At 52.7% G+C, this 57,671-nt stretch carries 50 protein-coding genes, 2 pseudogenes and 1 riboswitch (1 of these 53 running past the window's edge); of the genes and pseudogenes, 12 read left to right on the forward strand and 40 right to left on the reverse strand.

Annotated features, from left to right (window positions below; genetic code table 11):
- Positions 1–107: 107 nt before the first annotated feature.
- The 3 genes and pseudogenes from ACR0DU_RS17925 to ACR0DU_RS17935 form a co-directional block, all read right to left on the reverse strand.
- Positions 108–2,084 (reverse strand): bifunctional 2',3'-cyclic-nucleotide 2'-phosphodiesterase/3'-nucleotidase, encoded by a 1,977-nt coding sequence (locus ACR0DU_RS17925; protein ID WP_480876334.1) that lies wholly within the window; start codon positions 2,082–2,084, stop codon positions 108–110.
- A 260-nt stretch (positions 2,085–2,344) separates the two neighbouring features.
- Positions 2,345–3,025, reverse strand: a complete 681-nt coding sequence (locus ACR0DU_RS17930; RefSeq protein ID WP_480876468.1) for a LysR substrate-binding domain-containing protein — start codon at positions 3,023–3,025, stop codon at positions 2,345–2,347.
- Positions 3,026–3,079: 54 nt separating this feature from the next.
- Positions 3,080–3,259: pseudogene (locus ACR0DU_RS17935) on the reverse strand (helix-turn-helix domain-containing protein); the annotation flags it as partial.
- A gap of 181 nt (positions 3,260–3,440) precedes the next feature.
- Between ACR0DU_RS17935 and ugpB the strand changes: the two are divergent.
- The 4 genes from ugpB to ACR0DU_RS17955 are packed head-to-tail and all read left to right on the forward strand — an operon-like array spanning position 3,441 to position 7,606.
- Positions 3,441–4,751 carry a sn-glycerol-3-phosphate ABC transporter substrate-binding protein UgpB gene (gene ugpB, locus ACR0DU_RS17940; RefSeq protein WP_010443485.1) on the forward strand — a complete coding sequence of 437 codons (1,311 nt, stop codon included), beginning with the start codon at positions 3,441–3,443 and terminating at the stop codon, positions 4,749–4,751.
- A gap of 57 nt (positions 4,752–4,808) precedes the next feature.
- Positions 4,809–5,690, forward strand: a complete 882-nt coding sequence (gene ugpA / locus ACR0DU_RS17945; protein ID WP_010443484.1) for a sn-glycerol-3-phosphate ABC transporter permease UgpA — start codon at positions 4,809–4,811, stop codon at positions 5,688–5,690.
- 20 nt (positions 5,691–5,710) lie between these two features.
- Positions 5,711–6,547, forward strand: coding sequence for a sn-glycerol-3-phosphate ABC transporter permease UgpE (ugpE, locus tag ACR0DU_RS17950; protein WP_010443483.1), 837 nt, complete (start codon positions 5,711–5,713; stop codon positions 6,545–6,547).
- 3 nt (positions 6,548–6,550) lie between these two features.
- Positions 6,551–7,606 (forward strand): sn-glycerol-3-phosphate import ATP-binding protein UgpC, encoded by a 1,056-nt coding sequence (locus tag ACR0DU_RS17955; RefSeq protein WP_480876337.1) that lies wholly within the window; start codon positions 6,551–6,553, stop codon positions 7,604–7,606.
- Between the two features lie 60 nt (positions 7,607–7,666).
- On the opposite strand, the gene ACR0DU_RS17960 is transcribed toward ACR0DU_RS17955, so the two are convergent.
- The 7 genes from ACR0DU_RS17960 to ACR0DU_RS17990 form a co-directional block, all read right to left on the reverse strand.
- Positions 7,667–8,599 (reverse strand): phosphotransferase enzyme family protein, encoded by a 933-nt coding sequence (locus ACR0DU_RS17960; protein ID WP_480876339.1) that lies wholly within the window; start codon positions 8,597–8,599, stop codon positions 7,667–7,669.
- Entirely contained in the window at positions 8,596–9,885 is a 1,290-nt protein-coding gene (locus ACR0DU_RS17965; protein WP_170782006.1) for an aminotransferase class III-fold pyridoxal phosphate-dependent enzyme, read from the reverse strand. Before ACR0DU_RS17965 ends, ACR0DU_RS17960 begins: the two co-directional genes overlap by 4 nt.
- Positions 9,886–9,905: 20 nt before the next feature.
- Positions 9,906–11,141 (reverse strand): Tm-1-like ATP-binding domain-containing protein, encoded by a 1,236-nt coding sequence (locus ACR0DU_RS17970; protein WP_480876340.1) that lies wholly within the window; start codon positions 11,139–11,141, stop codon positions 9,906–9,908.
- Between the two features lie 26 nt (positions 11,142–11,167).
- Complete coding sequence (locus tag ACR0DU_RS17975) at positions 11,168–12,652, reverse strand: aldehyde dehydrogenase (RefSeq protein ID WP_480876342.1); 1,485 nt, start codon at positions 12,650–12,652, stop codon at positions 11,168–11,170.
- Positions 12,653–12,659: 7 nt separating this feature from the next.
- The gene (locus tag ACR0DU_RS17980) at positions 12,660–14,192 is read right to left on the reverse strand and encodes a tripartite tricarboxylate transporter permease (RefSeq protein ID WP_319544465.1); all 1,533 of its coding nucleotides are present in this window, start codon (positions 14,190–14,192) and stop codon (positions 12,660–12,662) included.
- Positions 14,193–14,200: 8 nt separating this feature from the next.
- Positions 14,201–14,737 (reverse strand): tripartite tricarboxylate transporter TctB family protein, encoded by a 537-nt coding sequence (locus ACR0DU_RS17985; RefSeq protein WP_170782002.1) that lies wholly within the window; start codon positions 14,735–14,737, stop codon positions 14,201–14,203.
- Between the two features lie 62 nt (positions 14,738–14,799).
- Entirely contained in the window at positions 14,800–15,732 is a 933-nt protein-coding gene (locus tag ACR0DU_RS17990) for a tripartite tricarboxylate transporter substrate binding protein (RefSeq protein WP_319544464.1), read from the reverse strand.
- Positions 15,733–15,856: 124 nt separating this feature from the next.
- On the opposite strand from ACR0DU_RS17990, the gene ACR0DU_RS17995 reads away from it, so the two are divergent.
- Both ACR0DU_RS17995 and ACR0DU_RS18000 read left to right on the forward strand, forming a co-directional pair.
- Positions 15,857–16,642 carry an IclR family transcriptional regulator gene (locus ACR0DU_RS17995; RefSeq protein WP_170543858.1) on the forward strand — a complete coding sequence of 262 codons (786 nt, stop codon included), beginning with the start codon at positions 15,857–15,859 and terminating at the stop codon, positions 16,640–16,642.
- A gap of 25 nt (positions 16,643–16,667) precedes the next feature.
- Positions 16,668–18,020, forward strand: a complete 1,353-nt coding sequence (locus ACR0DU_RS18000; RefSeq protein WP_480876345.1) for an aminotransferase class III-fold pyridoxal phosphate-dependent enzyme — start codon at positions 16,668–16,670, stop codon at positions 18,018–18,020.
- Positions 18,021–18,055: 35 nt separating this feature from the next.
- Here the strand turns inward: ACR0DU_RS18000 and hpaR are convergent, their stop codons facing one another.
- A complete protein-coding gene (hpaR, locus tag ACR0DU_RS18005; RefSeq protein WP_170543853.1) occupies positions 18,056–18,496 on the reverse strand; it encodes a homoprotocatechuate degradation operon regulator HpaR in 441 nt (146 codons plus the stop codon).
- A gap of 238 nt (positions 18,497–18,734) precedes the next feature.
- On the opposite strand from hpaR, the gene ACR0DU_RS18010 reads away from it, so the two are divergent.
- Positions 18,735–19,982: a glycosyltransferase family 2 protein gene (locus tag ACR0DU_RS18010; protein WP_480876347.1), complete on the forward strand. Its 1,248-nt coding sequence runs from the start codon at positions 18,735–18,737 to the stop codon at positions 19,980–19,982.
- A gap of 77 nt (positions 19,983–20,059) precedes the next feature.
- Here ACR0DU_RS18010 and ACR0DU_RS18015 read toward each other — a convergent pair whose 3' ends face one another.
- The 23 genes and pseudogenes from ACR0DU_RS18015 to ACR0DU_RS18125 form a co-directional block, all read right to left on the reverse strand.
- Positions 20,060–20,710 (reverse strand): energy-coupling factor ABC transporter ATP-binding protein, encoded by a 651-nt coding sequence (locus ACR0DU_RS18015; RefSeq protein ID WP_480876349.1) that lies wholly within the window; start codon positions 20,708–20,710, stop codon positions 20,060–20,062.
- Complete coding sequence (gene cbiQ, locus ACR0DU_RS18020; protein ID WP_010443469.1) at positions 20,707–21,489, reverse strand: cobalt ECF transporter T component CbiQ; 783 nt, start codon at positions 21,487–21,489, stop codon at positions 20,707–20,709. Before cbiQ ends, ACR0DU_RS18015 begins: the two co-directional genes overlap by 4 nt.
- The gene (locus ACR0DU_RS18025; RefSeq protein ID WP_480876351.1) at positions 21,489–22,070 is read right to left on the reverse strand and encodes a cobalt ABC transporter permease; all 582 of its coding nucleotides are present in this window, start codon (positions 22,068–22,070) and stop codon (positions 21,489–21,491) included. The genes cbiQ and ACR0DU_RS18025 overlap by 1 nt, the downstream gene beginning before the upstream one ends.
- Positions 22,067–22,678, reverse strand: a complete 612-nt coding sequence (cbiM, locus tag ACR0DU_RS18030; protein ID WP_010443467.1) for a cobalt transporter CbiM — start codon at positions 22,676–22,678, stop codon at positions 22,067–22,069. The genes ACR0DU_RS18025 and cbiM overlap by 4 nt, the downstream gene beginning before the upstream one ends.
- A 6-nt stretch (positions 22,679–22,684) precedes the next feature.
- Positions 22,685–23,470 (reverse strand): DUF4198 domain-containing protein, encoded by a 786-nt coding sequence (locus tag ACR0DU_RS18035; protein ID WP_480876354.1) that lies wholly within the window; start codon positions 23,468–23,470, stop codon positions 22,685–22,687.
- A gap of 130 nt (positions 23,471–23,600) precedes the next feature.
- A riboswitch (cobalamin riboswitch) is annotated at positions 23,601–23,803 on the reverse strand.
- Between the two features lie 112 nt (positions 23,804–23,915).
- Positions 23,916–25,301, reverse strand: a complete 1,386-nt coding sequence (locus ACR0DU_RS18040) for an aldehyde dehydrogenase family protein (protein WP_319544457.1) — start codon at positions 25,299–25,301, stop codon at positions 23,916–23,918.
- Entirely contained in the window at positions 25,298–26,971 is a 1,674-nt protein-coding gene (locus tag ACR0DU_RS18045; protein WP_480876356.1) for an acetolactate synthase large subunit, read from the reverse strand. The genes ACR0DU_RS18040 and ACR0DU_RS18045 overlap by 4 nt, the downstream gene beginning before the upstream one ends.
- A gap of 716 nt (positions 26,972–27,687) precedes the next feature.
- Positions 27,688–28,014, reverse strand: a pseudogene (locus ACR0DU_RS18050) (beta-barrel domain-containing protein); the annotation flags it as partial.
- A 270-nt stretch (positions 28,015–28,284) separates the two neighbouring features.
- Entirely contained in the window at positions 28,285–28,455 is a 171-nt protein-coding gene (locus tag ACR0DU_RS18055) for a P-loop NTPase family protein (protein WP_010443461.1), read from the reverse strand.
- Positions 28,456–28,646: 191 nt separating this feature from the next.
- Positions 28,647–28,868: a hypothetical protein gene (locus tag ACR0DU_RS18060; RefSeq protein WP_480876358.1), complete on the reverse strand. Its 222-nt coding sequence runs from the start codon at positions 28,866–28,868 to the stop codon at positions 28,647–28,649.
- Between the two features lie 131 nt (positions 28,869–28,999).
- Positions 29,000–29,248, reverse strand: coding sequence for a hypothetical protein (locus ACR0DU_RS18065; RefSeq protein ID WP_480876360.1), 249 nt, complete (start codon positions 29,246–29,248; stop codon positions 29,000–29,002).
- Between the two features lie 96 nt (positions 29,249–29,344).
- Complete coding sequence (locus ACR0DU_RS18070; protein WP_480876362.1) at positions 29,345–29,935, reverse strand: hypothetical protein; 591 nt, start codon at positions 29,933–29,935, stop codon at positions 29,345–29,347.
- Between the two features lie 8 nt (positions 29,936–29,943).
- On the reverse strand, positions 29,944–31,260 hold the full coding sequence (locus tag ACR0DU_RS18075; protein ID WP_170781986.1) for a TolC family protein: 1,317 nt from the start codon (positions 31,258–31,260) through the stop codon (positions 29,944–29,946).
- Positions 31,261–31,700: 440 nt separating this feature from the next.
- Positions 31,701–33,197 carry a DUF7056 domain-containing protein gene (locus ACR0DU_RS18080; protein ID WP_480876364.1) on the reverse strand — a complete coding sequence of 499 codons (1,497 nt, stop codon included), beginning with the start codon at positions 33,195–33,197 and terminating at the stop codon, positions 31,701–31,703.
- Between the two features lie 195 nt (positions 33,198–33,392).
- Positions 33,393–34,337 carry a glycosyltransferase family 2 protein gene (locus ACR0DU_RS18085; RefSeq protein WP_480876366.1) on the reverse strand — a complete coding sequence of 315 codons (945 nt, stop codon included), beginning with the start codon at positions 34,335–34,337 and terminating at the stop codon, positions 33,393–33,395.
- Positions 34,338–34,872: 535 nt separating this feature from the next.
- Entirely contained in the window at positions 34,873–35,853 is a 981-nt protein-coding gene (locus ACR0DU_RS18090) for a lysylphosphatidylglycerol synthase domain-containing protein (RefSeq protein ID WP_480876368.1), read from the reverse strand.
- Positions 35,846–36,532, reverse strand: coding sequence for a class I SAM-dependent methyltransferase (locus ACR0DU_RS18095; RefSeq protein WP_480876370.1), 687 nt, complete (start codon positions 36,530–36,532; stop codon positions 35,846–35,848). The genes ACR0DU_RS18090 and ACR0DU_RS18095 overlap by 8 nt, the downstream gene beginning before the upstream one ends.
- Before the next feature lie 29 nt (positions 36,533–36,561).
- Positions 36,562–37,926, reverse strand: a complete 1,365-nt coding sequence (locus tag ACR0DU_RS18100) for a DUF2142 domain-containing protein (RefSeq protein ID WP_480876372.1) — start codon at positions 37,924–37,926, stop codon at positions 36,562–36,564.
- Between the two features lies 1 nt (position 37,927).
- Entirely contained in the window at positions 37,928–38,929 is a 1,002-nt protein-coding gene (locus ACR0DU_RS18105) for a glycosyltransferase family 2 protein (RefSeq protein ID WP_480876374.1), read from the reverse strand.
- 209 nt (positions 38,930–39,138) lie between these two features.
- The gene (gene arsB / locus ACR0DU_RS18110; protein ID WP_480876376.1) at positions 39,139–40,155 is read right to left on the reverse strand and encodes an ACR3 family arsenite efflux transporter; all 1,017 of its coding nucleotides are present in this window, start codon (positions 40,153–40,155) and stop codon (positions 39,139–39,141) included.
- Positions 40,152–41,417 carry an organoarsenical effux MFS transporter ArsJ gene (gene arsJ, locus ACR0DU_RS18115; protein WP_480876378.1) on the reverse strand — a complete coding sequence of 422 codons (1,266 nt, stop codon included), beginning with the start codon at positions 41,415–41,417 and terminating at the stop codon, positions 40,152–40,154. Before arsJ ends, arsB begins: the two co-directional genes overlap by 4 nt.
- A complete protein-coding gene (locus tag ACR0DU_RS18120; RefSeq protein WP_480876379.1) occupies positions 41,414–42,412 on the reverse strand; it encodes an ArsJ-associated glyceraldehyde-3-phosphate dehydrogenase in 999 nt (332 codons plus the stop codon). The genes arsJ and ACR0DU_RS18120 overlap by 4 nt, the downstream gene beginning before the upstream one ends.
- On the reverse strand, positions 42,409–43,242 hold the full coding sequence (locus tag ACR0DU_RS18125) for an arsenate reductase/protein-tyrosine-phosphatase family protein (protein ID WP_480876381.1): 834 nt from the start codon (positions 43,240–43,242) through the stop codon (positions 42,409–42,411). The genes ACR0DU_RS18120 and ACR0DU_RS18125 overlap by 4 nt, the downstream gene beginning before the upstream one ends.
- Positions 43,243–43,363: 121 nt before the next feature.
- Here ACR0DU_RS18125 and ACR0DU_RS18130 point away from each other — a divergent pair, with 121 nt between their 5' ends.
- A complete protein-coding gene (locus ACR0DU_RS18130; RefSeq protein WP_480876382.1) occupies positions 43,364–44,104 on the forward strand; it encodes a phosphate/phosphite/phosphonate ABC transporter substrate-binding protein in 741 nt (246 codons plus the stop codon).
- Between the two features lie 49 nt (positions 44,105–44,153).
- Here ACR0DU_RS18130 and ACR0DU_RS18135 read toward each other — a convergent pair whose 3' ends face one another.
- Positions 44,154–44,825 (reverse strand): DUF1045 domain-containing protein, encoded by a 672-nt coding sequence (locus ACR0DU_RS18135; RefSeq protein ID WP_480876384.1) that lies wholly within the window; start codon positions 44,823–44,825, stop codon positions 44,154–44,156.
- A 36-nt stretch (positions 44,826–44,861) separates the two neighbouring features.
- Here ACR0DU_RS18135 and ACR0DU_RS18140 point away from each other — a divergent pair, with 36 nt between their 5' ends.
- The 4 genes from ACR0DU_RS18140 to ggt all read left to right on the forward strand — a co-directional run bounded on the left by ACR0DU_RS18140 (position 44,862) and on the right by ggt (position 51,961).
- Positions 44,862–45,098, forward strand: a complete 237-nt coding sequence (locus ACR0DU_RS18140; RefSeq protein ID WP_480876385.1) for a hypothetical protein — start codon at positions 44,862–44,864, stop codon at positions 45,096–45,098.
- Between the two features lie 267 nt (positions 45,099–45,365).
- Entirely contained in the window at positions 45,366–48,158 is a 2,793-nt protein-coding gene (locus ACR0DU_RS18145) for a bifunctional aconitate hydratase 2/2-methylisocitrate dehydratase (protein ID WP_480876387.1), read from the forward strand.
- Between the two features lie 544 nt (positions 48,159–48,702).
- Positions 48,703–49,860 carry an aminotransferase gene (locus tag ACR0DU_RS18150; protein WP_480876389.1) on the forward strand — a complete coding sequence of 386 codons (1,158 nt, stop codon included), beginning with the start codon at positions 48,703–48,705 and terminating at the stop codon, positions 49,858–49,860.
- A 283-nt stretch (positions 49,861–50,143) separates the two neighbouring features.
- Complete coding sequence (gene ggt / locus ACR0DU_RS18155) at positions 50,144–51,961, forward strand: gamma-glutamyltransferase (RefSeq protein ID WP_480876391.1); 1,818 nt, start codon at positions 50,144–50,146, stop codon at positions 51,959–51,961.
- A gap of 242 nt (positions 51,962–52,203) precedes the next feature.
- On the opposite strand, the gene ACR0DU_RS18160 is transcribed toward ggt, so the two are convergent.
- The 5 genes from ACR0DU_RS18160 to ACR0DU_RS18180 all read right to left on the reverse strand — a co-directional run.
- Complete coding sequence (locus tag ACR0DU_RS18160) at positions 52,204–53,202, reverse strand: ABC transporter ATP-binding protein (RefSeq protein ID WP_480457192.1); 999 nt, start codon at positions 53,200–53,202, stop codon at positions 52,204–52,206.
- A 4-nt stretch (positions 53,203–53,206) separates the two neighbouring features.
- A complete protein-coding gene (locus tag ACR0DU_RS18165) occupies positions 53,207–54,193 on the reverse strand; it encodes an ABC transporter ATP-binding protein (protein WP_010443437.1) in 987 nt (328 codons plus the stop codon).
- Positions 54,190–55,332, reverse strand: a complete 1,143-nt coding sequence (locus tag ACR0DU_RS18170; RefSeq protein ID WP_480876393.1) for an ABC transporter permease — start codon at positions 55,330–55,332, stop codon at positions 54,190–54,192. Before ACR0DU_RS18170 ends, ACR0DU_RS18165 begins: the two co-directional genes overlap by 4 nt.
- A gap of 5 nt (positions 55,333–55,337) precedes the next feature.
- A complete protein-coding gene (locus ACR0DU_RS18175) occupies positions 55,338–56,342 on the reverse strand; it encodes an ABC transporter permease (RefSeq protein ID WP_010443435.1) in 1,005 nt (334 codons plus the stop codon).
- A 72-nt stretch (positions 56,343–56,414) separates the two neighbouring features.
- Positions 56,415–57,671, reverse strand: partial view of an ABC transporter substrate-binding protein gene (locus ACR0DU_RS18180; protein ID WP_170781970.1) — the 3' portion only. It continues 783 nt past the right edge of the window; only the last 1,257 of its 2,040 coding nucleotides appear in the window; the start codon falls outside the window, past its right edge; the stop codon is at positions 56,415–56,417.

The following is a 57,671-nucleotide window of genomic DNA, read 5'->3' on the forward strand; positions in this document are numbered from 1 at the left end:
CGAAACCTCATCTGCACATGCCCTCCAATGTCAGAATACGAAGAAGCCGCAGAGTAAACTCTCAAAACCCCCGCCAAAAAAGCGGGGGTTTTTTAATCTCGTACAGGTCAGAGCTTAATGCGGAACGCTGCAAAGCCATCTGCACCTTCTCCCGCATCTTCGATGACAACGCCTTTAACATCATTCATGTAGTCCCGCGCTTTTGGCCCGGTTTCAAACAATACGGTCGTGTCGGTGAGCGGCGCAAATGACCAGTTGGCATCTGCTTTAGGATCAATTGTACCCTGCTCGACAATATAGCGGACGATGACATCCCGGTTGGTGTCCGGAGCCTCAAAAACAACTGTGTCACCCTTTGCGCCGGGGAAAGAGCCCCCGCCCGATGCTCGGTAGTTATTGGTGGCGATAATGAACTCCATGTCATCCGTGACCGGTGCACCATTAAAGGCAAGGTTCACGATCCGGGCTGCATCTGGATTAAGTTCTTCGCCTTTTGGACCAAAGCGGGACGGCTGTGAAAGGTCGATCTGATAGGTCACACCGTCCATCACATCGAAATTATATGATGGGAATTCCGGGTTCAGCAGGATCGCGTCTTCAGAACCTACCTCAACCTGATTGAACATGCCCGCCGAACGTTCAAGCCAGCCTCGAACCTGCGCCCCGTTTACCCGTACGGCACGAACTGTGTTTGGGTAAAGATAAAGATCGGCCACGTTCTTGATCGCAACGTCACCGACGGGAACATCAGTGTAGTATTCCGGGCCGCCACGGCCGCCAGCCTTGAATGGCGCCGCTGCCGAAAGGATTGGCAGACCCTCGTGCTCGGTGCCTTTCATCATCTCTTCGACATACCATTTCTGCGCGATCGAAACGATCTGCACAGACGGATCATCGGCAACCAATGCGAAATAGCTGTGCAATGGGGCCGAAGTCTTACCCACAGCGCGGCGGACGTAGGCCAGCGTTTCGTCGTGATCTTTCGCCACCGAGTCGAGAACCTTTTGATCATCTCCGACCAGCGCAGTTATTGACCGATCTTCGTTGCGTTTGGAGATCGGCCGTGCCTCGGAAGTGGTGGTGACCACACGCCAGACGTTACCATCTCGTTCCAGCAACAGATCAAGCAGGCCAAGATGCGATCCCCAGAATCCACCCATGACGGCGGGCTTACCCATCAAAGTTCCGGTTTCCACGTCAATACCGGGACGGTCCGCAAATGTTGGAGATGGGAAGACCAAATGGTTGTGCCCGGTGACCAAGGCATCGATACCGTCAACACCGGCAAGAACGACCGAGGCATTCTCCATTCCTTCCGAATGATCGGCCTCACCTATACCTGAATGCGAAAGTGCTATGATCAGATCACAGCCTTGCTCTTTCATCTCGGGTACGTAAGCCTGCGCTGTCTCGACGATATCGCGGGCTTCGACATTGCCTTCAAGGTGTTTACGATCCCAATTCATGACCTGCGGCGGAGTGAAACCGATGACGCCGATCTTGATCGGATGTTTGGAGCCGTCCCCCATTTCAATCTCGCGATCAAGAATGGCATAGGGCTTCACCAGAGTTTCGTCATCGCGCGGGCTGGCCCCTTTTTTCTTGGCAATATTGGCCAGAACCACTGGGAAGTCGGCCCCGGCAAGCGCTTTATCAAGAAACTCCAGACCATAATTGAACTCGTGGTTGCCCAAGGTGGCAGCATCGTAGCCGACCGTGTTGAATGCAGCGATAATCGGGTGGCTGTCACCCGCCTTCATTCCGCGCTCATAGGCGATATAGTCACCCATCGGATTGCCCTGCAGAAAGTCGCCATTGTCAACAAGAAGCGAGTTAGTCGCCTCTGATCGGATGTCGTTGATAATAGATGCCGTGCGTGACAGGCCCACGGTGTCCCGTGGTTTATCTGCGTAGTAATCATAAGGGAAAACATGCACATGGATGTCTGTTGTTTCCATGATCCTTAGATGAGCCTGATTGTTGGCAGCAGACGCAGAGAACGGATGCAGAGTAATCGCAGCTGCACTGGCTGTCGTTGTGGCAAGAAACTTACGGCGAGAGAGCTTACTGCTGGAAAAGGGCATATCACACCTTTCTGGAAATATGTTCGAAACGCTTTGTAGATGGCGATTGTAACAAAGATGAATAAAGATCACCTAAGCCGATCAAGTATCGAACTATGGTTAAGATTGACGATACTGTGCCGACAAACCCTATGAGCGTAAAGCTCATCAAGGTCTCAATTTGGAATTTATTTTGTGACATTAACCAGACCAAAACTGATGAAGCGCAGGCAGGCACATGTCAAATCGACGAACATCCCAGAATTACAAGTGCTTAGCGATCAGCGCATAATCGATTTGACGCGAAACGGGTTCAAGCTTTCGCTGAACTGTTCAATAAACTCCAATGTTATCAAAGATGGCTGTTTCAATATGGGGCGTACTAAAGAAAGTGTATGAGGTAACACCGGTACGAATGGCCTGTAGCACAGTCCAAGATGGGCATATTGAACCGCATCAAGTTCGCTCACTACTGAGACACCCGCACCTCTTAAGGCGAGTTCACAGGCAGCTGTAAATTGCCTGACCTCAATGTGAGAGTTAAGTGAGATATTTGCGCTTTGAAACGCTTTCGAAAGGCGCGCAAAAAAGTCGCTATCACGGCGGGTGTGAATGACTTTCTCGTTCTCAAGCTCTTCGGGTGTAACTTCGGAAAGGCTTTCCAGCTCGTGACCGCTTGGAAATACACAAACCGTGCGTAAGTGCACATCTGTATTTTGCACGGCCGGGTGGCTGATAAAACTGTCGGTGATCCCAAAATCATATTGTTCACCGATCATCCATTCAAGAATGCGCTCGGGCCGATCCGGCTCGATTGTCATGGTGACGCCTGGGCGGTCTTTCAGAAATTCGGCGACAACTTGTGGCAGGTGGCTGGTTGCAAATCCGGGCAGGCAAGCAACGCGAATATGTCCCGCCTTTCGTTGCGTGATATCCTGGCTGACGTCGGTGATCTGCTTCATCAGCTCCAGAACACGCTCTACGCTGGGCTGCAAATACCGAACTTCCTGCGTCGGCACTAACCGCCCCTCGCGGCGATCAAAAAGCTGAAACCCAAGTGACTTCTCCAGATCAGATATTAATCGGCTCACAGCTGGCTGACTGACCCCAAGATCAGTGGCTGCAGAAGTGATCGATCCATTGGTCGTCACTGCCATAAGGGCTTCAAGCTGTCTGATTCTCAGGGTTTGTCGCATGTTTGAACCAGTATTTCCCAGTTTTTCGTTCACGAATATAATGCCGTATTATTTTTTTTATCAATACTAAGGTCTTGAATTATATTTCTGTAACGCTAACGTCGTGAAATCGTCATGTGTGCCGTTTACCCGTAGCGGTCGGTATTCAACGAAGCATCGAACCTGATGCATGGGAGGAATCATGAAAAAGAGATTTTTCGGCGCTCTCGCCGTAGCAACTGCCTTGTCCCCTGTAGCGGCAATGGCTCAAACCGAAGTCCAGTTCTGGCACGCCTTTACCGGCCGTCTTGGTGATCTGGTGAAAGCCCAGGTTGAAGAATTCAACGCGAGCCAGGACGAGTTTGTCGTGGTTGAAAGCCACAAAGGTAATTACTCGGAAACGCTGAATGCAGGTATCGCCGCGTTCCGCGCTGGCGAACAACCCCACATTCTGATGGTATTCGAAGTTGGCACCGCAACAATGATGTCCGCTGAAGGTGCCATCAAACCAGTCTATGAAGTGATGGCCGAAAGTGGCGCGTCATTTGATCCCGACGCGTATATCGGCGCTGTAAAAGGGTATTATACCACTACCGATGGCGACATGTTGTCATTGCCCTTCAACTCTTCCACACCCGTTCTTTGGGTCAATCGCGATGCGATGGAGGCAGCAGGAGTCGATCCTGATACCGATCTTTCCACTTGGGAAAAAGTTGGCGAGGTTCTTGATCAATTAAAGGCAGGCGGTGAAGAATGTCCGCTTGTCACTGCTTGGCAAAGCTGGGTTCACTTGGAAAACATGTCAGCCTATCACGATGTACCATTTGCATCGAAAGATAATGGTTTTGCCGGTCTGGACACCGAATTGATGCTGAATGGTCCGGTGCAAGTGGCCCACCTAAGCGCAATGGGTGATTGGGCCAAGGACGGTAAATTCATCTACACCGGTCGCAGAAACGAAGGTGGAGCCAACTTCCGGGCCGGAGAATGCGCCTTGTTCACAGAAAGCTCGGCGGGCTACGCGGGCATCAGCTCGGAAGCTGAGTTCGATTTTGACGTGCGGCCCCTGCCCTATTGGGAAGGTGTTACAGCCGAACCTCAGAACACCATTATCGGTGGTGCCTCCCTGTGGGTGATGGAAGGGCACGACCCCGAAGCCTACAAAGGAGTTGGAGAGTTCCTGAGCTTCCTGTCATCGTCAGATGTACAGGCCAATTGGCACCAGAATACCGGCTATCTTCCGATTACTGCTGAAGCGGGAGATGCAACCCGCGCGGCAGGATTCTATGAAGACAATCCCGGCACAGATATCGCGGTTATCCAGATGACTGCGAAAGAACCAACCGCAAACTCAAAAGGTTTGCGTTTGGGGTCATTCGACCAGATTCGCGGAATCATTGACGAAGAGCTCGAGGCCATCTGGTCTGGTGACAAGACGGCTCAGGAAGCGATGGACAGCGCCAAGGAACGTGGCGACGCGTTGTTGCGCCGGTTTGAATCAGCCAATCAATAAAAATGATATCATGCGGGCCTTTAACGGCCCGCATTTCTTTTTTGGTGGGACACTAAATTGGAAAAACGCGTCACCTTTCGGGGCTGGTTGCTGCCTCTGCTTCTGATCGCACCTCAGGTGATCGTCTCTGCCATATTTTTCTTCTATCCAGCGGCGCAGGCAATCTGGCAGTCGCTGTTTATTCCTGACCCGTTTGGGCTGTCATCTCAATTCGTCGGGCTCGGTAACTTTGAATTCCTTCTCAGCGACAAATTCTATCGTGCATCCTTCTTAACAACGGCGATCTTTTCGACGCTTGTCACCTTGTGCTCGATGATTCCGGCACTTTTTCTTGCAGTCATTGCCGACAGGTTGATCAAAGGCTCGGGTGTTTACCGTACCTTGTTGATCTGGCCCTACGCAGTCGCACCTGCTGTTGCTGGTGTGCTTTGGCTTTTCATGTTCAACACACGCGTCGGAGTTGTTTCCTGGTATCTTGGCCAACTCGGCTATGATTGGAACCACGTTCTGAATGACGCAGAAGCAATGGGGCTGGTCGTTGTCGCATCCGCGTGGGGGCGCATCAGTTATAACTTTTTGTTTTTCTTTGCGGCGCTGCAATCCGTGCCAAAGTCAGTCATCGAGGCAGCCGCAATCGATGGGGCGCATTTCTGGCGCCGGTTCTTCACAATTGTTTTGCCACTGCTGTCGCCTACGGCCTTCTTTTTGCTGGTGGTCAACGTCGTCTATGCGTTTTTTGAGACATTCGGTGTTATCCACACAATCACCGGAGGTGGTCCGCAACAAGCCACAACGATCCTGGTCTACAAGGTGTTTTCCGATGGGTTCGTCGGGCAAGATCTTGGGTCTTCGTCGGCACAATCCGTCATCCTGTTGATCGTGGTTGGTTTGCTAACGGTGATCCAGTTCAAATACGTCGAAAAAAGAGTGCATTACTGATGGCGGCCCAGCAACACGGAATGGTCGAGAAACGAGGCGCGGGTATCTGGCTAACCCACGCCTTTATGGTCCTGGGCGTCCTGATCATATTCTTTCCGATCTGGCTGGCTTTTGTTGCCTCAACAGTATCCCAGCCTGAAATCGTCTCGCCCCCTATGCCGATCTGGCCGGGTGATCAATTTTGGGAGAACTACCGAGCAGCCCTTTTTGCCGGAGTAAACGTACCTGTCGCTACCATGCTGTTCAACAGTCTGGTGATGGCAATCGGTATTGCCGTTGGCAAGATTGTGATCTCACTTCTGTCGGCCTTTGCAATCGTCTACTTCCGCTTCCCGGGGCGAACGACCTTCTTCTGGCTGATCTTTCTGACACTGATGTTACCTGTCGAAGTGCGGATTGTTCCAACATTCGAAGTTGTGGCCGGTTTTGGCATGCTAAACAGCTATTACGGGCTGATTTTCCCATTGATCGCCTCAGCCACTGCCACTTTCCTGTTCCGGCAGTTCTTTCTGACAATCCCGGATGAACTTGCTGAAGCGGCGCGGGTAGATGGTGCGCGGCCGATGCGATTTTTCGTCGACATTGTAGTGCCGATGAGCAGAACCAACATCGCGGCCTTGTTCGTAATCCTCTTCATCTATGGCTGGAACCAATACTTATGGCCGTTGCTCATCACCACGGATCCCGAGATGAATACCATTGTGATGGGCATCAAACAGATGTTCCCATCCGGCGATGATGTGGCCGAATGGCCCGTCATCATGGCAACTTCGATACTGGCCATGATCCCGCCGGTTATTGTGGTGGTATCGATGCAAAAACTGTTTGTTCGCGGCCTTGTCGATAGCGAGAAGTAAGAAATGGCAACTGTAACCCTAGAAAACGTCAAAAAGAGCTTTGGCCCCACAGACGTCATTCATGGTATCGACATTGATATCGCAGACGGAGAATTCATCGTTATCGTCGGGCCTTCAGGATGCGGCAAATCCACGCTTTTGCGCATGGTGGCAGGTCTTGAAACCGTGACTTCGGGTGAAATCCGCATCGGAGACGAGCGGGCAAATGACAAAGAACCGATGGATCGGGATATCGCGATGGTATTCCAAAACTATGCGCTATACCCGCATATGTCTGTACGCCAGAACATGGGATATGGACTAAAAATTGCCGGGTTACCTAAGGCGGAGATCGATCAAAAGGTGACCGAAGCAGCAAAGCTGTTGCAATTGGAACCCTTGCTAGACCGAAAGCCCAGACAGTTGTCGGGCGGGCAGCGGCAGCGGGTTGCAATGGGACGCGCCATCGTTCGTGAACCAGCAGTGTTTCTTTTTGATGAACCGCTTTCGAACCTTGATGCGAAACTACGCGTTCAAATGCGCCTGGAGATCCGCGAGCTTCAGGAAAAGCTGGGGATTACGTCCCTGTATGTCACACATGATCAGGTCGAAGCCATGACGATGGCAGACAGAATGATCGTAATGAACGGCGGGATCGCCGAGCAAATCGGTACACCTCTGGACGTCTATGAATCCCCAAAAACCCTGTTTGCGGCTCAATTCATCGGCAGTCCCGCGATGAATATCATTGACGCGCGGCGTGTAGGTGGAGTGATCAAAATTGAAGACGTGGAAATTGGTCCATCTCAAGGCCCAGATACCTCGGTAAAACTGGGAATCCGGCCAGAACACCTGTCAATGGATGAAAATGGCCCGCTGGAAGCCGCAATTCAGATGGCTGAACCTTTGGGCGCAAATACGCTGCTACACGGTCGCCTGACAGGCAGCCATAATGTGATCACAGCAAGCCTCCCCGGCGTACACCCAATCGAAGGGCGGCATCCTGCGGTAAGGTTCTCGGTCGCCCCCGAGCAAATGCACCTGTTTGATCCGGATACCGGTAAGCGACTTGAGGATTGATGGCCCTCTGGGCGGTTTTATGGTCGTTGATCACTCAATATGTCGGCGCACAAAGCACCCCTAACCCAGATATCGAAGCGCAAGCTTGCGTGTTGTATCAATGAATCTCTGATTTCGGAGTTCAGAGCCTTCTTCCGACAGTTTGTCGACTACCCAACCCACGTAGGTCGCCGCACGCAGCAATAAAAAGAGATCAAGCGCGCTGTCATCCAGGGGTCGTTCAGACCGGTAACCCTCGAGCAAAGCCTCTTGCAATTCAGGATAGTCTGGCTCCTGCAAATTCTTGAGTAATGTCGTAGCCAGATCAAACAGGCGAAACCCAAAGCCACTGTCGTCAAAATCAATGAGTTGAAGACGATCTCCATCAACCAGAATGTTTTCGCGCACCAAATCCGCATGGATCAGACCGTAGTCCAACGTATCTTCCAGTTGGGTCAATTCGGTCGCCATCTTTCCGCGCAAAGCCTCAAACAATACGCGGTCCTCGGCAGACAAAGTCGGGTTTTCCCAGAATCTGCCCCACAACGGGTTACTCCCCAGCAGACCATTCCGATCCCAGGAACATCTGTCAAAATCGTCAGGCAACACCCACCTGTCCGAAACGTGATGCAACCGTGCCATTTCACGCCCGATGCCTAGGAATAGTGAGGTTCGGTCTTTTGTCTCCAGCGGCTGACCCGTTGCGCCCATTGGCGCACCGTTCAGCCAGGACAAAACGTCAATTTGGACCCCATCAGCGATATGCAGAAAATCTCCTGACGCCGAGGCAATCGGTGCTGGCACATGTAATCCGCCGCGCGATACCGCATCCATCCACTGAAGTTCCGATCGCAATTCCTCATTGGTACGATACCCCGCTCGATGCAATCGCAGCGCATAAGAGGAACCATTGATATCGACGCGGAAGACCTGATTTTCACGGGCCGCGATCAAATGGTAAGATGCACCCTGCATCCCCCACAGCTCCAACGCCTGATTAACCGCCAAATTCATGCGTATAGCGGAGTTTTGGCCAGAACTTCATCCAGCGTATCAAACAAAAGATCTGCGTTCTCGATCGAGAACGGCATCGGTGGACGTATCTTCAGTGTGTTCTTGTGACGCCCCAGCTTTGAGTGAATGACGCCCCGTTCCCGCATGCCATTGATTACTCGATCTGTGAATGCACTGGCGGGTTGCTTCGTTTCCCGATCCAGTACCATCTCGGCGCCGAAAATCAGACCTGAACCGCGTACATCACCAATGAACTCATGCTTTTTCGCTAATCGAGTTATCCTCATACGAGCGTGCGCGCCGACTTTTCTGGCGTTTTCAAGCAGGTGCTTGTCCTCGATTTCTTCCAATACGGCAATGGCTGCAGCGCAAGAGACCGGGTTGCCCCCGAACGTATTGAAATAGCGATAACCTTTTCTGAATGTTCCCAGGATTTCCGAGTTGGTGACAACCCCTCCGATCGGATGGCCATTCCCCATCGGTTTACCCAATGTCATGACATCCGGCACCACGCCCATCTTCTGATGCGCCCACATATGCGTGCCTGTACGACCAAACCCGGATTGAACTTCGTCGCAAATCAGCAGTCCACCCGCCTTACGCACAACCTCGGCAGTAGGCTTCAGCCAACCGTCCGGATTATCCGGGAAACCTTCGTTCAGAAAATACGGGCAGACAACCAATGCGGCAAACCCGATACCTGATTTTTCAAGCTCGGCAATCTGCTCAGCTACAGATTCTGCAAATCTCATCCCCTCGGGATCAGGGTTGCGATAGCTGTCTGGCGCAGCGACAAAACGAAAAAATTGACCAAGGCCAAATCCAACCGTCGGAACGTTTGATTTGCTAAGCTGGCTGACGAGTGAGGTATTGCCATGATAAGTCGCATCCGTTGCGATGATTCCACGCTTGCCGGTCATACTTTCGGCCATTCGCAGGGCAATATCGTTGGCCTCGGAACCAGTGCAGGTCAGAATGGCGGTATCCAGATGGTCATCCACGGTGCTGGTCAGCTTTTCGACATAGTCGAGAATGCCGTCATGAAGATATCGCGTATGAGTGTTCAGCGTGCTGGCCTGACGACAAATCGCATCGACCACGCGCGGGTTGCAATGCCCAACATGTGGCACATTGTTGTAGCAATCCAGATACTTGCGCCCGTCGGCGTCCCACAGCCAAACACCCTCGCCCTTCACGATGTGAACTGGGTTGTCATAAAATGTGGAGACATTCGGACCCAGCAGTCGGGCGCGATCTGCGATCAACTCAGCGTTCGATCTGGTCAATTGTTACCCTCCAGATGAGGTTACACTTTGCGCACAACGCCCTCAGCGACCCATTCGTCAAACTGAGCGAGAACGGCATCCGCAAAGGCCTGATCATTGATGTGCGCGTCAATCTCGGTTGTATTTACGACCGCAGGCATCACATTACGTGCCTCGTCAATCAGGGCGGCAAGACCCTCGGGATCGTACGCCTCCTGACCCTCACGATCCCATTCCTCAACTCCACCAACCGGTAGGAAGAAATGGGTCAGACCAGTGGCTTGTTCTAGACGTTTTGCCATCTCCCGGATTCCGTTGCGACGTTCATCCGCGTTGAACACAGCACTCTTTATCAGGCGGTTATGCTCGTGGAACGGGCGGTCGGAAAACTGCGGGGGGATGTCTTGCCAACCCGCAAAATCCAGCAAGTCCAGCGCGCCTGGAGCAACCATTTGCGGAATTCCGGCCCGGCCCGCATTGGTCAGGCGATCTTCGCCTGATGAGACCAGCGAGCCCGCCAACATATTGGCAAATTCCTGCATGCAGAAATCCATCACGCACGCAAAGGCGCCTTCGCCCGCGAGCTTTTCGAACGCCATACCCCCCATCCCAGTCGAATGGAAAACGGCCACATCAAAACCGCGGGCTTCCAGCTCCGGTTTCAGGATCTTCATGTAGCGCAAACAGCTTGAACCCAGTGACGTCATACCCACCACCGGGCGTTCGGACTTTGGTGGCTCAACAGCACGCGCTGCACCAAGTACAGCCCCCGCAGCCTGCGAAAGAGAGGAACGACAGATCGCGTTCATCCCGTACAGGCCTCCGGCCCACAAGATCATCTGGATGTCTGGTGCTAAGCGATGTGGTGGGATCAATGGGGAAAAGCTGACGGTCGACACAATGTATTTAGGCACTCCCATGGGGATCGCTTGCGCACAATCGAGCGCCAAATCGGTTCCCATTGTGCCACCCGTTGCCAACATGGCATCAAAGCGCCCTTTGGACAGGGCGTCGCGAACGACTTTGGCGGCCCCTTCTGACATAACGCGAAAAGCCTTGTTTTCATCGCCCAACGCGATCACGTCTTCGATGGTCATATCGCATGCTGCAGCAACATCATGTTTGGAAATGTCCGTGGGTTGGGACGGGTCGCCCAATACGGAAACATCCATCGTCAGAACATTTCCCCCCTGCGCTACGATGCATTCCTCTAGATACCGCATCTCTGGATCTTTGGTGTCGTAGGTCCCGATCAACAAAATGGTTTTGTCACCCATGGGGGCTCTCCTTTGAAGTTCCGGGATCAGAGTTGAATCCACGCTGTTTTCAAATCGCTGTATTTCTCCAGCGCATGAAGGGATTTGTCGTGGCCATTACCGGATTGCTTCACCCCACCCAAGGGAACAGTGAGATCCGAACCGCCATATGTGTTGACATGCACCACACCCGAGCGGATGCCTGCCACCATCCGGTGCGCACGGCTGAGGTTAGATGTCCAGACGCCAGCGGACAGTCCATATTCTGTACTGTTGGCCAGTTGAATCGCCTCTTCCTCTGTTTCAAACGGGGTCACGGCCAGAACTGGGCCGAACACCTCGTTTCGAAACAGAGTGTCAGTCGAGCGGACTCCCGTCATAACGGTCGGGGCCATATAGTAACCACCAGTGTCCTTTAGAATTTGGTCACCACCAAGTTCTAGTTCAGCACCTTCCACCTGCGCCTTTTTGACATATTCCAGGTTCGCATCCAATTCGGACAGGGAGTGCACCGCTCCAATGTGGTTGTTCAGGTCTAGAGGATCCCCGACCTGCATCGCTTCGGCGTTCTCGACTAACTCTGCGACAAAATCGTCATGAATATCTGCCTGAACAAGCAAACGTGACGCCGCAACGCAAATCTGACCTGAGTTCCGGAATATCCCCGCGGCCGACACTTTCGCCGCCTGCGCAAGATCAGTTGCATCATTGAATACGATGTTCGGGGATTTTCCACCAAGTTCAAGGTAGCAACGTTTGAGGTTTGAACGCGCCGAATACTCAAGCAGCTTACGCCCCGTTGCGCCCGAACCCGTAAAAACAAGAATGTCCACATCCATCGACAGCGCCAGGGTCTCGCCCACGACCCGACCCGAGCCTGTGACGACATTTAATACGCCCTCTGGAATACCCGCCTCGACCGCCAGTTCAGCCAGTTTCAACAGCGTCAAAGATGAGCTTTCCGCAGGCTTCAGAACTACCGAATTACCCGCCGCCAGGGCCGGGGCCAGCTTCCACGCTCCGATCATCATCGGCATGTTCCAAGGCACAATCGCCCCGACGACACCGACCGGCGCATGGTGGATCAGCCCAAGGACATTTCCGGCAGTGGGTGCGATCTGGCCATAGACCTTGTCTATTGCCTCGGCGTAGTAACGGAAAGTTCCAGCCGCAGACATGGGTTCGGCCTTCATGGCCATCGTTATTTCGGTGCCATTGTCACGCACTCCCAAAACCGCAAGCTCCAGCGCATGTTTCTCGATCAGATCGGCAAGCTTCAGAAGGATTTTCTTACGCTCAGATGGTGCGCGCCGTGCCCAACGACCATCTTCAAAAGCCGCCCGCGCGGAAGCGATGGCCGCATCCATATCAAAAGGTGTACCCTCGGCAATCTGCGTCAGAACCTGACCATCTATCGGCGACAGAACATCGCGTGTTCTGCCTTCATTCGAAGGGACAGAACTCCCATTGATAAAATGGTTTCGGGGCGTCAACACCTTGCCGCGAAGAGCGTCGATTTCTGACTGGATCATTAAAGGATTACCCTTGTTGGTTTGGGTGGTCGGCATCAACAGGCTCAGCCGTAGGCTCGGGCCGCAACTTGTTTCTGAACTCGAAATACAGAGTGCGGAAATGAAGGATCAGGATCAGCAGTATCAAGCCAAACAGGATGGCCGCGATTGGCCGGTCGACAAAGTCGAGTGGGGTTTTCACCCGCGCCATGGCGCTACGAAGTTTCACCTCCATGATACCACCAAGAACCATTCCAAGAATGATTGGCACAATCGGCAAATCCAACCGTTTCAAAATAAGACCAAAGACACCAAAACCCGCCGCAAGCGCACAATCTGTTATCGAGTTCCTCAGCGAATAAACACCAACAAAAGACAACACCAATATCATGATCCCCAGAAAGCGAGTTGGTATCTGGATAATCTTGAGAAGCAGGTTTGTCGAAAACAGCAGGAACACCAGAACGATAACATTCAACAAGATCAGCGCCATATACAGCGCCATCACAAAGTCCATCTGAGATTCAAACAGCTGAGGGCCAGGAATGACGTTGTGGACATAAAACACCGACAGCATCATCGCCGTCAGCGCTTCACCCGGAATACCCAACGCAAGCAGCGGGATCATCGCAGCACCCGGAACTGCGTTATTGGCCGCCTCGGATGCCACCAGTCCCTCGGGTGATCCATCGCCAAACTTATCGGGATCCTTCGAGGTTTTCTGAGCATAGGTGTATGACAAAAACTGCGATGTGAATTCACCGGTGCCAGGCACCATTCCCATGAAGACACCAATGCTTGAAGACACAGTCGCTACGCGCTTGATACCCAAAAGCTCTTTCAGGCCCGCGAAAATGCTGCCGCTGACATGCGCTTTACCGGGTGCATGGTTCTTTTCCAGAAGCAGCAGCAACGCCTGACTGATCGCAAACAAGCCCAAAACCACAACGATCAAGTCAATACCTGAGGCAAGCCAACTTTGGTCAAATGTAAACCGACGCGTGTACTTGACCGGTTCCAAACCCACAGTGTTTAGAAAAATACCGAAGGCGGCCAGCATTCCCGCAGCAAATATTTGTCCGCGGTGGGCAAGCACCACCAAGATAATTCCCAGCAAAGCGGCTAGAAAAATTTCGCGGCTACCGAAATGCGGCGCGATCAAAGCCAGCACCGGCGACAGGATCATCAGACAGATGATCGAGAAGACCCCACCAAAGAACGAGGCCGAGTATGCCAGCGATAGCGCCCGGTGCCCCTGCCCGCGTTTAGTCATTGGGTAACCGTCGTACGTTGTCAGCGCGTTCACGGCCGTACCAGGCGTGTTGATCAAAATCGCCGGGATTGCGCCGCCATACATGGACGACCCGTATATTCCGAGCAGCAATGTCAGACCGACAATCGGCTCAAAAGCAAATGTTGCTGGCAATAGAATTGCGATGGCAACGGGTGCACCAACTCCGGGAAGAGCACCTATTATGACCCCGCCGATTGACCCGATCAGCAGCGCAATAATTACCTGCCATTGCGCAAGGATCGAAAGACCAGAAAATAGTGTTTCCATTTCGAACCTCAGAGATATGTCAGCGCAAAGGCGCGAACGCTGTCGGGCAGATATTCATAAACAGCACCAGCAGGGATTTTGACCTGTAGGAAGGCTCGGAAAACGACAGTAACAAAAACACCGAACAAAGCCGCGATACCGACTGTTCTTGCGCCCCGAAACCCAGTTCGTAACGCCAGAAAAACAGCAAATAAAACGGTCGACAGCAGGTATCCCAAAATGGGAACCAGCATCACGTAAACCAAAAAATATGCGACATATTCAAACGATCGCACCCAGAACCCGACTTCTGTCCAGCGACCAAGAAGACGGGGGGACATGGCTGAGCTCAGCCAGTGAAGGAACCCAAAGATGACCATCGCCCAGAGCGAGATCATGGGCCAGAGGTTGGGCTGGGCAAACCATTTGGTCCGCTTTACGGCTTTGGTCTGCTCACCCAATTGCGTCAGCAGAAAAACCGAAAAACCAAGGAAGAGCACTGCGAATACAACATCACCAGGTCGGCGATACCGTTTGAACATGTCCTGTAAGGTCTTCGCGATCATCTAAACCCCTCCCCTGATTGAAACTGGCCCGGCAGATTTGATGCTGCCGGGCCAGTTTCATGTTATTCGCCCAGAATCTCTTCGATTTTGGCGAACGAGGCTTTGTCTTGTTCGATCTGTGCGTTGGACGCATCTGGATCCTGCCAGTAGATCAGCGCACCCGTTTCCTCGGCAAGCTGCTTGGCCTTATCGGAACTCAGGGCCTTTTGCGCGGCTGCGGTGATCTTTTCACGTGCATCGGCTGGAGTGTCTTTGTGCACGAACAGACCGTTCCAAAGTGCCAAAGGCAGATCAGGGTTAAGTTCAACAATGGTTGGCGTGTCAGGAACCAGCGATATCCGCTCTCCTCCGATGCTGGCCAGGACGTTCACCTGATCCAAGCAGGGAAGTATGAGTTGAAGCGTGGTGTTGATCACATCCACGTCGCCCGAAGCCAATGTGTTGCAGTCCAGTGCGTCGAAAGCGGCTTCGCTCGCGAAATCAAACCCGCTGCTGACAGCGGCTGCAAATGTCACCTGTGTGGGTGGCAATACAGAGCCGAAATGCCCCAAGGCAACGTCGTTTTCCTTACCGTGCTCTACCAGTTCCGCCCAAGTCGAGAAGGGCGCGTCCTTGCTAGATGCGATCACAAATGGGTAGGTCAGAAAAATGCCAATCGGGTCAAACGGATTGGGGTTCAACTCGGGAATACCAATGTCGGGGCCGATCACCGGTACGCCTATAACGAAAGAGCCTACTGTATATCCATCCGCCGGAGCTGTTGCCACTTCAACCGCGCCAGGGAACGGGCCTCCGCCACCACCGGGCTTGTTAACCACTGCTGCGGGAACACCGTACATCGCCTGAAATTCGTCGGCGATGAGGCGGGTAAGCACATCCTCAAGGTCACCCGGTGGCCATGGCACAACAAAAGAAACGGGTTTTTCAGGATATTCAGCCAAAGCAGCGCTGGCACTGAGGGCCATTGCTGCGGCAGTAGCCATGAATTTTTTCATTACGTCCTCCCAAGCGGTTCATATATTGAAACACAGTATCAATTTTTTTATTGCTGTGTTAAGCTTTATTGTTGCTGTGTTAAGCTCTTTCTGTCAAGATAATTGTGAAACAAAGGACTGGATCATGGGGACTGCACTGAAAGTACTGAAACTTTTGGATAGCTTTTCTCTGCAACAACCTGAGCTTGGGTTGTCGCAGATTGCTCGGATGAATCAGATCAACAAGGCGACTGCACTGCGGTATCTGACGAATCTAGCGGACTACGGCATGGTCGAACAGGATCCACAATCCAAACTGTATTCGATCGGAACCGCCCCCCTTCGTTTGGCCAATCTACGAGAGGCCGCCAAACCACGGCTGACGGCAGCCCGAAAAATTATGAAGGCGCAGGTGCTGAAAGTGCATGAAACGATGCACATGTCACTTTTGAAATCCGATCTACTGCAAACCACTTTGGTTGAAGAAACACAGGCTCATTCCGTTCGCATAAGTATCGGCGCCTCTGAAATTTTGCCTTTGCATGCGACCGCCTCGGGCATCGTTTCACTGGCGTTTGGCCCCAGAAATCTATTGCAACACGTACTGGATGGGTCGCTACCAATCTATTCCGAACACACCCTGACAAACCCCGATCGCCTGATGGATCTGGTCAATGAAACACGGCAGAAAGGGTGGTGCGAAAGTGTGAGCGGCTATGAAACAGGCGTACACGGGTTCGCCGCACCGATCTTCGGCGAGGAACAAACCGCGATTGGAGCCATCGCCTGCGTCATTCCGCAGCCTCGGGTCACATCGGACCTGCGGAGTGCCGTGCTCGACGCACTGAGCATTGCCTCAAAGGAGATCACATCAGTCTATGGCGGACAGTTTCCTGCCACCTACCGCCTGAATCAGTTGCAGACCAGTTGATACCGACACGACGACAGAGAGAGCCATGAAAGACTCAAACTTCCTGAAAGAAAACAACGCGCGATATTTCTGGCATCCGATGGCCCATCCGGCGGACAGTCAAAAAAACCCTCCCACTATTCTAAGTGGCGGTGAAGGGGTCAGCATCGTGGATGTTGATGGCCACCGGGCACTGGATGCAGTCGGTGGTCTGTGGAACGTGAATCTGGGCTATTCCTGCGAACCAGTAAAGCAGGCGATTGCGGACCAGTTGAACGCCCTACCCTACTATTCCACGTTTCGTGGGACCAGCAACGACAAGGCAATCGAACTATCCTATGAGCTTGCGCAGTTCTTTGAACCTGATGGCCTGACACGCGCGTTTTTCACGTCGGGCGGTTCGGACTCGGTCGAGATCGCCCTGAAAATGGCCCGCCAATACCACAAAATTCGCGGTGAGGCCGGCCGCACCAAGTTCATCAGTCTGAAGCAGGGTTATCACGGCACGCACTTTGCAGCTGCGTCGGTCAATGGTAATCAAAAGTTTCGCGCAGCCTACGAGCCCATGTTGCCGGGATGTTTTCACGTCCCCGCGCCTTGGACCTATCGCAACCCGTTTGATGAGACCGATCCAGAACGGCTAGCGCAGCTTTGCGTAAAAGCGTTAGAAGCCGAAATCGCATTTCAGGGTGCGAATACCGTTGCGGCGTTCATTATGGAACCCGTTCTCGGCGCAGGGGGAGTGATCCCACCACATCACAGCTTCATGCCCATGGTGCGCGAGGTTTGCTCGAAACACGGGATTTTGTTGATTTCGGACGAGATCATCACCGCCTTTGGTCGAACAGGCAGCGAAAGCGGTGCGCGGCATTGGGGCGTGAAACCAGACATCATGACCACGGCTAAGGCGATTACCAATGGCTATTTTCCCTTCGGTGCAGCGTTGATTTCTGGCGAAGTGGCCGAGGTGTTTGAAACCGACACCACTGGTCTGGCATCGGTTGATCAGGGGTATACATATTCGGGCCATCCAGTCGGCGCAGCGGCAGCACTTGCCGCACTGTCCGAAATTAACCGCCTTCGGGTCTGGGAAAACGCCGCCGCCCGCGGAGACGAACTCTTTTCCGGATTGCAAAAGCTGACTGAAAAATATGACGTCATCGGTGACGTGCGTGGGGGTGAGGGCCTCATGTGTGCGCTGGAATTGGTCTCAGACCGCGAAACAAAGGCACCGATCGCGAAACACTTGCCTCTGCAGGTACAAAAAACAGCCTATGAAGACGGTGTAATGGTTCGTGTGTCCGGCAATAACATCATCCTGTCACCACCTCTGGTGATCACTTCGGAAGATGTGGCCAAAATCCTCTCGGCGCTTGATACCGGACTGGCCAGTCTCTGACTTGTCTACTGACCTCGTTTTTTCCCAGGACGGGGTCAGACTTTAACCTCTTGCAGCTCCTCGAGAAGATCCAGAAGTTGATCTAGCTTTTCACGCCCCAGCTGCGCTTCGATATTGTTCGATATTGCAAGCGATGTGGCGAGATTGTTCTCTAATATCATTCGACCCGCGTCGGTGATCTGCACCATAGTCCGGCGCTTGTCCTCGTTGTCTTGACGGCGCGTAATCTGCCCGTCTGTCTCCATCGTCCGTAGAATTCGGGTCACACTGGGTAATAGCAGGCAAGCCTCATGTGCAATAGTGCTTTGCTCCACCTCTCCCAACTCATCCAGTACGCGCAGAATTCGCCATTTCTGTTCAGTCAGGCGAATACCCTGCAGCATATCCCGGATGGGTGCCATAACAGTTTCACGCGCGCGCAAAAGCGCAATTGGAAGAGATCGGGCGGTACTTTTGGTATGAGACTGAGTATTCATATGACCTTCTTAATCGTCAATTCTTGGTTTGCAAAGTTTAACAAGGCAAGTTCCTGCGACCGTGCCTGTTATTGTAGATTTATCTGTAACTAGCGCCCGCCGCTTCGGAGAATTTCCAGCAAGCCCTTTCAAGCGAAATGTTCCAACTGCGGCCAGTTAAGGCCACGATTTGGACACTATTATGGCTATTATCTTTTATTGTTGATGTTACGATCCGCTATTGGGAGCTATCTGAACTATGGTGCCAGCCGAAAACTCGGTCGCTATCGTTATGCCTTGCCTGAACGAGGCGGCAACGATTTCTTCCTGTGTAGTCAGAGCGCAACAAGCCTTGCAGATACTCGCTGAGCGATACCAGATATCAGGCGAAGTAATCGTTGCAGACAATGGCAGCACGGACGGCAGTCAAGCCCTAGCTGAAAAGGCCGGTGCCCGGGTCGTAAACATTCAAGAACGCGGTTATGGCGCTGCCCTTATTGGTGGTTTTGCCGCAAGCGACGCCACTTATCTGGTGATGGGCGACAGCGATTGTTCCTATGATTTCGTCGAAGCGGTTCCGATGATCGAAAAGTTGATGAATGGTGCCGAATTATGCATGGGCAACCGGTTTCGTGGCGAAATCAAGCCCGGCGCAATGCCCTGGAAGAACCGTTATATCGGCAACCCCGCCTTGTCGGGCATTCTTAGAATTTTGTTTCGCACTGGTATCGGTGACGCCCATTGTGGCATCCGCGCCATCCGGCGAGAGGCATTGGAGCGGCTCAACCTATCTTCAACCGGGATGGAATTTGCTTCCGAGATGCTGCTGAAATCTGTGCTGCGGAAGCTGAATATAGCCGAGGTTCCTGTAACCTTGTCCCCTGACGGACGCGGTAGGGCACCACATTTGAATCCGTGGAGAGATGGGCTTCGGCACCTGATATACATGTTTTTGCTCAGCCCAACCTGGCTGTTTCTGGTGCCTGCACTGGTCCTGTTCCTCGCAGGATTTGCAATCACCGTTCTATTGCAACTTAGCGGAGATCAGGAAATGGCGCTGATCGGTGGCTTCAGGATCGGCGATCACTGGGCCGTCGCGGCGAGTGCGGCCATGGTCCTGGCCTTTCAGACGGTGGTGCTGTGGATGGCGGCACTGATGTGCAGCTATAGAGATGGACTGCGACTGCCAACAGAACGCGCTCGGGTCTTGTTGGGATATTCGCGCTTGCAATATTGGATTCTGGCCGGGCTTGTCCTGACATTTGGCGGCTTGATCTGGGCAGCCACTATCACCTCTGGCTGGATTGCCTCGGACTTTGCGGCATTGAACGAGATGCGCACTTTGATCGCTGCGTTCACGATGATTGTTATTGGGGTGCAAACGTTTTTTTCCGGGTTCTTGCTGTCTATGATTGCGGGCAATCGCTCGCGTCATTCAGCGGTTCTACCCGAACGAGGGAATGTCTCTGCCAATCCCGATCTAATGGCGTTGAACCAACCAACATGATTTTCGGTTGATCTGCCTATTCCATTGGATCTGATGGTTACTGCCAACGCGCGGCATCCGATCGCAGCGTATCAGCCTCACACCGTTACAAGCTGCCCACGTCGGAGTTCGAGGGTCTCGGGCGCCAACGAGAGGCGGAACGCAGGGGCATGACTAACCAATAGAATTGCCTGAGGTAATCCCTGCAAAATTTCCAGAAGCTGTGCTTCATTCTTGGCATCAAGCGCGTTGGTCGGCTCGTCCAATAGTAACGCCTCAGGCTCCATCGCGAGTACGGTGGCAAGGGTCACCAACCGTTTTTCACCACCTGAAAGTTTATGCGTGATACGGTCTCGCAGATGCATCAAATCCAGATCGCTCAGCACTTTGTCAACGATGGCAAGCGCTTCGGTCGTGCTGCGCCCAAGATTGAGCGGGCCAAAAGCGATATCTTCCGCCACGGTCGGGCAAAACAACTGGTCGTCAGGGTCTTGGAACACCAATCCTATACGGCGGCGAACCTCGTGAAAGTCAGCCTCGACACACCTATCCTTACCAAAGATGTTCACGCGCCCAGAAGAGGGCGCTTGAAGGCCAAGGACAATGCGAAATAGTGTGGATTTTCCTGAACCATTGGGACCTGCAATCGACAATCGCTGGCCAGGTTCAAGCTGCAGTGAAGCCCCGTCCAGTACCGGGGCCTGACCCGGGTACGAAAAGCAAATGTCTTCGAGCTCAAGGATCGTCATTGAAAATCCAGAATGAGAAGGCTGACACAAATCGCACACATCATCGTGGCAAACCAATAATCCCGTCGGGTCAGGTTAAATTCTTGCAACAACAGAAGCCGGCCCGAAAACCCTCGGCACTTCATCGCGTCCAGAATGCGCTCGGAACGTTCAATGGCGCGGATCAGCATCATACCGACCAGATAACCAAAGCTGCGATAGGTGTGCCAGTTGGTGCCCGGACGGAAACCTCTGACCTTCATCGCGCCGCACAGACGCAGGTACTCTTCGCGCAGCACCTCGATATAGCGGATCGTGAACATCAACAGATGCACAAGCACCTCCGGGCAGCGAAGTTTGTGCAATGCATGACCTAATGTGACAGGCTCCATCGACCCGACCAGGACCATCAGCGCCAGTATCACGGCGTTTGCCGTCAGCGCGATCTCAATGGCTTTCCAGAACCCCTGCCAGCTTGCCGCAAATCCAAAGAGGGTGAACATGGTGTCTCCGTGCATGGAGAATGGCAAAAGCACCAACATGAAGATGATAAAGCTGTCCATCATCGCCATACGTTTGAGAGTTCTGCGAATGGGCAAACGCGACATCAGCAACAGCCCGATCGAAACTGAAAGCGCGGTCAATAATGACGGGATTGAACTTAGTGCAACGGTGACGACGGCAAAGAGACATGTTATCGCGATGCGCATCCGCGGATCCAAATCCGCGATCACCCCGTAGGGCTCACTCCCACCTGCCTCGGCCAGAGTTTTGGCCTGGGGTTCCAGTGCATGTGCCATCAGGCGGCCATCTTCCGGCGCGCGGCGAAATAGAACCCGATGCCAAAGAGACCAACGATATACCCGATGCCCCCCAAAATACTTTGCATATCGTTATGTTCGCGATAGGCGGCAATTTCTCGGCGCAGGGGGCGGGTTTCGTCACGCACCACTTTAGCGATCGCGGCGCGTTCTTGGTCGGACAGAGACGCAACCATCACGGTTCCAACGCTTGCAAAAGTCGCAGGCTGAGCGCCGATCTCCGCAACCTCAGCGGCAACTCCCATGATCTCGGCCACCTCGTTTGCGGACATGGTCACTTCAGCCACATGGCCCGCGCCAAGATCGGCCTTGAAGGTATGCGCAACAGGTTTTGTGGGGATATACAAAAAGAACCCGTCCCCATCGGTAACGGTGCTACCTAGTTCAGCACCATCGGGGCCGTAGACGAAAACTTCCTGGTCGCTTGCCATATCGCCATTGGAGAGCCCCAGCTCACCCTCGATCGCTTCGCCAGCGGGGAAAACCCCCGCGATGACCTTGTGTGCGAGGGCCGAAATCGGTGTGAGCATCAGCGTGGCAATAACAACCAGTTGTTTCATGTTAAAACCGCCTTTTTGAACAGTTCCGGTTTCACCTTGCGCGCCAACATCACGGCAAACCCCGTAAGCATGGCTTCAATGCCCATAACCGGTATATGGGCGAAAAACACCAGCTTGGCCGCAGGCAGGAACGCGTCACCGGACATCGCCAGCGAAATGGCAACAAACGCGGTTGTGGCTGCGATTGAGAACGCCCCCCCGATACCGCCCCAAATCGCCCCCTGAATGGCCGAGCCTCGGGCGATGAGGCGGCCAAAGATCATCCAGGTCAGTACCGCCGGAAGGGCAATATTCAGCGTATTTATCCCAAGCACAGTCAATCCGCCAAATCCAAAGAATACAGCCTGTAACAGCAGCCCTACAAACAAAGCCGGAAAGGCGGCCCAACCGAGCAAAAGCCCGGCCAGGCCATTCAGGATCAGATGCACAGAAGATGGGCCAATCGGCACATGAATCAGCGAAGCAACGAAGAAACTGGCTGACAGAACACCCGCTGTGGGAATGCGATCCAGATCCAGCGACCTCAGCCCCATTGCAATCCCGCCTGCAGCAGCGATCGCACCGCCGATTACGACAGGGTTCGAAAGAGCACCATCTACAATGTGCATAAGGGTTTACTCCAGATCCCAGGCGCGGATCCAGATCACGGCATCCTGGCTCAGCTCTTTACCTTCATGCTCGGTTTTCGGACCAGAGCCCAAAGCGGCGAAACCCCAGTAACCGGCTTTGGGTACACCAAAACTGAAATAGCCATTCTCGTCCGAAATCGCTACCAGCGCACCACCTGGCAGCGGTGACACCGTCGGTGCAGCGGCGCCCGTGCCTTTGAGGTCAGGGGCGGCGGCGATGTATTCGATCTCAATCTCGACCCCTGCAACTGGTTTGCCATCGCTCAGCACGCGACCCGTGAAAGTTGAGCCAGCAATGATGTTGTAGGGCTTGTTAAGCGGCAGGATTTCTGTTGCCAGACCTTGCGGCTGATCCCAGTCGGTGGGCAGTTCATTTCGGTTCAGATAGGCCTTGGTGATCTGCTGGATATAAATATCCTCAGATTCTTCGTAGTAAGGCGCAGGAACGGTCACCACCACATAGTCGCCCGAACGCTTCACCGGGACCGAGCCTTTGAACGCCTTGGCGCTGTTGTCTGGGCCGTCAAATGTGGTTTCTTCCAATGTGTCCAGCAGATCGGTTTTATTGCCGCTGTGGATCACATAGAATTCTTCCGGTTTTTCAAGCGTCATCACATGACCAGCTTCAAACGGGTGCCAGAATATCAGCTTTACCGGCACATCACCGGGTCGCTCGATCATCGTGTTTTCTGTGTATTCCATTAGGAAATGAGCGCTCGCAAACGCAGGCATCACTGCAGCAGCTGCTGCTGCCAAAAGCAATTTCTTCAAAACTCAGTCCTTCTCAGGTCGCGCCTTCCCCGGCACATATTTGGTTTTGACTTGGGGAAGGCCCGCGTCCGTTCGTCGACCGAGACAAACGGATAAGGCGCACACCCCGTCGCCGACAATGAGCACCCTTTCCGAGGGCGCGTGTTCGGCAGGTCTCCTGACTTGCGGGTCAAAGCGCTATGCTGGCCTTCCCGGGATATCCCAGTGGCATTGTCAGCCGCGCTCGCCGCTTACAGTTGCGGGGGCAGTTGCAGATTTGGCGCGAAGAGCACCGCACTACATTCCCTATTGCTTCCAGGGGAATCCCCCGGAACCGAACATGGCGTGTTCATGCCAGAACATGCAAAGCACGGTCAACAATCGTTTCCGTCACTAAGCGGGCCATTTGCGAAATTAGAGTACCCACATTCGCTCGACCAGCATCGGATCGATCCTGACAGCTTCTTCACAGCCGTATTACAGCCATCTTATCTTGCGTCATGTCATGCATGGTGTAGCCGATACCGCCGGTGTTGTACCCTGATTGACGGCGACCCGCGAATGGCATCCAGTCGACCCGAAAAGCAGTATGATCGTTCACCATGACGGCCGTGGCGTCCAAATACCGCACGGCATGCATTGCTGTATCCAGGGATTTGGTAAAGACCGACGCCTGAAATGCAAAAGGAAGAGCGTTTGCAGCTTCGTATGCAGCACTAAGATCATCATATTCATAAACACAAACGACCGGCCCGAAGATTTCGGAGGTGGACACGCTCGCATCAGCGGGTGGGTTTAGAAGGACAGTCGGAGCATAGGTCGTTCGGCCCAGCCGTTTACCCCCTGTCATTACGCGGGCACCTCCCGCAACCGCTTCGTCTACCCATTGTTCTACTCGATCAACTTCACCCGGACGGATCAGTGGCCCACATTCCACGCTGGCGTCACGGGCATCACCCACCTTCAGCGCTGAGGCGGCTTCTGCCAACTTTCGAGCGACCGTTTCCGCCATCCCTGATGGAGCAAAAACACGCTGAACCGAGACACAAACTTGACCGGAATGATAAAATCCACCCTTGGTCAACAAGGGAATCATGGCATCAATGTCGGCTGTCTCATCGATGATAACTGGCGCCGCTCCGCCGTGCTCCAACGCGCATCGCGTCCCCGGCGCCAGCTTCGAGCGCAGCATCCAACCGACACGTGCCGATCCGATGAAAGAAAAGAATCCGACACGCGCGTCCGTGATCATCCGTTCAGCTACATCATTTTGGCAAATCGTCAGATGGCACCACTCCTTTGGTAGGCCAGCCTCGTACAGGATGTCGACAAATGCTTCGCATGACAGTGGTGTATCAAGTGCCGGTTTGACGAGGACCGGGCATCCAGTGGCCACAGCCGGCGCCACCTGATGTACGATCAAGTTCAACGGATGGTTAAACGCGCTTGCGGCAACCACTACGCCGATAGGTTCACGCTGTGTAAAGGCAATCCGACCCGATCCTGCCGCCGTCAGATCCATCGGTATTTCCCGACCCGCCATCTGACCGATCTCATGGATACACAGCTCGACACCATCAATGGCACGCGTCACTTCGATGCGCGCGTCAATCAAGGGTTTGCCACCTTCGCTGGCGATTAGCATCGCAAGGTCTTCCGCGCGGCCGGACATGATCCGAGCTGTATTCTTCAGAACCTCAATCCGCCTGTAAGCAGGCAACCAAGTGCCTCGATCACGGTGCAGACCGTGTGCCACATTCAACATGACATTGATATCGTTCCAGCTTTTAACCTCGACACTACCGATTTTCTCAAGATCAAACGGGTTCAGAACTTCAACAACATTACTCATATCAGACAGACCTTCGCCGCAAGCTCATCAATGAGAACGCGTTGGTTTTCACTGTAATCGACCGGCAAGTCGATCAGATGCACACCACCTGCTTCAAACGCTTTTTCAAAGGTAGGCACCAGATCTTCTGTCCTTTCGACCCGATGACCCGTAGCACCATAGCTGTTAGCGTATTGCACAAAATCAGGATTCTTAAATTCCAATCCCCAATCATCAAACCCCGCATGCGACTGCTTCCAACGGATCATTCCGTACGAGCTGTCATTCAGAACAGTAACAACAAGATTGAGGCCAAGACGAACGGCGGTTTCAATCTCCTGGCTGTTCATCATGAACCCTCCGTCACCGCAAATGGCCATAACCCTACGCTCAGGATATAGCTTCGCTGCCATCATGGCCGAAGGTAAGCCTGCCCCCATGGTCGCAAGCGCGTTGTCCAGCAGAACCGTGTTGGGTTGATAGGCCTGGTAGTTTCTGGCGTACCAAATTTTGTAGATACCGTTGTCCAAAGCGATGATATCGCAGTCCCCCATGACTTTACGTGTGTCAGCTACAAACCGCTGGGGGATGACCGGAAAACGCGGATCATCAGCGCCTTCTGATGTGTGTAGATCGGTCTCGTTTTTGACCCGCTGGAAGTAACTTCGGTCAAATTCCAAAGGTCCTTGCAGGAACTCACCCAATTTGGAGATGGATTGCGCCAGATCACCAACCACTTCAACTTGAGGGAAATAAACTTGATCAACCTGCGCGGCCTTGTAGTTAACATGGATCACTTTGGTGCCGCCCTCTTCCATAAAGAACGGTGGTTTTTCCACAACATCGTGACCCACATTGATGATCAGATCAGCGCGTTCGATGGCGCAGTGCAGATAATCACCATCCGACAGAGCGGCTGTGCCCAAAAACAGTTCGGACCGCTCATCCACGACACCCTTACCCATCTGAGTATTGAAAAATGGGATCTGGGTATCGTTCACGAACTTGCTCAATGCGCTGCGGGCGTGTTTTCGGTTCGCCCCGGCCCCCAAAAGCAAAAGCGGCATCCTGGCAGCACGGATCATCTCAGCCGCTTCGGTCAGAACTGCATCACCGGCCACGGCATAGTGACGCTGATGCGGTTCAAGAACATGCTCAGAAGTCTCTTCGGCTGCAATGTCTTCCGGAAGTTCCAACAAAACCGCGCCGGGGCGCTCCTCTTGCGCGACACGAAAGGCTTCGCGGATCAATGAGGGTATTGTGTTGCCGTGTACGATCTGTTTGGACATTTTGCAGATCGGATCGAATAGCCCAACAATATCGACAATCTGAAACTGGCCCTGTTTCGACTTCTTGATTGGTTTCTGCCCCGTGATCATGATCAGCGGCATACCACCCAGATGAGCATAGGCCGCTGGTGTAGCAAAGTTCGTTGCCCCCGGCCCCAGCGTCGCCATGCAGACTCCGGCCTTACCCGTCAGACGACCGTAGGTCGCAGCCATGAATGCCGCGCCCTGTTCGTGACGCGTTAGAACCAACTCTATTTTTGAGGTTCTTAGAGATTCCAGAACATCCAGGTTCTCTTCTCCCGGAACAGCAAAGATGTACTCAACACCCTCCGCCTCAAGCGCTGCGACCAGCAGATCAGAAGCTTTGTTAATTGGCGATACGATTTGGTCATTATTAGACATGTAATCTCCTGATTTCACGACAGATCGGTGAGCTTGGGGTGGCCACGAAACTAAATGTACCACCATTTTGAATGAGGTTCAGGTCCATCGATTAACCACCTGCTTGCAATCGCTGTCGCTTGGGAAAAAGCTTGTCCTCGGAATTGGGTTCCACGCTTATCGACCGACAATCGCAGCTGAGTGGCCTTTCGCTCCCTGCTCCACTGTCAGCAATGGGTAATGCGCAAAATGAACCGCACCAATGGGGCGCAAATCACGCGTCGACCCGAGCGGAACAGTTGAAGTAGCATTTTCGTAGGCGCACCCAATCCCTGACTGCTCTGACCAATTGAGGGGCGTTTCCGCACGATCCTGAACAAAGAAATATTGCCAAAATAACCCGCAAAAACGCTCAAAAACGTGACAACACCGGGCAACCACGGGAAAATTAAGCCTCATGGCCCTGTCGAATTGGGTGATTAACCCGACGTGCATCACAACGACCCATAGAACCGCGAGACAAAAGAGAGAACTGGATTGCTGCAACATGTTTGTTTGGCTCGTTCTTGGTTCGACTTAGGCCCAGCCTAGGTGTGCTGCAATCAAGTCGATGGCTAAATATTCAAACTAGATTGGAACTGGAACGGCCATAATCCAGCACAGGGCTCATCACGTATTGGTGAAGTGATATCAACGCGGTAACAAAATGAGTGCGGGGACAGAACAGCCGTAATCCGTCAGTCTCGAAACGCCCTGTCCTTTACGCGGATGACTGGCTTCGTCAGATACTCCAGCACTGTTTTTGGTTCGGACAGCATATCAACTTGAGCAACCATTCCCGGTATCACGTCCAGATTCTGCCCATTCGCGTCCGTCAACGCTCCACTCAGCCGTATCGCCACGACATAAACCGGCGTATCTCCATCCGGGGCAAGTACCGTATCCGCGCCGATGCGCGTTACCCGCCCGTCCAGGGCACCATAGCGTGAAGCGTCATATGCCGTAATACGCACCTTTACCTCCAGATCAGATCGAATAAAGGTAATGTCATCCGGCGCGACAAAGGCCTCGACTGTGACGGTTTCGGCAAACGGTACGTTTCAACTACGGTCTGACCCTGCTGTACCACTCCGCCCAAAGTCGAAATCAAAACCTGATTGACAATGCTGCGCGTCGGTGCGCGAATTTCGGCACATGCGAGACGGGTCTGAAAGGCTGGAATACGGGTTTCAGGCGAAACCAGTTTGTGAGCCTCGCCATCTGAAATGGTCCACCGCTATGTTTAAGAAATAGAGGACCAAGAATGGCAAACAAGCGACCGAAGCCGGAAGAGATTATCTAAACCGGCCAGAAATGATGTTCTCCTTCAGAGTCCCTGAGAACGGCCAGCAATCCTGCAACACAGCGCCAATATTGCGGGTCTTATCCGCCGGATCCACGGCACGCGCATCCAGACCATCCTGCATGACCGCCCCGGTATCAGGTTCATACAAATCCAAGATCAAGCGCGCCAGAGTGCTTTCCCAGACTCAATCGGGCCCTATATCGCGACTTTTTCGCCCGGTTTGATCGCTAAATCGATATCCTTAAGAATCGAACCCAACGCGTCATCGTAAGCAAAACTGACACCCTTGAAGTCAATCTGACCTTCGATCCTGCGCCGAGACAAATAGCGTCGGCCAGGCTGACGCTCGACCTATTGCACCATAATCGCAACGATCTGGTGATAAACCACGCGCGCTTGGTTCAGACGCGTCAGTACCTGCGCCAACTGGGACAGAGGTGACAAGGTTTTGCCCGTCAAGATCACGCAAGCGATCAGTGCTCCCATGGAGATCACCCCGTCCCGGATCAGGAACACACCGAAAAACACAATCGTGACCTGCGTGATCTGTTGAACCAGAAAGGTAAGGCTCACCGTTCCCTATGACAGCAAACGCGTCCTGCCGGAACTATCTGCCTGCGCGCGTACCGTCTCCTCCCAGCGAGCGCGCATGACCGGTTCGGCACCGGTCGTCTTGAGCGTTTCCATCCCCGTCAGCGTTTCCATCAGAACTGATTGTTTGGTCTGACTATCAAAACTAGATTCACGCGCATATCGGCTGAGGAATGGGTGCGCCAAAAGCCCCGATAGCAACTAATCGGCACAGCAATTGCCGAAACCAGCGCGAGAGTACCGCCGATGGCCCAGATCACACCGATAAATACAAATAGGAAGGGTAAATCGACCAAAGCAACCAGAGAGGCTGAGGTGAAAAAGTCACGTACCACCTCAAAGTCCCGCAGGATCGAGCCCATTCGCCCATTCTGACCCTACGTGACTTCATCTTGAGCGTCATCAACTGATTGAACAGCCGTTCGGCGATCTTCCTATCCGCCCGTTTCCCTGCTGTGTCAATGAAACGCGACCGCAGATTTTGGATAAGAAAGCCAAAACAGCAACACAAAGCCCACACCAGCAACCAAGGCCAATGGACTGTCGACCGCTTCATTCGGCAGAATGCGATCATAGACAACCATCGTGAACGGAGAGGTCGCCAGTCCAAGTACGCTGGTTACCACGGCGGCCAAAACCAATGCCCTGTGGCGCTGAACGGTCCTCCTCCGAGCGGTGCGCAGAACCCCGCGCGCTTTGCTCGGGCGTGGATCCTGTCGCCGCCAAACCTGCAGCTCGGATGATCCAGTACTGGCATTAATCACTAGGAATCGATCCTTATCCTCTCTATCCAGCACTACAATAGGGGAGCCCTCGGCATCAAAGGCCAGAACCACAAAAAGGATCGGATCAAGCTTCAACAACCGCGCCTTGCCGAAATCCGCCCTGTAACCCGCCACCTCCAACGCACTTACAGCGTCTTCGACGGCATAAGCGTCAGGCTTGCTCTTAAAAACCCGAAACAGATCTGTCTCGGACAGACCATGGCCTAGATGTTCCGTTAATAGCCGGAGATGATTGATCAGCGGGTCGGAGGTGGCTGAATTCATCGGGACTGTCACAAGGTCGGATCGGTAGGCTGAGCGACACCCAAAGCGTCCAGGATGTCACCGGTGACCGCCAGCACAGCATATTCGGCGCGACGCGCTTGCGCTTCAAGTTGAATTACCCGCACCTGCGCAAGGTTCAGTTCGCGCAATGCATCCAATATCTGAACCAATGTGCTGCGCCCAATATTAAACTGACCCCGTGCAGCATCTAGCGCCTGCTCATTGATCTCGACCGCGCGTCGGGCTGTCGCTAGCCGCCGTTGGATTGAATTGGTCTCTTCCAGCGCCCGAGACAGATTACGCTGCAACTCGCGGCGCAACTCCTCTTCATCGGCTTGGCTTTGTTGAAGATTCGCGCGCGCCGTTTTCACGTTGGCCCGTGAGGAACCACCTTGGTAAATCGGAACTGTCACGCCCAATCGAGCCTGCGCCCCATCGTCAATGAACCCCTGATCGAAATCAGTCTCAAGGATCGCGGACAGGGTCGGCCGAGTCGCCCGTTCCGCAACGATAACTTCTTGCTGGCGCACCTGGCTAACGGCAACCTGAGTCCGTAAACGTGGGCTGCGCTCAACCATCTCATGCGCCGAAGACCCAGCCAAAGCCGGGGCCGGTGGGATCGTCGGAATAACACCGGGACGGGTCCCAAATACTTCTACCCAGTTTGCGGTTGCCAGTTCCACTTCTGTCTGCGCTTGTGCCAGTTCTGTCTCGGCATTTGACCTGCGCCCTTGCCCGGCCAGCAGATTTGCAACAGATCCAGCCCCCGCATCAAAGCGTGACTGGAGGTCGTCAACCAATATATCCGTGCGGTCCAGATTCTGCCGAGCCTGCTGTTCGAGGCGACGATTGCGGTCCAGATTGACTATGGTTTCTATGGCTTCGAAACTTAATGCGTTCAGCTCTGACAACTCACTTAACCAAGTCTGCCGGGCTTCGATCTGGCGCAATCCGACGCGACTGTTGACTTTGCCCCCATCATATATGATCTGGCTCAACCGCAGGATTGGAACCGGATCACCGCCAGACGTCAAAGACGTTTCGGCCTCTATCTGCGGCAAAAATGCCCCCTGCTCTGCGTCGATTCGAGACTTCGATGCCAGAACGTTCGCGGTGCCTGCGGCTGTCGTGGGTGAAGTAGCGACCGAAGTTCGTACCAGCTCGGCAAAATCGGTATGTGCAACGCTTCCCTTCAGATTGTTCCTACCTGATGCGGGTACTTCCACGGGTTTTGCAGTCGGATCAAAGGACTGAGTCCCCTGAATATCTTCAGTGCAACCAGCCAAAACTATCGTGGTTATCAAAACCGACAACCAAGCCTTCATGATGCCAATGCTCCTGGTATTAATTATGCGCCAGACAACAAATCATCGGTCAATATTCTTAACAAAGTGCTATTCAAAGTTCTCGTTAAAAGGGTATTTTGACGGACAAACAACCTTATGCTTTGCACGCATATTTAGATTAAAGCGTGACAACAACTGCGCACGTGCCGCCCCTAATGCACCATCTGCACGCAGCCAAAGACCGCTTCCTTCGACCTGCAATGCATTGTCGATTGCATCGGCCAGTTCTACATCCGTGATCGCAATGCCCAGCCAGATATCATCAATTCAAGCTTCAAATCACGGTTGACGTCATCTACCTGCGCCACAATCGACCTGTCGAAACCGCCACCCGCATCCAGAAAATCGGTGCTCGAGCCCAGTATGAACCTTTGACTCTTTTCTAAGTCGATACCGATCCCAATAAACGCAGGCTAACCTTAGTAGCTGTAGACGCCTTCAAAAAGCAAAATACGATCGCCCGGATCGGTCAAAACTGAATTGTTTGTTGCACGGGGCACCATAATGTTCGGAGCTCGCAACTCATAATTCGCCTCAAGCACGGCGCCAAATTCCGATCCCAGATTGTCTGTACGATAAGATAATATCACAAGTTTTGGCTCGGCGCGGAACAACGCCTGATACAGGGCAGATTCTTCGCCTGCAGATTTCGTGTTGTTGACAGCTTGTGCATCAAGCCAGAGGCGCGGCTCCATGCGACGACTGGGAATCATGCCAATGCCGTCAAAATAGGTGTCCTCTTGCGCAAGTAGTTCTTCTGCTCGCTGAATAAGCGCAAATTGGTCACGGTTATCGTGGGCCAAATATTGAACATTTCGCAGCGTGCTCAGCACAGCAACAATTACCAGAATGCCAATAACACGCGAATACCACATTTCTGATCGCAGCATCAATCGGACGACGGCGTCGGCACAATAGAAAGCCAGAAACGGCAGCACCATGACGAAAACGTACGGCCATGTTTGATTATGAAAAAAGACCAATGCAGAAAGCACTAACGTAAAGGTAAAATATACCCGTGCAGCACTATCACATTTGGCAAATCGAGAGGCCGCAACAAAAAGCCCAAATATCACCAAACCATATTGCAGAGAATTTCGCTTTAGCGTTTGCCAGACGAACGCATCAAGTCCTTCGTAATAACTGCCCCCGTTGAACGCGAGTTCCGCTGGCCCAAAGAAAAGCACGGCAAGAACCTGTGGCATCGCGGCGCCCCCTAACAGGACTCCGTAAACTGCTATTGCGGCTGCCCACCCCAGTAAGAGCATTACCCCACGCTTCACCGCTCGGGCGACTGAGCGCATGATGAGCGCATCAATAGTCAATGCGGCCCCCAACGCAAAATTGAAGTAGATTGATTTTTGGGTCGTTACAAATGCAAGCCCACTTAGCAAACCAGCAATCAGAAGAGGCTTGGCGCGGTCAGTTCCAGACCGAATGACGACCAGAATTGCCATAATCGCAAATAGCGTGGCAAGCGGTTCTGAACGCAAGCGGAATCCGCGTTCGATGAAATTACTAAAGCTCAGCAAGAGTGCAACGGCTAACAAAGCCGTAACACGTTCCGCCCCCAAAGACCTGGCGCATAGGTAGACACACCAAGCGATGGCGAATGCCAGGCAGGCTGTCGTCAATCGGCCTGCTATCAGCATTGAGGTGGCATCCCATCCGATCAGATGAGAGAATTCATAGAACAGAGCATATCCGACCGCCTTTTTCGGCCAGATCGTCTCGAACGTTCCGTCGAACAGATAAACGGGTTGGGTAAAATGCCAAAACTCATCCATTACAAAACGAGTATTGACCGCCAGCACAACGAGAAACGCAATCTTTAATAAAATAAAGGCTTTAAGTGCAAACGATAACCGTTCAGCGCGGTTCAGGTTTTGTGGTAAGATCTTTGTGCGCACCGTCATTCTGTGCACTCTCACATAAAACGCTGCTGGCTTGTTTCACCGCGCGTGATCTCAATATCTGCCACTGGATTTAACCAACCTCTCACGCGATGTGAAAAACAATCCAATTCAAAAAAAACACGGTGCCGCGATATCAAAGCAAACTCCGCGTCTGCCTCAAATGCGCAATCTATAGGCGCTCTGAATGGACTCATCTCATGTTCCTCTTTTCAGCGCTAGCTTAAGCCGGGGCACGAGCCTGTTCACGATCTGTGAGCGGGTGAGAAACTCGCGCCATTCAAGCGGTCCAAGTGAGATTATTGCCTTTAACGCTGAACCACATCCACGCAATCTGCGATGGTGCAGGCTGGCCAAACAAATGTTAAAAGCATTGGCCGTATCAGCGCGTTTACGGGCAATCTTTCTGAGATCGTCTGGCAAATGCACAAGATGCCGTTCCATTGGGATCTTCAATTGTCGCTTGAACGATTGCAGGTCTCGCGACCCGGTCATGGTCTGGGAAGCTGCATGAATACGAAACGATGCGGCGCAGGTGGGATCCCAAGCCAATCCATTCTGTGCGAGGCTCAACCAAAGGTCCCAGTCGGCAGTATACCAAAGGTCTTCATCAAGACCGCCCTTTCGCATTGCCGCATCCCGCCTGAACATGACGGCAGGCAACGCAACGGTATTTTGAACAATCAAGTACGAAAGCGCCTCTTCGAATGAAAGAACGCGCTGAGCACCTCCGAACGGAGGACACATATGGCCGACCGTATTGCCCTTAAGATCAATAAGATTCGCACCATGAACCCATATATCGACATTCGGGTATCGTGAGGACATTTCTTTCAGCAATGCCGCACGACCAGGCGACCAGATATCATCCTGATGCAACATTGTGATAAGGGATGAAACTGCTTCTCGCAGTCCAAGATTTGTGTTCTCGGTCCACGATTTTGCATCAGGATTGTCGATGATCCGGATTGGAAGACGTGACCGCGCAGCCTCGAGAAGTTCGCGGCTATTATCCGTTGAACCTTGATTGACGGCGACAATCTCAAGCCCTTCGCATTGACCATCTAGCGACGACAGTGCAGCGTCCAGAGTGTCCCCGCCATTATAGATTGGCATAATTACGGTAAGCCATGTCTGCGTCATGGGGTACAGCACCATTGAGTATGTATTCCGATCATGAAGGCAATCGTGATCAGCGAAGACTCTGGTCTCAAAGGATTATCTGTCGCAACTGATGTTGCGATTGGGCGACCTAGCTGTCGGGAATTATGCGCGTATATCAACCTAGGTCATCTCCTCCACTTCAGGCGGTGTGAGCAGCAATTTCTAAAGCCGGCTCCATCTGATCGCCTGTGGCGCTAGTTGCTGCCGCTCTTCGAACAGGGCTCTTTTTGCCAAGTCAGATCTGATGCGATTGGGTTTATCATTCTTTTTTACTCTCTTGCGCTAGGAATTCCAAAACAAGAACAGATTGTTTCCGATTCATCAGGCTATTGTGGCTAGATTGGGGCATCACGCGTACTGATTTGTGGTTCTCCCAAATGACCAAATAGGCCGCGATAGTTTGATCCACATCAGTGAGTAAAAAACCAATTGGACAACTACTCAGTCCAGAGATCCCAGCATGATAGGGAATTGGTGCTTTGAACCCACCTGACAAAATACGGAATTTTCACGATCAAAGATCCTGATGCCGCCCAAATCCCGCTGCCGCAAGGAAGGGGTAGCACAACAAGAATCCGCTGACGGTTACGATCCTCAAAGATACCGCAGCTTCGGCCGCAGTCGCCGCGTCAATGCCCTGAAGGAATAGAGCGCTAGCCCATGTCACTTCAGTCACTCCCAATCCTGCAGGTAAAAACGGGATCGACGAAACGAGTAATATCAAAGGGAAGGCGACGAAAAGCGGCATGGGATCGAGCCCCGGCAAAAACATCACCATCAGACCAACATTCAAACCCGCTATCAGCACATACCTCAAAAGGCTCAACCCCATAAGTTTATGTAGCACCACAGATCTTTGGTCAGCAGCTTGGTTCAAACCATCGGCGAGCGACGTCAAAGCCGCGCCCTCTCCTATCATCACACGAACTTGATGAACCACCATTGCACTCCCACGCAGGACAGGCTTTAGCGCAGCGACAACAACCCCGAGAAGTACGATCAAAGAGAATGTTGCAAAAGCCGCACCCAACGCAACAAACACAAGGCCGGCCAATACCGCAATTCCCAGCGTCAAAAGCTCTAACGATTGCTCGAATAGTGAGGTACCCGCAGCGGCGCGTGCGCGAATGCCGCTTTTGCTCGCGACCCACGCGCGGACAATCGGGACGCTAATCTGTATCGAAATTATCTGCCCCAAAAGCGCACCGGTCGCCGTTGCGGAGGTGGCCGTTCCCAAGGATATTGTCTGAATATCCAATGTTTCTGAAAGCACGATCCGCCACTTCATTGCCGCGGCCACAACAATGGTGCTTTGCGTCAACATAATCAGCGCGTAAATGGGCCAGGGTACGCCGCCCAGTACCTGAGAAATACCCGACAGAGTTGCTCCACTTTTTTGTATGAGCACAACCAGCAGCGCCAATCCTGCAATGAGCCCTGCCAGGGTCCAACGAAGGCGTTTATTGCGAGTTAGTGTTTTTGTCCCATCAGACAAAGCAATTAACCCCGTATATCAGGTTAATGTCCGGAAATGCGGCCCGCATGGGCCACCACTTGGTACGGCGTTCTGGGAAATGAAACTTAATAATCTGATGCAGGTTATAGATCGCATTTACATGCTCGACTGACATGTAATAATCGTAAGGCAGGCCCGCTGCATAACCGCGTTTTCGCGGCCCTAACGTTCGCCCAATCCTCCACGCAAGTCCGGGGTCACACGGGAGGATCAGCGATAGTACCCCGCCCGGACGGATAACGCGAACCCACTCCTCCAACGCACTTACCGGATCAGGAATGTGCTCCAAAACATGGGTCGCGATCACGCGATCAATACTATCGTCTTCAAATTGCAGCCTGGCACCTGAAAGCTGCTTGATCTCGACGCGTGGGTCCCAACTACGCTTGGTTAACCAATCGATTACTTTTGGATCATGGTCGGAAGCGATGTATCGCTCGAAACCATGTTGAACGCAGCCGAAATGTGCCATCGTACCAACGCCAAGCTCAAGAACCGTCCCGTAGTGATCATCAAGGCCGGCATTTTTCTCAACCAAGTTATGCGTCGAACGTAAAATACGCGCACTTAAGCTTGAGCCGTAATTTGAGGCGTCATAGTTCGCCAGCCAATTTTCTTCATAGTTCGACCAATCCGGTTTCTCTACAAAGTTTTTCATCTCGTTGGCCTCCTGCATTTTACGCAAGCCTATATGTTGCTGGAGAAGTAATACCTTGCTTCCAAGGCTTCAGACGTTGCGAACAGGGAAAATGACAACAGTAATATCAGCAGCACATTCTCAGCCATTCTGTATTTTCTTGCCCTGCCATCGATAGTTCCACGCGATTGGAAAAGACAGGCCAGAAGTAGGATGGGTAGCAAAAAGTAACGGCCCTGAACACCCAATATAGTTGAGGCGGGATGGGGCGTCCAAGTTACTAGAAGTGAAAAGAAAACTATGAAGAACCCACCAAATGCAGATGAAATCAAGGCAAATGAAGACAGCCCATCATCTATTCTTCCCTGAAGTATCGCAAACATCAGGATCAACAGGACAATAAGAAATAATGTAGTGTAGGTCTGAGGAGAAAATGGCACATCCAGCCACCCCAAAATTCCTAAAAATGTATGAAGGTAGTAAAGAGTTCTTTGTCCGTCCGAAAGCGTGGCCCAAAGAGTGTCCGCGAACTGCCAGGGATTGAGCACATAATATTCCAAGATCTGGGTCGTGGTCGCACCTAAATCTACGCGCATATCCTTAGTTATGGATAATGCAAATCCATACCAGGAAATGATCGCGATACATAAAACCATGAATAGGGAAATGGCAGGAATGCTCCGAAAGCGAACCCCGAACGTCAGGGGTAACAACACAAGTGGCGCCATGTGCAAACGGCACCCTGCAAGTAAGAAAATCAGGGCCGATAATCCAAGCATCTTTTGAATACTGGGCCGAGTGCTTCTTTTCATTATGTCGAGGTATAGCGCGATTATCAGAAGCACCATCGCTGTGGATATGAAGTCAATGCTTGCAGATGCAGCCTGAAACAGCGTCATCGGGAGGAATAATAGTGCGATCACTAAGGCCGAAGGCACCATAATTCGAAATGCCGCAAGCAAAATCAACGACCCCGCGCTAAGAGTAAAAAGTCGCGCAAGTTTATAGCTTGCATCGACACTTTGACCCAGGAACTCTCCGCACGCGAGAGCCAGTGCTTGGGGTAAATAAATAAGAGGGAAATAATACCCTGTTCCAGGCAGTGTTTCGTAGGCGCGCTTGCCGCTCCAATCTATGTCTTTCGCAGAATTCAGTTGCGCTGAAGTGACCTTGACTTCCGGGTGATGCGGCAAGGATTTGAACTGCGCCATATAGTCGAGCAACCCAGTGTCCACATTCCCGCCTGATGCCCGACCCTCGTCAGTGCTTAACAGGAACTGACCTTTCGAGAGCAAATATGCGCGTTCGACGTGATCGAATTCGTCGGGGGATTGGAAAGGCGGTGTCAGCAGGCCTATCCACAATGCGGCACAGAACACTGACAAGATCGCAAGCAAACTCCGATCGTACGTCATGTTATTTATCGTCTATCTTTGCGCCACTGCCGACAAGCATCGGTATGCGCCGGGTGATCCGTAGACGTTGAATTGGGACCTTTGGTTCAGATGCAATGTCATAACTTGCAAAAAACAGGAGCATCTGGAATCCAAGGACAATCGGTAATGCCGAAAGCATTACGGTTCCGGTCGTGGCTGGCACACCGGTCGCAACAGACTCTGACCATGCCACCGCACCAAAAATGACCCCAAACCCCAAGAGAAGGACTCCAAACAGGAGGTTCAACGACGCAAGAGAGAAATCGCGCAGAAAATACATGTAGATAACGCGCTTTAGTGTGGCAACCAAATGGCGCCAAAGAAATTCAAACATGACACGTCCGACGCGAAGCCCGCTGACTTCGTCGGCATAGACAGCTCGCATAGGAATATCGATCACGACAGCCCGAAGATCACCGAGACGAATGAGCATGTCACTTTCAAAGAAATATCGCTGGCATACTTTGTCGAGATCAATTGAGGCGAGCGTACGGGCATGTATCGCGGTAAACCCATTGGTTGGATCAAATATGCTCCAGTACCCACTTGATAGCTTCGTTATGAAGCTAAGAAACGCGTTGCCGAACAACCTGACCCAGGGCATTTCCCTCACCGCAGTACCCGAATAGAACCGGTTGCCTTTTACATAGTCCGCTTCCCCAACTGCGATCGGTTGTACAAACTGAGAGATCAATTCAGGGGCCATTTGACCGTCCCCATCAACCTTCACGACTATTTCGGCATCTGCATCCAATGCTGCCCGATATCCCGTGATTACAGCTCCACCCACACCAGTGTTTGTCTTATGCCTTAAAACCGTCAGGCGGGGATCCTTTATTGTTTTTTCAATGAAACCACCTGAATCTTCGGGGCAGGCATCATCGACTGCAAAAATATGCTCTACTTCTGGACCGATACGCGCGATCACATCTTCAATGTGGCGCTTGACCTTGAAACAGGGAATAACGACTGCAATGCGCATATTTGATCCCCCGATTGAACCTCGGGTCCACTCCTAGCCTCACAAACTGTAATTATGTCAGTGATGAATTCCGCGCAAAACGACCGAAAGCGATAATACACGCACGTTGCATAAAAGCCCCACACGCGCGATTTGGAATGCTCCGTTGAACCCCTGATTGGAAACAAAATTCAATCAGCGCATGACAGTTCGTAAGAAGTTTTTGGCGATTATTCCGGCACTGCAAACCGACTACGAGTGCGATTTGCGAATGCCACCAATGACAACATCACCGGGACCTCGACGAGCACCCCAACGACGGTTGCCAGCGCCGCACCCGAATTCAATCCAAACAAACTGATGGCAACCGCAACCGCAAGTTCAAAGAAATTCGAAGTTCCGATCATGGCGCAAGGAGCAGCAATTCGATGCGGAACTTTCAACGCATAGGCTGTGCCATAAGCCAAGAAAAATATGCCGTAACTCTGTACCAATATGGGCACTGCGATCAGCACAATTACAAATGGCCGGGCCAAAATCGTTTGCCCCTGCAGGCCAAACAAAATGACGACAGTGGTGATCAAACCCACAACCGACCAGGGCTTTATACCTGCCGAAAATGTATCGATTGCATCTTGCGACCCAAGCCACCTGCGCGTGATCAACCCGGCTATCAAGGGCAAAACTACATAGAGTACCGTTGCCAGGATAAGTGTTTGCCACGGAACCGAAATCTCTGTGACGCCCAATAAAAATGCTACTATTGGCGCGAACGCGACAACCATGATCAGATCATTCACCGAGACCTGCACCAAAGTGTACGTTGCGTCCCCTTTTGTAAGTTGCGACCAGACGAAAACCATTGCAGTGCACGGAGCAGCCCCAAGCAGGATCAGGCCCGCAGTGTATTGAGCCGCGTCTTCAGGTTGAATCCATGGTGCGAAAACGAACTCAAAGAACAAAACAGCGAGGATCGCCATGGTGAAAGGCTTTACCAGCCAATTCACGACAAGGGTGATGATCAGGCCCTGAGGCTGACGCGCAACACCCGCGACAGCACCAAAGTCAACGCCAACCATCATTGGATAGACCATTGCCCAGATCAACAACGCCACAACCAGATTAACGCTCGCCACCTCTGCCGATGCGATAACCTCGACCAGCCCGGGCACTGTCTGGCCAATTAATACACCCCCGATCATGGCAAGCGCGATCCAGACGCTCAGGTAGCGTTCAAAGATACTCATAAGATTGCCTCATTGGTCGGTGCTGTAAGTTTACAGGATATGAGTGCAGAAAGGCCGATCATGATTGCTGCGGTGCCCAGCACAAATGGAAGCCCGCCCAATTGATACGTGACGCCCGACAGAACGGTACCGATCAATCGGCCCGCGGCATTGGCCATATAGTAAAAGCCTATATCCATCGTGACCCTTTCAGATTTGGTGAATGCCAGGATCAGATAGGAATGAAGCGAAGAGTTGATCGCGAATATCGCCCCGAAGAACAGCAAGCCAATTACCAAAGTGACAGTCAGCCATACCGGCGACCCTGTAGAAAGCAGGGTTGCGACAGTCAGAATTGCTGGGATGCAGAATAAAGCAGCAGCCCAGTCACGTGCGGCGCGTATTAAATCTCGTTCAGAGCGCTCAGACGCGCGCAGGATTTTTGGCGCACCGGCCTGAACCGCACCGTATAATATCACCCAGATGGCCATAAACGTGCCGATCAAAAAGAAGGCAGCGCGGTTCGCTTCCTCAGTGCCATCGGAAAGCACGGCATAGAAATAGATTGGAATGCCGACGACAAACCAAACGTCCCGCGCGCCGAACAAAAAGACCCGTGCCGCCGAAATCCAGTTTACATTGGCCGATTTCGAAAAGACCTCAGAGAACTTGGCGCCCTTTCGCCCATTGGGAAGACCGACTGGCATGAAGGCAAGAATAGCACCCAAAACCACAGCCAGTATAATCGCCATAAGTAAAACGGCCCAATTAAAACCCAAAGTCGCCAACAGCGCCGCCCCGAACAAGAAACCAATACCTTTCACGGCATTCTTTGATCCTGTCAGGATGGCAACCCATCGGAATAGACCGCCACCTTCGGCTGGGGCAAGCAGTTTGACTGCCGATTTTGACGACATCTTTGCCAGGTCCTTGGCGACCCCACTTGCCCCCTGAACAATCATCACAAATGCCACCGAAACACTCATGGCCCATTGCGGGTCAAGCTGCGTCAGCGCTAGCAAGGCCACGATCTGCAGCGCCAGGCCTGCATAGAGAGTTGCCGCCAGCCCAAACCGGGCCGCAATCCAACCTGCAGCGAGGTTGGTCACCATTCCAGCGATCTCGTATAAAACAAACAGGTAAGCCAACTGCACCGGAGAGAAGCCCAGAGTATGAAAGTGCAACAGCACCAGCATCCTGAGCGCCCCATCGGTCAGCATAAACGCCCAATAGGCGGCCGTTACGGCGATGTAGGCCGGCAGACCATCAGGTCTTTGCGTCACAATGATGCCCCGACCATCAAGGCAACATCGACCAGGCGGTGCGCATATCCGAATTCATTGTCATACCACGCATAGATTTTCACCTGGGTGCCATTCACCACCATGGTTGAGGGCGCATCAACGATCGAAGAACGTTGGTCGTTTGTATAATCTGCCGACACCAAGGGTCGCGTTTCATAACCTAGAATACCGCTGAGTTGTCCTTCAGCGGCAGCCTTGAACAAGCCATTGACCTCCTCAATGGTTGTTTCTCGTTCAACCTCGAAAACACAATCTGTCAGCGACGCATTCAGCAATGGAACACGCACGGCATGCCCATTCAATCGACCCTTTAGTTCCGGATAGATCAGCGTAATGGCCGTTGCTGATCCAGTTGTGGTTGGGATCAACGAATTCAATGCCGAGCGGGCACGACGCAGGTCTTTGGCTGGACGATCAACCATTGTCTGCGTGTTGGTCACGTCATGAATCGTGGTCATAGACCCGTGCCGGATTCCAAGATTTTCATGAATGACTTTTACGACCGGAGCGAGACAATTGGTCGTGCAGGATGCTGCAGTCACAATGTGATGCATTTTGGGGTCAAATGTATCTTCGTTGACACCATATACAATGTTGGAGGTCGGACCGTCCTTGACCGGCGCAGAGACAACCACCTTCTTAACACCGGCTTTAAAATACGGCGCCAACTTGACCTCGGTCTTGAAGGCACCCGTGCAATCGATCACAACGTCGATGCCATCCAGTGGGAGTTTTGTTAGGTCGTTTGTTCCGACGAACGGTATGCGCGTTCCATTGATGGTGATGCTTTCGTCCTCATGATCGAAAGACCCAGCCCAACGGCCGTGCACAGAATCAAACTCTAACAAGTGCGCGTGCATTGCGGCGTTACCCACCGCGTCGTTGATCCATGCGACACGTGCCCCTCGTTCCAAAAGCGGCTTCAGGGCAAGCTTTCCCATCCGGCCCAGACCATTCACTGCATAAGTTGTCATGTTGTACTCTCAGCGGCAGATTTGCCGATTTCATCGATGGCGGATTGCAAAGCGAGGCGATCAAGACTTTCGACCGGCAACGCAGAAAAGGCCTCAATCCGACGTTTAAGTGCACCATAGGCGTTTTGAAACGCGAGGCCCTTCTCCGCATGGGTACCCTCGGCCTTGACCGGATCCGCCATGCCCCAATGACCGCTGATCGGTTGGCCATCCCAAGCCGGGCATTCCTCGTTTGCCGCCTGATTGCAAACCGTAAAAACGAAATCGAGGTCTGGTGCATTCGGCCCTGAGAATTCAGCTATGTTCTTTGAACGCAAAGCCGAGATATCGTGGCCTTTGTCTTTCAGCACCTGAAGGGCAAACGGGTTCAATTCAGAGGAAGGCTTGATCCCTGCCGAGAATACATTGAACCGATCCCCGGCAATTTCACGAAGCAGCGATTCCGCAAAGATAGAGCGGGCTGAATTTCCTACGCAGAGGAACAACACGTTGAATTTCCGATCATCCTCGACGTCATTTCCCAAATCGAAGGGCATACACAAATCAGGTCGTCCGAGACAGCAATCCAAGAATAAGTAGTCGAGCATTTTCCGCACAGAATGCATATCAATTGAATAGAGCAAAGAGGTTCCAACCCTCTGCTGATTTATGATCTGAGCGTTCTGCAGTGCACTAAGATAGCTCGACATGGTGCTGGGCTTGATATCGAGCGCCGAACCCAGCTCTCCAGCCGGTACCCGATCAGGATATCGCCGCATAAGCATCCGAAACACCGCTAGCCGATGTGGATGGCCTAATGTGTTAAGTTGGTTTGAGATATATGATTCCATATTTCGTGAAATATTGAAATTATATCTAGGATGCAATTACTTTCTATGAGCCAGGACTTCCAATGCAAGACAGACATGCTAACCAAAGGAACAGTGTGCACCAACCAAGGCTCTGAACAGAATGATTGCAAATCTGATGATGTATCAGCGCCCGCAGCTGGCAGCAGCCCATGATCGGTATTGGCAGCTGATACTTCGGAACCTGAATGAATTAGGTATAGATGGCCCCGAACATCTCTCTCAGAACGCAGAAGAGTTTTTTGTCTGGAAAAACCCGAATTTGGTATTAAGCCAGACTTGCGGCATGCCGTATCGCATCTGGCTGCATGACTTGGTCGAGCTGGTCGGCACACCGGACTACGGGCTTGATGGCTGCCCCCCAGGATATTATCGTAGTGCACTTGTCGTGCGTTCCGATGATGCCCGACAGGACATCGTAGAATTCAGCGAGTCAATCTTTGCGTTTAATCAGACATTCTCGCAGTCAGGTTACGCTGCTCCGTACTGGCATCTACGCAAGCACGGTTTTTGGTTTCAAAATCGCCTACACACGGAACAGCATGTCAAATCAGCTCAAGCGGTCGCCTCAGGACGTGCGGACATCGCATCGCTAGACGCTGTGTCCTGGAAACTGATGGAGAAGCATGATGCGTTCGCGCGGGAATTGCGGGTTCTGGATTGGACCGCGCCGACACCTGGATTGCCGCTTATTACCGCGAATGGAAATGACGCGGATTCCATATTTAATGCAGTGAAATCTGCGATCGAACTCCTTGATCCGCTGGATCGGGGCCTTCTCGGATTGCGTGGTATCGTCCGAATTCCAAAAGACAAATACACCGAGATACCCAACCCACCTTGATTTGAGCGTTTATCGAAGCTTCGGATCAAAGATTGAAAGGCAATCTGCTTCAACCCGCGAGCTTGTAGCGATGGATCAACTCAAACCGCCCATCTATACGTTCACCACACAACGCGATCTGATCAACAACAAACGGAACCGGCAGTTCAGGCAGAGACTTCAATATCGTCTCTGTCCAGATCGGAATATCCAGCTTGGGCAACCGTGCAGTAAGGGTCATGTGGAATCGGAAATCGTCCATCACATACGGGTAACCCCATCGGGTCAGTAGGGCATTCTGACGGGCGCTCATCCCCGGTCGCCGCCGCCGTTCAAGTTCTGCCACAGACAAAGGCGCTCGGAATTCATCCAAGTCTTGGACGCAGGCTGCAGCGACCCGGTGCAACCCCTTAGAATCACCGCGTGGTATCAGCGCCAAAAAGCGGCCAAGTCTAGTCAGTTCCAAACCATCGCATTTCGCTGGAGCAAGCCCCGACGCCAACTCAGCCACGCGCATATGCAATTCCTCGGCTGTGCTGTCACCGGCCAACCGAAATGGCGGTTTCAACGTTCCGTGAAAGCCATATTTGCGCGGCGTCATCGTGATTCCATCCAAACCGGGAAAATCGAACAAAGGCGCTTCACACGCGCTGATAATGTCCCAACCCAGCCAGGATGCCCCGAAACGGGCCAACGGGCCGTGGGGGGGAACATAGTAGATCGCAAAACGAGTATACGACATGAACTCCTCTTATCCTGCATCCTCTGTGATAGCGATGTGTCAGGCATTCCGTGGCTTGCCAAGGTGCGGTTGGCTTTGCCTGATCAGGTTTTAACCGGGGCTGTGATCACCGAACAGGGCGTGGTTGCGGATACTCAAGAATGGGAGCACCGCCTTCGCGCTGGCCTCAACACTGTATTCTATGCACTGCACATTGGGTCTATGAACCGCGCCCTCACCCCCCATTGCTCGGCACCTGGAGCGATCGCAAAAGCGCTGTTTAACGGCAGGTAACCTTGACTAGTAGCAGGTAGAAAAGGGCTTTCTCTAGGGCTTTGAGAATTTCGCCCACCTTCTCATTTCCCATTCCCTGCAATCTTGAAACTTTGAGGGAATGCACCGGGATTCGAGATGGCCTAAAGGATTTTCATGTAATATGCGGCAATCCGGCGCTTGAACTCCGTCAATCTAATGTATACGAAAGTATACTATACTGATCCAGCGACAATTATGCCGCCGCGAATATCGCCCCATAGCATGCCAGAGATGCGGAAAAATAACATGAGCCTCTACAACGACTACTTGACCGAGATCGAAGACCGCAAGCAACAGGGTCTCAGCCCCAAGCCCATCGATGACGGTGCACTGACCCGCGAAGTTATCGACCATATCAGGGACACCGGCAGTGCGCACCGCGATGATTGCCTGCACCACTTTATCTATAACACCCTGCCCGGCACCACGAGCGCCGCAGGTGAAAAAGCGCGCTTTTTGAAAGAAATCATTCTGGGCACTGTCGAGGTTGAGGAAATCAAGGCAGCTTTCGCCTATGAGCTATTGAGCCACATGAAAGGCGGCCCGTCGGTCGAAGTGTTGCTTGACCTTGCACTGGGCACCGACCAAGCGACAGCGCGCGATGCGGCTGAGGTGCTCAAGACACAGGTCTTTCTATATGAGGCCGATACAGATCGCATCAAAGCGGCCTACGAGGCAGGCAATGTCATCGCTGCTGACCTTCTGGACAGCTACGCCAAGGCAGAGTTCTTCACCAAGCTTCCAGAGGTCGACGAAGAGATCAAAGTTGTCACCTATGTGGCTGCTGAGGGCGATATCTCAACCGACCTTCTGAGCCCGGGCAATCAGGCACACTCCCGTGCTGATCGCGAGTTGCACGGCAAATGCCTAATATCAGAAGAGGCACAGAAGGAAATCGAAGCGCTGAAGGTCAAGCACCCCGACGCGCGTGTCATGCTGGTTGCTGAGAAAGGCACGATGGGCGTCGGATCATCACGCATGTCCGGGGTTAACAATGTCGCCCTTTGGACCGGCAAGCAGGCAAGCCCGTATGTTCCGTTTGTCAACGTCGCGCCAGTCGTGGCGGGAACGAATGGCATCTCTCCCATTTTCCTGACCACCGTAGGCGTGACCGGCGGGATCGGTGTGGACCTTAAGAACTGGGTCAGAAAAACCGACGAAGACGGCAAGCCGATCCTGAACAATGACGGCAACCCGGTGCTGGAACAGAAATATTCGGTCGCGACCGGAACCGTACTGACAATCAATACGAAACAAAAGAAACTATACAGCGAAGATGGCAGCGATGAACTGGTCGATATGGCCGGATCATTCACACCGCAAAAGATGGAGTTCATGAAGGCCGGTGGGTCTTATGCCATCGTATTCGGCAAAAAGCTGCAAACATTCGCCGCTGAAACTCTGGGGATCGAGGCACCACGTGTCTTTGCACCTTCGAAGGAAATCAGCGTCGAGGATCAGGGTCTGACCGCCGTCGAAAAAATCTTTAATGCCAACGCACTGGGTGTAACGTCCGACAAGGTATTGCACGCAGGGTCCGACGTGCGGGTCCGCGTCAACATCGTTGGCAGCCAGGACACAACCGGACCAATGACGGCACAAGAGCTTGAGGCCATGGCCGCTACGGTCCTTTCTCCTTCGGTCGACGGGGCCTATCAGTCGGGATGTCACACGGCTTCTGTCTGGGATGCCAAAGCGCAGGCCAATACGCCCAAATTGATGGCTTTCATGCACAAATTTGGTTTGATTACCGGTCGTGATCCAAAGGGCGTCTATCACGCGATGACAGACGTTATCCACAAGGTTCTCAACGACATTACTGTTGACGATTGGGCAATCATCATTGGTGGTGACAGTCATACCCGGATGTCCAAAGGTGTCGCTTTTGGCGCGGACTCTGGCACCGTGGCGCTAGCTCTGGCGACAGGTGAAGCCACCATGCCAATCCCTGAATCCGTAAAAGTGACCTTTAAGGGCAAGATGGCTGATCACATGGACTTTCGCGACGTGGTTCATGCAACACAGGCGCAGATGCTGGCACAGCACGGTGACAATGTGTTCCAGGGTCGGATTATCGAAGTGCATATTGGAACGCTGTTGGCGGACCAGGCCTTTACCTTCACCGACTGGACTGCGGAAATGAAAGCCAAAGCTTCAATCTGCATATCCAACGACGAGACCCTGATTGAGTCACTGGAGATTGCCAAATCGCGCATCAAGATCATGATCGAAAAGGGCATGGAGAACGATGCCCGGATGCTCAACAGCTTGATCGAGATCGCGGACAAGCGCATCGAGCAGATCAGGTCGGGTGAGAAACCCGCGCTGACTCCCGATGAAAATGCCAAATACGCTGCCGAGGTCATTGTCGATCTGGATGAAATCGTGGAACCGATGATCGCGGACCCAGACGTCAACAATGCGGATGTCTCAAAGCGTTATACCCACGACACCATCCGCCCGATTTCATTCTATCGTGCAGAAAAGAAAGTGGACCTTGGGTTCGTAGGGTCATGCATGGTGCACAAGGGTGATATCAAGATCGTCGCTCAGATGCTGCGCAATCTCGAAGCCGATCAGGGCGATGTCACATTTAAGGCTCCGCTGGTCGTGGCCGCTCCGACTTACAATATTGTTGATGAATTGAAGGAAGAGGGCGACTGGGAAATTCTGCAGAAGTATTGCGGATTCGAGTTCGACGATGCTGCACCTAAGGTCCAGGCCCGTACCGAATACGAAAACATCCTTTATCTTGAACGTCCGGGCTGCAACCTTTGCATGGGCAACCAGGAAAAAGCGGCCAAAGGGGACACGGTTCTAGCCACATCGACGCGCCTGTTCCAAGGCCGGGTGGTTGCGGATTCCGAAACCAAAAAGGGTGAATCCTTGTTGGGCTCAACTCCTGTTGTTGTCCTATCGGCAATTCTGGGACGTACACCGACGCTGGATGAATACAAAACAGCGGTTGAAGGCATTGATCTGACCAAGTTCGCACCTCCAATCCAGAAGCCCTTGGCTGGTCTATCCGTACATTTCTAGATCGGCGATCAACATCGGAAAGACGGTGGAAGATACAGGGGCTTTGGTTTTTATAGATGCGGTGCTATTTGCGCCGCATCACTTGGTCGACGTTAAAGAACTGAGCTGTGATTTTCTGGCCTACTCCGGTACAAGTTTTTCAGACCGCATTTGGGTATCGTCTGGGGATTCTGGCGTTATTGACTTCGCTTTTCCCCTACAAGGGGCGTTGCGTGTCGGATGCAAACCCGAACCGATATGCGATGGGCACCCTTCAATACGAGGTGCTGGTGGGCCTGTCGGCGACTGTACGCTATTTTCAGGAAATCGGTTGAGCCACTGGAGCCAGCGGCGGAGATATGGATCGCAAGGGTTGACCATGGATGGTCGTCGGATCAGAACAGTGGCGATCTGGGTTCACTGCCCTGCGGCAAGGCTCGGTTACCTGACTACACCAGGTCAGCATATTTCCGTTCAGTCGGCTTGGGCCTTGAGGGCATCGCCATGGTTTGTGGCATCTGGAAACTTCCTCAGGCGCAAGGACTGAGCAACAGGGAGAGATGAGATGAAAATCAAGCCTTTTGGCGTTGAGATCTGGATGAATGAATTCGAAAACCATTGCGAGTTCAATCTGGCCGAAACCTGTGTTGCATCTCTGACAATCGAGCAGCTTCTGGAATTGTCCGGCAAAAACTCCGACGTTCTTGACGATCTCAAACCAATGAAGCTGACCTATGGCGCGATCGAGGGTTCTGACCGATTGCGTGATGCGATTGCGACGCTTTATGAACGGCAAGAGCGCCAAAATATTGTCGTCACACACGGGGCGATTGGGGCGAATGCGCTGATCCATGAAACGCTGGTCGAACCGGGCGACCATGTGATCTCGGTCCGGCCAACCTATCAACAGCATTATTCGATCCCCGAGAGTTATGGCGCCACAGTTGATATCCTTCACCTGCGGCCAGAAAACGGCTTCTTGCCCGATCTCGATGAACTCGCCAATTTGATCCGACCAGACACGAAGTTGATCGCAATCAACAATCCCAACAATCCGACCGGCGCATTGATGGATGCAGGCTACCTGGAGCAATTCATTGAGATTGCCCGGCGCAGTCAGGCCTATGTGCTGTGTGACGAGGTGTATCGTGGCACCAGCCAAACCGGTGACGGATTCTGCCCCGCGATAGCGGACCTCTATGAACGAGGTATCAGCGTGGCTGGTATGTCCAAGACCTTTTCGCTGGCAGGATTGAGACTGGGTTGGATCGCAGCGGCAACGGAGGTGCTGAAGGCGGTCTCCATCCATCGCGATTACAACACGATCAGCGTTGGAATGCTTGACGATTATTTCGCCGCCCTCGCGCTGGAAAACAAATCCCGCATTCTGGAGCGCAGCCACCGCATTACCCGCGGAAACCTAAAAATCCTTGATGATTGGGTATCGAATGAACCCAGAATTTCTTATGTCAAGCCACAGGCGGGCACCACCGCGTTGCTTAAGTACGATTTCGATATGTCGTCTCGCGAATTCTGTGTCTCATTGCTGGAAGAAACTGGGGTGATGTTCACACCTGGCTCAGTTCTGCATATGGAGGGTTGGTTACGTATCGGTTACGCCAACAACCCTGAAATTCTCAAGACCGGTCTTGAAAAGGTCAGCGGCTATCTGAGGCGGCTCGAAGAGAGAGGCGTTCCATTCGCCACAGAAACCATCACATGAACGGGCCAATCTAAGAAAAACTCTGGAATGCAATGCAGATCCACCCACGTTTTCTGTCTGCATTTTTTTAAGTTAAACAGACGGTTCTCTAAAGAACCGTGCAGAAGGCCTCGTTCAAAACCCCGTACGTTTTTCGAATTGCCCCGGGCCCATATGTAGTCGCCGCATTGAATTTGTTGCGTTGTCTTTTGGATCAGTATCATTACGGTGATCGTATTTCTTACTTGGTTCGCACCTTTTTGCCCAACTGTTTGCTTTAATGCGTTCTTGGAGGAACCCAACAATGAATACCAAACCGAAACAAAAGTGCGGTCTGACAGCCTCTGCTGTAATTCTGAGTGCGCTATTGAACAGTACTGCCTTCGCCCAACAGACCACAGACGCGGTCGCACCCGAAGCAGCCACCGCCGGTGCACTGGACAAACTGTCAGAGCGCGCTGAAGCCGCCTTGGTAAAGCGCGATGCCGGGCAGCCCGTTGTCGCTTCAGACTGGATGGTCTCGGCAGCGAACCCGTTGGCTGTAGAGGCTGGCGCTCGTGTTTTGTCAGAAGGCGGAACTGCAGCGGACGCCATGGTCGCCGTACAATCTGTACTTGGATTGGTAGAACCTCAGTCTTCGGGGCTGGGCGGTGGTGCATTTCTTGTCTGGTTTGATGCCGAAACTGGTGAACTGACCACATTGGATGGCCGCGAAACCGCTCCAATTGAAGTGAACCCACGCCTGTTTCAGGATGCCGACGGCGAAAAACGGGGGTTCTATGACGCGGCCATCGGTGGCATCTCGGTCGGCGTGCCAGGCACCCCTGCCCTTATGGAAGACGCGCATCGCCGCTGGGGCAGCGCAAACTGGCCCTCTTTGTTTGAGGATGCAATAGACTTGGCCGAAAACGGGTTCACAGTTACACCCCGCCTTGCAGGTATGATCGAGTGGGATGCTGAGCGACTCAGTCAAGTGCCGTCAACAGCCGCATATTTCATGCCCGATGGCGCAGGACTACAGGTTGGCGATCATCTGCAGAACCAGGCCTACGGGCAAACTCTACGTAGTTTTGCGGTCGAAGGGGCCGATGCATTTTATACGGGTGAAATTGCCGAGGATATTGTGGCAACAGTGCGTGGGGCCGTACGCAACCCAGGGGTTCTTAGCATGCTGGATATGACCAACTACCGTGTGGTGGAAAGACCTGCGGTCTGCGCGACATATCGGAGCTTCGAGGTCTGCGGTATGGGACCGCCATCATCGGGGGGCCTAAGTGTCGGGCAGATCCTTGGCCATTTGCAACCTTATGATATTGCCGCGATGGGCCCCGAAAGCCCAGAGGCATGGCGTCTGATCGGGGATTCCTCGCGGCTCGCTTTTGCTGATCGTGGGCGGTATATCGCAGACAGCGATTTTGTTCCAGTTCCGGTTGGCGGCCTGCTGGACGAAACCTACCTGAAAGACCGTGCATCGTTACTCGAAGGCCCAGCGGCGCTGGATACCGTCTCACCTGGACAACCCGAGTTCGACCACGCGCTGCTTTGGGCCGACAATATCGATATGTCGATGCCCTCCACATCTCATATTTCAATCGTAGATCGCTATGGAAATGTGTTGTCGATGACCACGACCATCGAAACAGGTTTTGGTTCACATTTGATGACCAAGGGCGGCTTTCTGCTGAACAACGAATTGACCGATTTCTCGTTTGCCACACATAGTGATGGTGTCCCGATTGCAAATGCAGTTGCGCCGGGAAAACGACCAAGATCATCAATGGCACCGACGATTGTAATGCAGGACGGAGAGCCGGTTCTAGCGGTTGGATCACCGGGCGGGTCACGGATCATCGGTTATGTGGCACAGGCTATTATTTCCGTATTGGACTGGGACATGGATGTCCAAAGCGCCGCAGCCGCTCCTCATCTGATCAATCGGTTTGGCACATATGATCTCGAAGAAGGGACGGATGCCGAAGCCCTGGCTCCGGCGCTGGAAGAAATGGGATTTGAAACCAACAGCCGCGCACTGACCAGTGGATTGCATATGATCAAAATCAGTCCTACCGGATTGGAGGGCGGCGCAGATCCGCGTCGCGAGGGCATCGCATTGGGCGAGTAATCGCACCTATAATGCAGAGACGGAAAGGCGGCTGATCAACAGCCGCCTTATTAAATCGGACTTTCGACTGTCAAAAACACATCCCTGCGGCGGCACTCAATCGGTAGGCGGCGCCTTAAAAACCGGTCGGTTTGGGTCGCCTCCCTGATCAGCGCAACATTCGTCCTGATGAAATTCGATCACTTCCCACAGACGATTATATTGCGGTACACAACGGAGGGGGGGACGCAATCCAACTTAACTTAGACTGCGGTCTGAAGTTCCTGCCAGCGGTGACAGGAAACGGAATGGCCGGCTTCGCATATCTCCATCTCAGGCTCTTTCTGTTTACACAGGTCTGTCGCAAAGGGGCATCGTGTGTGGAACTGACATCCTGTCGGGCGGTTCGTCGGCGATGGGATCTCACCCTCCAACCGCTGCACTTTTCCTTTGTCATCGGGGTCCAGAGAAGGGATCGCCGAGAACAACGCCTTCGTATAAGGATGCCGAGGTGCCTCGAACAACTGCCGCGTCGGGGCACTTTCCATAATCTGACCAAGATACATTACCGCAACATGATCGCAGGTGTGTGCGACCACGGACAGGTCGTGGCTGATAAACAGGTAAGTCAGGCCCATTTCATCTTGCAACGACTTAAGCAAATTCAAAATATCGGCCTGAATCGACACGTCCAAAGCCGCGACACTTTCATCTGCAATAACAAACCGAGGTCTGGAAACTAGGGCACGTGCGATCGAAATACGCTGACGCTGTCCGCCGGAAAACGCATGTGGGAAACGGCGCAGGTGTTCGATATTGAGCCGACACATCGCGGCCACTTCGCGAACCCGCTCGTCCACCTCATCGCGCGACTTGCAGAGCCCCATAACTTCAAGAGGTTCAGCGATAATGTCGCGCACCGTCATGCGTGGCGACAACGCTGCGTAGGGATCCTGAAAAATCAACTGTGCCCTTCGACGGTATTCTTTAAGATCTGCTCCGGCCAGATCTCCAAGGTCATAGTTTACTTCGCCATCATCATAATGTGCTGAACCGCCTGTGATCGGTACCGCGTTCAACAAGGCACGACCAAATGTCGTTTTTCCAGACCCGCTTTCACCGACCACCCCAAAGAACGACCCCTTTGGAATGTCGAGAGTAACATGATTAACCGCTTTCAGGACCCGCCTATTGAAGAGTTGGCCACCCACCGGGAAACCAACCGAAAGATCGCGTGCTTGGATTAGGTATTCAGAACTCATTCACTTATCCTTCAGCGCACAAGTGACACGCGGTGCGGTGATTTTCGCCCGTATCAGACCATTGCGGCACAACAGTGCGACAAATGTCGCCGATCACTTTGCCGCAACGGGTGTGAAAGACACATCCCGCAGGCCGTTCCAGAGGTGACGGAATATCTCCTGGGATCGGCATGAGCGGTTTCTCCAGGTCATCCAACTGCGGCAGGGCATCGATCAGACCTTTGGTATAGGGGTGATATGGGTTCCGAATAACTTCGCGCACCGGTCCCTGCTCAATCATCTTGCCCAGATACATCACCGCCACTTTATCAGCGGTTTGTGCAACGACGCCAAGATCATGAGTGATAAAGATAATCCCCATGCCGAACTCAGCCACGAGGTCTTTCATCAGGTCTATTACTTGCGCCTGAATGGTTACATCCAACGCCGTCGTGGGCTCATCCGCAATCAGCAGCTTGGGTTTGGTTGATAGGGCCATGGCTATCATCGCCCGTTGCCGCATACCGCCGGACATCTCAAACGCATATTGCCCAAACCGAGTGGATGCGTCAGAGATACCGACCCGGTCCAGCATTTCAATTGATAGCTCTTTAGCCTGTTTCTTGGACAAGTCAGTGTGGATCAACAACTGCTCAACCATCTGGCTGCCGACTGTCATCGCCGGCGCAAAACTGGCCATGGGTTCCTGAAAGATCATCGAGATCGACCCACCCCGTACAATTTCCATATCGCGGGGGCGTTTCAGGCTCATGACATCCACTGGGCCGCTATCAAGATGCAAGGTAATCCGACTTTCCGGAGAATAGACCGCATTTCCCGGATTAAGCTTCATCAGAGATTTCGCAGTCACGGACTTTCCAGAACCACTTTCCCCTACAAGGCCCATGACTTCGCCGGGCGCCAGCGAGAAAGACACATCATCTACCGCTGTGATCAAACCTTCGTCGGTCTTAAATTGCAGCGTAAGATTTTCGACGTCGATCAGGCTCATTTGCGGGTCTCCGAATATGGATCAGCGGCATCACGCAATCCATCACCAACGAAGACGAAAGCCATGACAAGAGCGATGAAGAAAAAGACCGGAATAAAATACCAATGGTAGTTCAATAAAACGTCCGCCTTGGTCACGTTCTGGAGCATTACTCCCAATGAATTGACCGGATCCTTAAGCCCTAGCCCAATAAAACTGAGAGCCGTCTCCGACAGAACAACATACGGAAACGAGATCACCAGATCGACGATGATATAGCTGGTAAAGCTGGGAAGGAGATGTCGCCGAATAACGTGCCCTGCAGATGCTCCGCAAAGTTGAGCCGCCAAAACATATTCCTGATTACGCTCGGTCAGCAGATGAGTTCGCACCCTTCGCGCCAGCGTCGGCCACCCGACCAATCCCAGTATCAGTGTAATAACGAAAAATCTGGTCTCGGCTGACCACTCGGGCGGAATAAAGGCCGCAATAGCCATAAAGAGCGGGATCGAAGGCACCGTCCTGACCGCGTCGGTAATCATCTGGATCACGCTGTCAATCGCGCCACCGTAGTAGCCAGCAATCCCCCCGATCATCAGCGCAAGAACGAATGAGATCACTACTCCCAAAGTTCCCACCTGAAGCGACGTCCAGACAGCATGAAGCGTACGCGAGAAGATATCTTTGCCCGCACTATCAGTTCCGAATAGATGAACGTATCCTTGCTCCATACCGAACAAATGGATGTTGCCAGGGATAAATCCGAATAGCCTGTAGCTATCTCCCTTTACGAAGAACTCCATATAGCGGCGTTCATCCTCGTTGACCTTCTCAACCCAACGAAAATTTGTCGCCAATGATCGTTCGCGTGTCACAGTGTGCAGGAACGGACGTATGGAACAGCCATTCTTGTCGCAGAATTTCGGGATCTGAGGGGCCCCATTCAAATAATCCTTATCCCGCCCCGCTATTGTCGGATCATAGGGTGACATAAATGGTGCAAAAAGACCTGAAAGGATCAATACAACCAGCACTGTAGCGGCAATCATGGCCGCCCGTTGTTTTTTGAATCTGGCCCAGATCAGTTGGCGCTGTGAAGCCGTAAAGTAAGCTTCTTTTGCCTTCTGATCGTCAATTTTCGTGGACGTTTTTGCAGACATGGGCGTTACCTCAGAATGCTCTTGCGCACGCGCGGGTCAATTACAGCCAACAGGATGTCGGTCGCGAAGTTCAGCGTGACGATGGCAGCTGTCAGCAAGAATATGATCGCACCAGCCAACTGCTGGTCATTCGACCGTGCCAGCGCCTCAAGCAGCAGAGATCCAGCTTCGGTGAGTGTCAGGATCAGGGCCACAATGGGCAGTTCATTGAAGATACGGTTCAGGTCGAACCCAAGCGAGTTGACGATCGGCCCCAGCGCATGGCGTGCGGGATAGCGCCATAAGAGTCGGCGGCCATATATCCCGCGCGCGGCGGCGGCGGTCACGTAAAGCTTACCGATCTCGTCCGACATCAGTGCACGAACGGTTTGCAGAGCAAATGCGGTTGCCGACCATCCCAGAATGAAAATCGGCAGCCAGGCATGCTTCAAAAGATCCACAAACTTGGCCCATGACCAGGGCGCTTCACGATATTCAGGACTGAACAGGCCGGTCAGTGTTTCCCCAAAATACACGGTGGAAAACAACATCACCATCAACGCCAGCAGAAAGTTCGGCATTGCCAGACCCAAATAGCTGACCAGTCGCAGGGAATTGTTGAGGAAAGCGTTCCTTGACGCCGCTGAGATAATGCCAACCGGGATTGCGATCATATATGCCAGTGTCAAAGAGCCCAAGCAGATCCACAAAGAGATCCAAAATTTGTCACCTAGAAGTTGCGCGATATTGACGCGCAAAATGCAGCTATCCCCGAAATCACCGCGGAAAGCGCCGCTTAACCAAGTAGCCCAACGTACCAGAAAAGGACGATCAAGCCCCAGCCTTACCCTCTCAGCCTCGATATCAGCCAACGTAATGGCCGAGCCCTGCGTGTTTTTGTAGGCGAGATAGCGTTCAGCACAATCACCCGGCACAAGCTCCATCAGTGTAAAAACGATGAGCGAGACCAACACGAGAGTGACCACAGCCATCACTGCGCGCGTGGCGGCAAAGCGAGCGAATTGGAGCATTTCTTAGTTCCTGGCTAGCATGTGGAAAGGGGCGCTGACGCCCCTAACCGTTGTCTTAGATTGAAACGCCTATCACTCCGACAGCCACCACTGGGCAGGGCGGTACGGATAGGTTCTATAGAACTCGTAGGACTGCGTTTTGAATTCAGTGAAGTTCTGCAGGTTGTTCGAATGATAGATCGGGGCCGGAGCATTAACTGTACCAATGAACAGCATCTCCCCAGTCATGATCTCGACCATCTTCTGCGCAGCGGCGACCGAGGCGTCTGATCCGGGCGCACTGGATTGGTAGGTGTCCAATGCCGCTTTCAGATCAGCAACCCAAGCTGGTGGTTCCACACCATTTTCCCCATTTGAACTGATGTACTCCGCCCACAGCATACCGGTACGCACGTCGAAATACCCGTCAAACGGCGGCACCCAGATTTCACCATCGCCAAGAACCGAACCGGCTGGCTGGCTTTTGAGCCACATGCCCATGTCCAGAGTGTTTGCCGATTGCGCAGCACGGAATTCATCCGAGGTAACCTCTTTGATTGCCGTGTTTACGCCCACATCTTTCCAGTTCTGTGCGATCAGTTCCACCAGCTGAGCCGATGCGGATTGCGTCGAGAACTGCCAGTCCAGCACAAACGGATCACCGTTTGGCAGATCGCGGAAACCGTCTCCGTTCTGATCAACAAGGCCAACTTCATCCAGAAGAGCATTTGCACGTTCCTGATCAAAGTTGATCTCGTAGTTCGACCACTTTTCGTCGATGAAATCCGGACGTGGAGAAAAACCAATATACTGTGTTGGCTCACCAAGACCGAATGCGGTTACCTCATTTAGCTGATTGCGATCCATCGCAACCGACATCGCTGTTCTAAAACGAATGTCATTGAAGATCGCTCTTTTAGCTTCATCCTCAGCAGTAACGTTGAACGTTAGCACCGGGTAGCCAATTGCCGGTTTCACTTCTAAAGTGTAGTTCCCGCTTTCCTGACCTTCCAACAGAACCGGAGCAGATGTCAGGTTTACGCCCTGCGACTTGTAATCCACCTCGCCGTTCAACAGTTTAAGGTTCCGCACCTCTTCATCTGGAACATAGGTCTCATCCATCTCAGAGATATAGGGCAGCTGGTTTCCTGCCGTATCCACCTGGAAGAAATATGGGTTCGCAACGTAGTGGCGCCCCTCAGTGCTTTCCTTGACCAGAATGTGGCTTTCCAATGTTGGCATCGCATCCTTGGGCAGACCTGCCAGTTTATCACCCGCGGTCAGCATCGGAGATGGCGTGTCCATCCAGTCGGAATTACCGTAATAAGCTTTAATCAGCTCATAACCGTT

This window comes from Ruegeria sp. G2 (assembly GCF_056533505.1).

Bases quoted from the DNA above. Each gene is read 5' to 3' on its own strand.
- ACR0DU_RS17990 (WP_319544464.1), bottom strand. From the start codon at position 15,732: ATGAAAAAATTCATGGCTACTGCCGCAGCAATGGCCCTCAGTGCCAGC.
- ACR0DU_RS18130 (WP_480876382.1), top strand. From the start codon at position 43,364: ATGATTGCAAATCTGATGATGTATCAGCGCCCGCAGCTGGCAGCAGCC.
- ACR0DU_RS18085 (WP_480876366.1), bottom strand. From the start codon at position 34,337: ATGACGCAGACATGGCTTACCGTAATTATGCCAATCTATAATGGCGGG.
- arsB (WP_480876376.1), bottom strand. From the start codon at position 40,155: ATGAGTATCTTTGAACGCTACCTGAGCGTCTGGATCGCGCTTGCCATG.
- ACR0DU_RS18150 (WP_480876389.1), top strand. From the start codon at position 48,703: ATGAAAATCAAGCCTTTTGGCGTTGAGATCTGGATGAATGAATTCGAA.
- ACR0DU_RS18105 (WP_480876374.1), bottom strand. From the start codon at position 38,929: ATGCGCATTGCAGTCGTTATTCCCTGTTTCAAGGTCAAGCGCCACATT.
- ACR0DU_RS17970 (WP_480876340.1), bottom strand. From the start codon at position 11,141: ATGGGTGACAAAACCATTTTGTTGATCGGGACCTACGACACCAAAGAT.
- ACR0DU_RS18075 (WP_170781986.1), bottom strand. From the start codon at position 31,260: ATGAAGGCTTGGTTGTCGGTTTTGATAACCACGATAGTTTTGGCTGGT.
- ACR0DU_RS18165 (WP_010443437.1), bottom strand. From the start codon at position 54,193: ATGAGCCTGATCGACGTCGAAAATCTTACGCTGCAATTTAAGACCGAC.
- ACR0DU_RS17975 (WP_480876342.1), bottom strand. From the start codon at position 12,652: ATGATCCAGTCAGAAATCGACGCTCTTCGCGGCAAGGTGTTGACGCCC.
- ACR0DU_RS18080 (WP_480876364.1), bottom strand. From the start codon at position 33,197: ATGACGGTGCGCACAAAGATCTTACCACAAAACCTGAACCGCGCTGAA.
- ACR0DU_RS18015 (WP_480876349.1), bottom strand. From the start codon at position 20,710: ATGACGATCCTTGAGCTCGAAGACATTTGCTTTTCGTACCCGGGTCAG.
- ACR0DU_RS18135 (WP_480876384.1), bottom strand. From the start codon at position 44,825: ATGTCGTATACTCGTTTTGCGATCTACTATGTTCCCCCCCACGGCCCG.
- ACR0DU_RS17980 (WP_319544465.1), bottom strand. From the start codon at position 14,192: ATGGAAACACTATTTTCTGGTCTTTCGATCCTTGCGCAATGGCAGGTA.
- ACR0DU_RS17955 (WP_480876337.1), top strand. From the start codon at position 6,551: ATGGCAACTGTAACCCTAGAAAACGTCAAAAAGAGCTTTGGCCCCACA.
- ugpE (WP_010443483.1), top strand. From the start codon at position 5,711: ATGGTCGAGAAACGAGGCGCGGGTATCTGGCTAACCCACGCCTTTATG.
- ACR0DU_RS18070 (WP_480876362.1), bottom strand. From the start codon at position 29,935: ATGAATTCAGCCACCTCCGACCCGCTGATCAATCATCTCCGGCTATTA.
- ACR0DU_RS17995 (WP_170543858.1), top strand. From the start codon at position 15,857: ATGGGGACTGCACTGAAAGTACTGAAACTTTTGGATAGCTTTTCTCTG.
- ACR0DU_RS18045 (WP_480876356.1), bottom strand. From the start codon at position 26,971: ATGTCTAATAATGACCAAATCGTATCGCCAATTAACAAAGCTTCTGAT.
- ACR0DU_RS18040 (WP_319544457.1), bottom strand. From the start codon at position 25,301: ATGAGTAATGTTGTTGAAGTTCTGAACCCGTTTGATCTTGAGAAAATC.
- ACR0DU_RS17960 (WP_480876339.1), bottom strand. From the start codon at position 8,599: ATGAATTTGGCGGTTAATCAGGCGTTGGAGCTGTGGGGGATGCAGGGT.
- ACR0DU_RS17930 (WP_480876468.1), bottom strand. From the start codon at position 3,025: ATGAAGCAGATCACCGACGTCAGCCAGGATATCACGCAACGAAAGGCG.
- ACR0DU_RS18175 (WP_010443435.1), bottom strand. From the start codon at position 56,342: ATGCTCCAATTCGCTCGCTTTGCCGCCACGCGCGCAGTGATGGCTGTG.
- ACR0DU_RS18010 (WP_480876347.1), top strand. From the start codon at position 18,735: ATGGTGCCAGCCGAAAACTCGGTCGCTATCGTTATGCCTTGCCTGAAC.
- ACR0DU_RS17925 (WP_480876334.1), bottom strand. From the start codon at position 2,084: ATGCCCTTTTCCAGCAGTAAGCTCTCTCGCCGTAAGTTTCTTGCCACA.
- ACR0DU_RS17985 (WP_170782002.1), bottom strand. From the start codon at position 14,737: ATGATCGCGAAGACCTTACAGGACATGTTCAAACGGTATCGCCGACCT.
- ACR0DU_RS18095 (WP_480876370.1), bottom strand. From the start codon at position 36,532: ATGAAAAACTTTGTAGAGAAACCGGATTGGTCGAACTATGAAGAAAAT.
- cbiQ (WP_010443469.1), bottom strand. From the start codon at position 21,489: ATGGCACATGCACTGGAACCCCAGGCCAAAACTCTGGCCGAGGCAGGT.
- ACR0DU_RS18160 (WP_480457192.1), bottom strand. From the start codon at position 53,202: ATGAGTTCTGAATACCTAATCCAAGCACGCGATCTTTCGGTTGGTTTC.
- ACR0DU_RS18120 (WP_480876379.1), bottom strand. From the start codon at position 42,412: ATGACAACTTATGCAGTGAATGGTCTGGGCCGGATGGGAAAGCTTGCC.
- hpaR (WP_170543853.1), bottom strand. From the start codon at position 18,496: ATGAATACTCAGTCTCATACCAAAAGTACCGCCCGATCTCTTCCAATT.
- ACR0DU_RS18125 (WP_480876381.1), bottom strand. From the start codon at position 43,242: ATGGAATCATATATCTCAAACCAACTTAACACATTAGGCCATCCACAT.
- ACR0DU_RS18100 (WP_480876372.1), bottom strand. From the start codon at position 37,926: ATGACGTACGATCGGAGTTTGCTTGCGATCTTGTCAGTGTTCTGTGCC.
- ACR0DU_RS18025 (WP_480876351.1), bottom strand. From the start codon at position 22,070: ATGAAACAACTGGTTGTTATTGCCACGCTGATGCTCACACCGATTTCG.
- ACR0DU_RS18145 (WP_480876387.1), top strand. From the start codon at position 45,366: ATGAGCCTCTACAACGACTACTTGACCGAGATCGAAGACCGCAAGCAA.
- cbiM (WP_010443467.1), bottom strand. From the start codon at position 22,678: ATGCACATTGTAGATGGTGCTCTTTCGAACCCTGTCGTAATCGGCGGT.
- ACR0DU_RS18000 (WP_480876345.1), top strand. From the start codon at position 16,668: ATGAAAGACTCAAACTTCCTGAAAGAAAACAACGCGCGATATTTCTGG.
- ggt (WP_480876391.1), top strand. From the start codon at position 50,144: ATGAATACCAAACCGAAACAAAAGTGCGGTCTGACAGCCTCTGCTGTA.
- ACR0DU_RS18170 (WP_480876393.1), bottom strand. From the start codon at position 55,332: ATGTCTGCAAAAACGTCCACGAAAATTGACGATCAGAAGGCAAAAGAA.
- ACR0DU_RS18065 (WP_480876360.1), bottom strand. From the start codon at position 29,248: ATGGGCTCGATCCTGCGGGACTTTGAGGTGGTACGTGACTTTTTCACC.
- ugpB (WP_010443485.1), top strand. From the start codon at position 3,441: ATGAAAAAGAGATTTTTCGGCGCTCTCGCCGTAGCAACTGCCTTGTCC.